Source organism: Actinoplanes sp. NPDC051861 (genome assembly GCF_040681145.1).
GTDB lineage: Bacteria > Actinomycetota > Actinomycetes > Mycobacteriales > Micromonosporaceae > Actinoplanes.
The window spans coordinates 113,186-170,856 of record NZ_JBFAYE010000007.1 but is presented as its reverse complement, the minus strand read 5'-3'; the positions used below and the strand labels follow the sequence as shown (position 1 = coordinate 170,856).

General features: G+C 72.8%; 38 protein-coding genes (2 of these 38 running past the window's edge). 13 read left to right on the top strand and 25 right to left on the bottom strand.

The window, feature by feature from the left end; genetic code table 11:
* From AB0M02_RS21310 to AB0M02_RS21300, 3 genes are all read right to left on the bottom strand, one after another.
* Positions 1–242: the 5' end (the start) of an LCP family protein gene (locus tag AB0M02_RS21310; RefSeq protein WP_364229200.1), read on the bottom strand. The gene continues 886 nt to the left of window position 1, outside the view; only the first 242 of its 1,128 coding nucleotides appear in the window; its start codon is at positions 240–242; the stop codon falls past the left edge of the window.
* Positions 243–395: 153 nt separating this feature from the next.
* On the bottom strand, positions 396–764 hold the full coding sequence (locus tag AB0M02_RS21305) for a VOC family protein (protein WP_364229198.1): 369 nt from the start codon (positions 762–764) through the stop codon (positions 396–398).
* A 22-nt stretch (positions 765–786) separates the two neighbouring features.
* Positions 787–1,662, bottom strand: a complete 876-nt coding sequence (locus AB0M02_RS21300) for an AraC family transcriptional regulator (protein WP_364229196.1) — start codon at positions 1,660–1,662, stop codon at positions 787–789.
* 292 nt (positions 1,663–1,954) lie between these two features.
* Here AB0M02_RS21300 and AB0M02_RS21295 point away from each other — a divergent pair, with 292 nt between their 5' ends.
* From AB0M02_RS21295 to AB0M02_RS21255, 9 genes are all read left to right on the top strand, one after another.
* Positions 1,955–2,470 (top strand): hypothetical protein, encoded by a 516-nt coding sequence (locus AB0M02_RS21295; RefSeq protein WP_364229195.1) that lies wholly within the window; start codon positions 1,955–1,957, stop codon positions 2,468–2,470.
* A gap of 71 nt (positions 2,471–2,541) precedes the next feature.
* Positions 2,542–3,810 carry a vanadium-dependent haloperoxidase gene (locus AB0M02_RS21290; protein ID WP_364229193.1) on the top strand — a complete coding sequence of 423 codons (1,269 nt, stop codon included), beginning with the start codon at positions 2,542–2,544 and terminating at the stop codon, positions 3,808–3,810.
* Positions 3,811–3,882: 72 nt separating this feature from the next.
* Positions 3,883–5,328: a GGDEF domain-containing protein gene (locus AB0M02_RS21285; RefSeq protein ID WP_364229191.1), complete on the top strand. Its 1,446-nt coding sequence runs from the start codon at positions 3,883–3,885 to the stop codon at positions 5,326–5,328.
* A gap of 34 nt (positions 5,329–5,362) precedes the next feature.
* Positions 5,363–7,579, top strand: coding sequence for a bifunctional diguanylate cyclase/phosphodiesterase (locus AB0M02_RS21280; protein ID WP_364229189.1), 2,217 nt, complete (start codon positions 5,363–5,365; stop codon positions 7,577–7,579).
* A gap of 144 nt (positions 7,580–7,723) precedes the next feature.
* Complete coding sequence (locus AB0M02_RS21275) at positions 7,724–8,677, top strand: SMP-30/gluconolactonase/LRE family protein (protein WP_364229187.1); 954 nt, start codon at positions 7,724–7,726, stop codon at positions 8,675–8,677.
* Positions 8,678–9,068: 391 nt separating this feature from the next.
* Positions 9,069–9,758 carry a 4'-phosphopantetheinyl transferase superfamily protein gene (locus AB0M02_RS21270; protein WP_364229186.1) on the top strand — a complete coding sequence of 230 codons (690 nt, stop codon included), beginning with the start codon at positions 9,069–9,071 and terminating at the stop codon, positions 9,756–9,758.
* Positions 9,759–10,055: 297 nt separating this feature from the next.
* Entirely contained in the window at positions 10,056–12,323 is a 2,268-nt protein-coding gene (locus tag AB0M02_RS21265) for an MMPL family transporter (RefSeq protein ID WP_364229184.1), read from the top strand.
* Complete coding sequence (locus AB0M02_RS21260) at positions 12,320–13,222, top strand: ABC transporter ATP-binding protein (protein WP_364229183.1); 903 nt, start codon at positions 12,320–12,322, stop codon at positions 13,220–13,222. Before AB0M02_RS21265 ends, AB0M02_RS21260 begins: the two co-directional genes overlap by 4 nt.
* Complete coding sequence (locus AB0M02_RS21255; RefSeq protein ID WP_364229181.1) at positions 13,222–13,878, top strand: hypothetical protein; 657 nt, start codon at positions 13,222–13,224, stop codon at positions 13,876–13,878. The genes AB0M02_RS21260 and AB0M02_RS21255 overlap by 1 nt, the downstream gene beginning before the upstream one ends.
* A 102-nt stretch (positions 13,879–13,980) precedes the next feature.
* On the opposite strand, the gene AB0M02_RS21250 is transcribed toward AB0M02_RS21255, so the two are convergent.
* The 12 genes from AB0M02_RS21250 to AB0M02_RS21195 are packed head-to-tail and all read right to left on the bottom strand — an operon-like array spanning position 13,981 to position 46,145.
* On the bottom strand, positions 13,981–15,258 hold the full coding sequence (locus AB0M02_RS21250) for a PLP-dependent aminotransferase family protein (RefSeq protein ID WP_364229179.1): 1,278 nt from the start codon (positions 15,256–15,258) through the stop codon (positions 13,981–13,983).
* Complete coding sequence (locus AB0M02_RS21245; RefSeq protein ID WP_364229178.1) at positions 15,255–16,346, bottom strand: alpha-hydroxy acid oxidase; 1,092 nt, start codon at positions 16,344–16,346, stop codon at positions 15,255–15,257. Before AB0M02_RS21245 ends, AB0M02_RS21250 begins: the two co-directional genes overlap by 4 nt.
* A gap of 5 nt (positions 16,347–16,351) precedes the next feature.
* Positions 16,352–17,374 carry a 4-hydroxyphenylpyruvate dioxygenase gene (gene hppD / locus AB0M02_RS21240; RefSeq protein WP_364229176.1) on the bottom strand — a complete coding sequence of 341 codons (1,023 nt, stop codon included), beginning with the start codon at positions 17,372–17,374 and terminating at the stop codon, positions 16,352–16,354.
* Between the two features lie 24 nt (positions 17,375–17,398).
* A complete protein-coding gene (locus AB0M02_RS21235) occupies positions 17,399–17,614 on the bottom strand; it encodes an MbtH family protein (protein ID WP_364229174.1) in 216 nt (71 codons plus the stop codon).
* Positions 17,611–31,764 carry an amino acid adenylation domain-containing protein gene (locus AB0M02_RS21230; RefSeq protein ID WP_364229172.1) on the bottom strand — a complete coding sequence of 4,718 codons (14,154 nt, stop codon included), beginning with the start codon at positions 31,762–31,764 and terminating at the stop codon, positions 17,611–17,613. The genes AB0M02_RS21235 and AB0M02_RS21230 overlap by 4 nt, the downstream gene beginning before the upstream one ends.
* Entirely contained in the window at positions 31,761–34,793 is a 3,033-nt protein-coding gene (locus AB0M02_RS21225) for an amino acid adenylation domain-containing protein (protein ID WP_364229171.1), read from the bottom strand. Before AB0M02_RS21225 ends, AB0M02_RS21230 begins: the two co-directional genes overlap by 4 nt.
* A gap of 17 nt (positions 34,794–34,810) precedes the next feature.
* A complete protein-coding gene (locus AB0M02_RS21220) occupies positions 34,811–35,959 on the bottom strand; it encodes a nucleotide disphospho-sugar-binding domain-containing protein (protein WP_364229169.1) in 1,149 nt (382 codons plus the stop codon).
* Between the two features lie 29 nt (positions 35,960–35,988).
* Positions 35,989–37,182 (bottom strand): cytochrome P450, encoded by a 1,194-nt coding sequence (locus tag AB0M02_RS21215; protein WP_364229168.1) that lies wholly within the window; start codon positions 37,180–37,182, stop codon positions 35,989–35,991.
* Entirely contained in the window at positions 37,173–37,622 is a 450-nt protein-coding gene (panD, locus tag AB0M02_RS21210; RefSeq protein WP_364229543.1) for an aspartate 1-decarboxylase, read from the bottom strand. The genes AB0M02_RS21215 and panD overlap by 10 nt, the downstream gene beginning before the upstream one ends.
* 13 nt (positions 37,623–37,635) lie before the next feature.
* Positions 37,636–43,851, bottom strand: a complete 6,216-nt coding sequence (locus tag AB0M02_RS21205) for an acyltransferase domain-containing protein (protein WP_364229167.1) — start codon at positions 43,849–43,851, stop codon at positions 37,636–37,638.
* A 12-nt stretch (positions 43,852–43,863) separates the two neighbouring features.
* Positions 43,864–44,901 carry a ketoacyl-ACP synthase III family protein gene (locus AB0M02_RS21200; RefSeq protein WP_364229165.1) on the bottom strand — a complete coding sequence of 346 codons (1,038 nt, stop codon included), beginning with the start codon at positions 44,899–44,901 and terminating at the stop codon, positions 43,864–43,866.
* The gene (locus AB0M02_RS21195) at positions 44,898–46,145 is read right to left on the bottom strand and encodes a cytochrome P450 (RefSeq protein ID WP_364229163.1); all 1,248 of its coding nucleotides are present in this window, start codon (positions 46,143–46,145) and stop codon (positions 44,898–44,900) included. Before AB0M02_RS21195 ends, AB0M02_RS21200 begins: the two co-directional genes overlap by 4 nt.
* 242 nt (positions 46,146–46,387) lie before the next feature.
* On the opposite strand from AB0M02_RS21195, the gene AB0M02_RS21190 reads away from it, so the two are divergent.
* The gene (locus AB0M02_RS21190; RefSeq protein ID WP_364229162.1) at positions 46,388–47,668 is read left to right on the top strand and encodes a cysteate synthase; all 1,281 of its coding nucleotides are present in this window, start codon (positions 46,388–46,390) and stop codon (positions 47,666–47,668) included.
* On the opposite strand, the gene AB0M02_RS21185 is transcribed toward AB0M02_RS21190, so the two are convergent.
* From AB0M02_RS21185 to AB0M02_RS21165, 5 genes are all read right to left on the bottom strand, one after another.
* Positions 47,638–48,372: an AfsR/SARP family transcriptional regulator gene (locus tag AB0M02_RS21185; protein ID WP_364229160.1), complete on the bottom strand. Its 735-nt coding sequence runs from the start codon at positions 48,370–48,372 to the stop codon at positions 47,638–47,640. The genes AB0M02_RS21190 and AB0M02_RS21185 overlap by 31 nt on opposite strands.
* Before the next feature lie 20 nt (positions 48,373–48,392).
* Positions 48,393–48,770 (bottom strand): lasso peptide biosynthesis B2 protein, encoded by a 378-nt coding sequence (locus AB0M02_RS21180; protein ID WP_364229158.1) that lies wholly within the window; start codon positions 48,768–48,770, stop codon positions 48,393–48,395.
* Entirely contained in the window at positions 48,767–49,033 is a 267-nt protein-coding gene (locus AB0M02_RS21175) for a PqqD family peptide modification chaperone (RefSeq protein ID WP_364229157.1), read from the bottom strand. Before AB0M02_RS21175 ends, AB0M02_RS21180 begins: the two co-directional genes overlap by 4 nt.
* A gap of 24 nt (positions 49,034–49,057) precedes the next feature.
* Positions 49,058–50,746, bottom strand: coding sequence for an asparagine synthase-related protein (locus AB0M02_RS21170; RefSeq protein WP_364229156.1), 1,689 nt, complete (start codon positions 50,744–50,746; stop codon positions 49,058–49,060).
* Positions 50,747–50,823: 77 nt separating this feature from the next.
* Positions 50,824–50,949, bottom strand: a complete 126-nt coding sequence (locus tag AB0M02_RS21165; protein WP_364229154.1) for a lasso RiPP family leader peptide-containing protein — start codon at positions 50,947–50,949, stop codon at positions 50,824–50,826.
* 296 nt (positions 50,950–51,245) lie between these two features.
* Between AB0M02_RS21165 and AB0M02_RS21160 the strand changes: the two genes are divergently transcribed.
* Complete coding sequence (locus tag AB0M02_RS21160) at positions 51,246–52,997, top strand: ABC transporter ATP-binding protein (RefSeq protein ID WP_364229153.1); 1,752 nt, start codon at positions 51,246–51,248, stop codon at positions 52,995–52,997.
* A gap of 7 nt (positions 52,998–53,004) precedes the next feature.
* On the opposite strand, the gene AB0M02_RS21155 is transcribed toward AB0M02_RS21160, so the two are convergent.
* The 3 genes from AB0M02_RS21155 to AB0M02_RS21145 are packed head-to-tail and all read right to left on the bottom strand — an operon-like array spanning position 53,005 to position 55,159.
* Complete coding sequence (locus tag AB0M02_RS21155; RefSeq protein ID WP_364229152.1) at positions 53,005–53,718, bottom strand: hypothetical protein; 714 nt, start codon at positions 53,716–53,718, stop codon at positions 53,005–53,007.
* A complete protein-coding gene (locus AB0M02_RS21150) occupies positions 53,715–54,452 on the bottom strand; it encodes a hypothetical protein (RefSeq protein WP_364229150.1) in 738 nt (245 codons plus the stop codon). The genes AB0M02_RS21155 and AB0M02_RS21150 overlap by 4 nt, the downstream gene beginning before the upstream one ends.
* A complete protein-coding gene (locus AB0M02_RS21145) occupies positions 54,449–55,159 on the bottom strand; it encodes an ATP-binding cassette domain-containing protein (protein ID WP_364229149.1) in 711 nt (236 codons plus the stop codon). Before AB0M02_RS21145 ends, AB0M02_RS21150 begins: the two co-directional genes overlap by 4 nt.
* A 158-nt stretch (positions 55,160–55,317) precedes the next feature.
* Between AB0M02_RS21145 and AB0M02_RS21140 the strand changes: the two genes are divergently transcribed.
* Both AB0M02_RS21140 and AB0M02_RS21135 read left to right on the top strand, forming a co-directional pair.
* On the top strand, positions 55,318–56,181 hold the full coding sequence (locus tag AB0M02_RS21140) for a histidine kinase (protein ID WP_364229147.1): 864 nt from the start codon (positions 55,318–55,320) through the stop codon (positions 56,179–56,181).
* 14 nt (positions 56,182–56,195) lie between these two features.
* The gene (locus AB0M02_RS21135; protein ID WP_364229541.1) at positions 56,196–56,858 is read left to right on the top strand and encodes a response regulator transcription factor; all 663 of its coding nucleotides are present in this window, start codon (positions 56,196–56,198) and stop codon (positions 56,856–56,858) included.
* A 42-nt stretch (positions 56,859–56,900) separates the two neighbouring features.
* Here AB0M02_RS21135 and AB0M02_RS21130 read toward each other — a convergent pair whose 3' ends face one another.
* Together AB0M02_RS21130 and AB0M02_RS21125 are read right to left on the bottom strand one after the other, a co-directional pair.
* Entirely contained in the window at positions 56,901–57,452 is a 552-nt protein-coding gene (locus AB0M02_RS21130) for a thymidine kinase (protein ID WP_364229146.1), read from the bottom strand.
* 64 nt (positions 57,453–57,516) lie between these two features.
* A protein-coding gene (locus tag AB0M02_RS21125; protein ID WP_364229144.1) for a poly-gamma-glutamate hydrolase family protein crosses the window boundary here: on the bottom strand, positions 57,517–57,671 show its 3' end. The gene runs 547 nt beyond the window's last position; 155 of the gene's 702 nt are visible here — the last part of the coding sequence; the start codon falls outside the window, past its right edge — the gene reads right to left on this strand; its stop codon occupies positions 57,517–57,519.

Sequence of the window (57,671 nt, the reverse complement as noted above, 5' to 3'; positions counted from 1 at the left end):
CTCTCGTCACGCGGATCGATGCCGACCAGCAGGATGTTGAGGGGGCCCTTCAGGTCCTTCTTCGTCGCGGCCTCGGCGGGCTGCTCGTCGAGGAGGGTGTTGTCGGTGACCGCCCCCGCGTACTTCGACATGAGCGCCTGACCGGTGACCAGCGTGGCGCCGCTGAGCACGAGGAAGACACACCCGAAGACGAGCGTCAGCCTCGACCACAGCGGTGCGCGGCGCTTCGCGGACTTGGTCACCCGTTCCCCCCATTACCGGCTCGCTCAACGATCCCGCATGATCGCATGTACAGGCAAACGTACGAACATCGCGTGCGGATCGAAATCAGTCCCTATTGGACGTGTCTGTTTCTGCTCGCGAGCCGGCGGGGACGGGCGGTGGGGACGGGCCGGTCAGGTGCCGGGCGCCGACAGGGGGAAGCGGTTGCCCTCGGTGTCCTCGAACAGGGCCCACCGGCCGAACGGCAGATCGATCGGCTCCTGGGCGAACGAGACACCCCGGTCCGCCAGGTCGCGCCACGTCGCGTCGACGTCGTCGCAGGCGAGGAAGACCGGGGTGTTGGGCTGCCCGGGTGGCGCCGGGTCGGGGTCGGCGAGCTCCAGGATCAGCAGGACGCCGTCGGGCAGGCGAACCTCCAGCCAGCGCTCGTCACCGTACGTCTGGTCCTGGGCGACCTCGCAGCCCATGACCTCGGTCCAGAACCTCCTGGCGCGCTCCTGGTCCCGGACCCCGATGCGCACCTTGCGAATTCCCGTGAGCATGCACCCATGTATAGCCCGTGGATCAGGTGCCGGTGGGCTCCACCGGCATCCACAGTTCGCATGTCGCGGTGCTGAAGTCCGGTGCGCGGTCCAGGACGGCGACGATCGACGGGCCGGGGCGCAGGCGCCACGGGTTGGACGGGAACCACTCGGTGGCGGTGGCGGCCCACGCTGTCTGGAGCGCCTCCGGGTGCGGGCCGGACGTCCGGAAGACCGCCCACCGCCCCGCCGCCACCTCGATGGTGTCGAGGTCGTCCGGCACCTCGGTACGGGCGGCGAGCGCCACCCCGTGCAGGTACGTGAGCTCGGTGCCCTCCGCCGCGTCCGGTGCCGAGTCGTCGGTGACCTGCAGGAGGCCGGCCGGCTCGGTGTCGCCGAGCGCCTTCAGGCGGCCGTGCTCGGCGGCCGGTATCGAGGCGATGTGCTGCTGGATGTGCGGGTTGACGCCCTCGTGGATCAGCGGAACCCGGGTGGCGTGCCCGGCCAGGCGGAACGCGGGGCGCTCGACGATGCGGGTGTCCATGGGAAGTGTCCCTTCGACGGTCAGGCGGAACCTGAGGTGGGGTTGTGTTCGAAGGGGGCCGCCGTTACGGCGTACCTCTGAAGGCCCTGCCCCATGCACGGACCGGAACGCACGCCCGAAGGCCTCGGTGGACCCGTAGCCGTGCCGGACCGCGATGGTGAGCAGGTCGTCCGTCTCGCGGACGACGTCCGCGGCCGCCCGCGTCATCCGGCGGCGGCGGACGTATTCCGACAGCGGCATCCCGGCCAGCGACGAGAACATCCGCCGCAGGTGGTACTCGGTGGTGCCGGCGCCGCTCGCGAGCCGCGCGACGTCGAGTTCGCCGGTGAGCTGCTCCTCGACGAGGTCGACGAGCCGGTTGAGTGCTGAGATCACGGTGGCCTCCCTTCGACGTCCAGCCTGGCTGCCGGGGCGGCCCCGGCGCCCGACCGCACCGGTCCGATCCGATCATCCGCCGGGAGCGGGCGAAACTTGAGATGCTTCCGGCGTGCGCGCCGGTCCGGTTCTCCTCGTCGTCCTGCTGGCGGGGTGCGGGACGGAGCGGCATCCTGAGCCGGTTTCCTCCCTCTCCCCCTCCATCCCATCGCCCTCGGCGTCCGTTTTGTCCCCCACGTCTACGCCTTCGCCTTCACCGACCTCTCAAATCTCAATAAATTGGGAAATAACGGTGTACTATACGGCGGTCGAGCGGTTCCACACCGACGAGAACACCGAAGTGACCGGCTGCCGAAAGCTTGACTGCTCCCACGGCGACGACAACCTCGGCTCCTACCCCTCGGACTTCGTCGACGCGGTCGAGGAGGAGGGAACCGGACTGACCGCGAGCGGCAAGTACCTCAACTGGTCCTACGACATCGGCTTCTGGCTCGACTCCGCCCCGCGATCCAGCGACGGCAACGTGCTGACCCCGTTCGTCTCCGCCGCCGCCGACCCCGCCGTGCTGCCCCAGGGCACCCGCTTCACCGTCACCGCCTGCGGCCACCAGGACGACGGCTCCTCCCCCGCCGCCGAGGTCTGCCGCGCGCTGCGCGACGCCGACTGGCGGATCACCGACGAGTTCACCCCCGGGCTCGGCGGCCCGAAGCACATCGACGCCTACATCGGCCCCGAGACCGGGCCGGGATTCACCGATTCCGCCTGGTACATCACCCTGACCGGCGCCCGTCTGTCCATCACGCCCTGAGTCCGATCAGCGACGCTGCGCACACCGTCCGCCACGGCGGGTGCAAGGTGGTCCGGAATGGAGGCGCGTCAATGAACAAACTGGTGTTCGTCCTCGCCCTGACCCTCCTCGGCACACCCGCCGCCACCGCGCCACCGCGCACCGACCTGGACAGCGTCCGCGTCTGGAACGAGTTCGCCCTGAACGCCGTCCGCGTCACCCGCGCGACCGACGCCGACGCCGCCCGGATGTACGCGATGGTCAACGTCGCCCTCTACGACGCGGTCAACGGCCTCGGCGGCCACCGCGCCCCGGCCGTGATCGCCGGGCCGGGACCGCACGGCGCCGACCGCCAGGCCGCCGCCTCCGCCGCCGCGCACGCCGTGCTGACCCGCCTCGACCCGGCCCGCGCCGCCGACTACGACGCGCGGCTCGCCGCCGACCTGGCCCGGCTGCCCGGCGGTTCCGCCGTCACGAAGGGTGCCACCTGGGGCCGCACCGTCGGCGAGGCCGTCGTGCTGACCCGCGCCACCGACGGCTCCACACCGGTGGAGTCCCAGCCCGCCGGCACCGGACCCGGTGTCTTCCGCGCCGCCTGGTCCGGCGTCCAGTACCGCGACGTCACCCCGTTCGCCGTCGCCGACCCGGCCCGCTACGTCCCCGCCGCTCCCCCGGCGCTGACGAGCGTCAGCTACGCCGGCGCCTTCGCCGAGACCGCGGTCCTCGGCGACGCCGCCCTGCCGGACGCGGATTTGCTGGCGACCTTCCAGTACTGGTCCCTGCCCGCCGGTTCCGACCAGCCGCCCGGCGAGTGGCTGCGCATCGCCCTGTCCGTCTCGCACGCCCGCGCTCTGTCCCTGCCCGACCAGTCCCGCCTGACGGCCCTGCTCACGATGGCCCTGGCGGACACCACGGTCGCCACCGTGGCCACCAAGTACGCGTACCGCCACTGGCGTCCCACCACGGCGATCCGCGAGGCCGACACCGACGGGAACCCGGTCACCGTCGCGAACCCGGCGTGGGCCGCGCGGGCCGGAAGCGCCGGGAGCACCCCCGAGTACGTCTCCGGCCACAGCTCCTACAGCAGTGCCGGCGCCACCGTCCTGGCCCTCTACTTCTGCGACGACGCCATCGGTTTCACCCACGCCACGGACTCGGCTCCGGGTGGCACCGCTCGCTCGTACCCCGGCTTCTCCGCCGCCGCGGCCGAGGCCGGCCGCTCCCGTGTCTTCGGCGGGCAGCACTTCGAGTTCAGCGACCAGGCCGGCCAGTCCCTCGGCCGCGGTGTGGCGAGCGAGGTCGTCGCCACCGGCCTGCTGACCACCCGGGGGCCCACGCACCACGGCGCCTGCCCCAGCTGACCCCGAGGGGGCCTCAACTTCCCGCATCCGCCGCCGATGGAACGGGGTCGGAGCGGCAGGAGGGGAGGCGCCATGCGCTGGCCGCGAGCTGATGCGCCGGCCTGGCCGGTGCATCTCCTGCTGCTGCTCACCACGGCCGGCGGTCTGGTGGCCTATCAGGTCGCCGGGCACGACGGCCGCCCCGTCGTGCAGACCGTGGTCGCCGTGTTCCCGTTCCTCACCTGGGTCCTCGCCCTCAGCAGCGGGCACCTGGGACACCGCCGCCCCTGGCTGATCGCGATCATGGGCCTGGCGTTGCTGGTCGCCGCGCAGGTGGCCTGGCCGGCCCACGTCCGCGACGGGCACCTCGGCGCGGCCGGCACCGGCGGGCCCGACCTCACGCTCTCCGTCTCGCACGGGCTGTTCCTGATCGGCACGGCGATGGCCGTGCGCCGCCGGATGGCCGCGGACATCAGCGGCATCCTCGACGGGGCGCTGCTCGGGCTCTGCGCCGGCGGCCCGGTGTGGGTGTGGGTGATCCAGCCGCACCTGTCGCCGGCGGTCACCGGCATGGGCCAGATGCTGCTCCTGGTCGACGTCCTCACGCTCTGCTGCGTGATCGGCGGGTTCGTGCGGATGTCCACGGCGCGTGGCCCGGGGCGCGGCCCGATGCTCTACCTGCTCGCGACCGGGGCCCTGACGCTGGTGGCGATCAGCCTCGGCGCGACGACCGCCGGGCAGGAGAACCGGTGGGCGGCGGGGCTCTGGCTGGTCGCCTTTCTCACCCTTGCTGCGGGGCCGCTTCTTCCGGGAGCGTACGCGGTGACCGAACCCGCGGACGCCGGCGCGCGTCCCCGCGATCGCGCGAACCTCGGCTGGTTCGCGGCCGCCCTCAGTGTCAACCCGCTGATCTCGGCCGTGCAGATCCTGCGCGGCAGCGACTCCGCCGATCTTCTGCTGGCCGTCGGCACCCTGATGGTCATCCCGCTCGTGCTGTTCCGGATCCGCGGGCTCACCGTCCAGCGGGAACGTGCCGAGCGCACGCTCGCCTACCAGGCGTCCCACGACGAGCTGACCGGGCTGCGCAACCGGCGGCACGTGCTGGCCGACATCGAGACCGCCCTGGCCGCCCTGCGGCGCGGCGAGATCGGCGGTCTCACCGTCCTGCTCTGCGACCTCGACGGGTTCAAGCCGGTCAACGACCGGTACGGGCACCAGGTCGGCGACGAGGCCCTGCAGGCGGTGGCGGCCCGGCTGCGAACCGTGACCGAGCCGGGCGACACCGTGGCCCGGCTCGGCGGCGACGAGTTCCTCGTGGTCCGCCGCGAGGCCACCGCCGGCGACCTGCGGGAGCGCATCGAGCAGGCCCTGCGCGAGCCGATGGACCTCACCCCCGGGCCGGTGACGCTCGGCGTGACCATCGGCACAGCCTGCGCCGGACCCGGCGACACGATCGACCGGGAGGCGCTCGTCGCGCGGGCCGACGCGGCCATGTACACGGGAAAGGCACTCTCAAGTGGCGCGGCCTCCGGCCGATAGATCCGGCATCGATGCTGTGCGTGAGGGGGTGAGTATGAGGATCCGTGCGGCTGCCGTGGCCGCCGCCGCCGTGATGCTGGCGGAGATCGGCCTCATCGCCCTCGGCACCCAGATCGCCTTCCCCAAGGTGCTGGTGTGGATCCCGGCGGCGCTCGGCCTGATCCTGGCCTTCGTCGTCTGCCGGCTCACCGCCGCCACCCTCGACGGGCCGCTGCGCGCGTTCTGGCGGCGGTTCTCGTGGGCGTGCAGCGGCATGCTGGCCGCCGCGATCAGCCAGACCGCCGACGTGCTGACCAGACCGGCCACCGGCGTGCCACCGGTCAGCGCCCGCACCATGATCATCTACATGGTCGCGTCCACCGTCGCGGCCACCACTCTCGTACGCCTGCCCGCCGGCACCCGCACCTGGCGCCAGCGGGCGACGGCCGTCCTGGACGTCACCGTCGTCACGGTGGCCGTCGTGATGGCCGGCTCCGAGTATCTGAGCTGGTTCGACGGAGCGCTCGGCGACGAGCCGTCCGCGGTCCGGCTGAACGCCGCGGTCATGGCGATCACCGTCGCCGGCATCGTGATCGTGCTCAAGGCGATGATGTCGCGCACCAACCCGATGCCGTGGCCGGCGCTGTGGTTCCTCAGCCCGATCGCCATCGCCGCGCCGCTGTCCGTGATCCTGATGGACGTGCTGCGCCCGTGGCCGCACCTCAACGGCAGCGCGGCGGTGCTCCCGGCCGCGGGCCTGATGTGCTCGATGGCCGCCAAGGTCACCAGCGAGGACCGGGTCCCGGCGATCCCGCGGATCTCGTACCGGCGCAACACCACCGTGCCGCTGCTCGCGAGTGTGCTGGCCGGCGCGCTGATCGTCGCGGTGTACGCGCGAACCGGCCACATCGGCGCCACCCTCGTGACCGGCGCGGCCGTCATGCTCGTGCTGATCGCCGCGCGCCAGGCGTTCGCCATTGCCGACAACGCGATCCTGCTGCACGCGGTCACCCACCACGCCGAGCACGACGAGCTGACCGGTCTGCACAATCGGCGTCACCTGGCCGCCGCGATCGCTGGGCAGGCCGGTGCCCGTACCGTCGTGCTGATCGACCTGATCGGGTTCCGCTCGGTCAACGAGAGCCTCGGCACCACGGCCGGCGATCTGCTGCTCGCCGCGTTCGCCGCGCGGGTCACCGAGGTGGCCGGTCCCGGCGCCGTGGTGGCCCGGGTCGGCGGTGACGAGTTCGGCCTGCTGCTGCCCGGCTCGGCCACGGCGGCGCCGGTCGACCGGCTGCTCGCGCTCGGCCGCGAGCCGCTGCACGTCGACGGCCAGGAGGTTCTGCTCGACGTCGCGGTCGGTGTCGCCGACGGCGGCGACGGCGAGGCCGCCGATCTCTACCGGCGGGCGGGCATCGCGCTGCGGTCCGCCCAGGCGGGGGTCGGGCCCACCGCGATCCGGTACGACGCCGCGCTCGAACAGCAGGTGACGCACCGCAGCCAGATGGCCGCCGACATGCGCCGCGGGCTGGCCGACGACGAGTTCCACCTGCTCTACCAGCCGATCGTCTCGCTGCCCAGCGGCCGGATCAACGGGGTCGAGGCTCTGGTCCGCTGGCGGCGCGCGGACGGGCGGGTGGTGTCGCCGGGCGAGTTCATCCCGGTCGCCGAGGACACCGGCACGATCATCGAGCTGGGTGCGTGGATCCTCGACGCGGCGTGCGCCCAGGCCGCGCGGTGGCAGAAGAGGTACGGGCCCGCGGCGCCCCGCGTCGGCGTCAACGTCTCGGCCCGGCAGCTGCTCGACCCGCGCCTGCCCGCCATGGTCGCCACGACGCTCGCCAAGTACGGCCTGGACCCGGGCAGCCTGACCATCGAGATCACCGAGACCGCGGTGTTCGGCGGCGGGCACGCCCTGGCCACCGTGAACGCGCTGTCCGCGCAGGGCATGTTCATCGCCCTCGACGACTTCGGCACCGGGCACTCGTCACTGGGACTGCTGCGTACCTGCCCGGTCGACGCCATCAAGGTCGACAAGTCGTTCGTCGACGGGCTGGGCGGCTCACCGCAGCAGGAGGCGATCGTGACCGCCCTGGCCGGCATCGCCGCGACCATGGACCTGCACATCGTCGCCGAGGGCGTGGAGAGCGAGGAGCAGGCGCGGCGGCTGGTCGAGCTCGGCTACCGCAACGCGCAGGGCTTCCACTTCGCCCGGCCGATGCCGGCCGAGGACGTCGAGGCGCTTCTCGCCGCACCCGCATTAGCTAGATGATCACGAAGTTTCAAGACTGTTTCGTCAAGTGAGATCCGTCTAAAGTGCGCCCTCATGGTGGCGATGTGGTCCCTGGTCGTCTGTCTCGCTGTGGTCGTCGCACTCGTGGCCGCGGTGTGGATCGCGATCCGGCGGATGTGAACGATGACCAGGCGGATGATTCACCCCAAACGCTGGCGGCCGCCCGCGATCGCCGACGGCGGCCCCACCGCTCCGCTCCAGGTCCTGCGCAAGCTGCCGACCGGCGGTCCCGGCCCCGAGGACGTGGTCTTCGACAGCGCCGGCAACGTGCTGTGCGGGACCGGCGACGGCCGGATCGTGCGCATCGATCCGTCCACGGGTGAGCGGACAGTGCTCGCCTCGACGGGCGGACGGCCGCTCGGGCTGCACGCGCGCTCCGACGGCGGCGTGCTCGTCTGCGACCACGACCGCGGGCTGCTCGCCGTCTCCCCCACCGGCGACGTGACGGTGCTGGCCGAGGTGGCCTTCCCCAGCAACGTGGTCGAGACGTCGGACGGCACGGTCTGGTTCACCAGCTCCAGCACCGCGTGGGACCTGGCCGGACACCTCGGCGACGTCTTCGAGCACTCGTGCACCGGCCGCCTGCTGCGGCGCGACCCGGACGGCACGGTCACCACCGTGCTGGACGGCCTGAAGTTCGCCAACGGCCTGGTGCTCGCGCCGGACGAGTCGCACCTGCTGTTCGCCGAGACCGCCGGGTACCGCGTCCAGCGCCACTGGATCGGCGGTGACACCGAGGTCGTCGTGGACAACCTGCCCGGCTTCCCCGACAACATGTACCTGGGCAGCGACGGCCTGCTCTGGGTCGGCATCGCGGCGCCGCGCAACGCCCTCCTCGACCGGTTGCTCCCGCTGCCCGGCTTCCTGCGCCTGCTCGTGTGGAACCTGCCGGAGGCGGTCCGCCCCAAGGCCGTGCCGATCGCCTGGGCCATGGCGTTCGAACAGGACGGCACCCTCGTCCACGACCTGCGCTCCTCCGACGGCTCCTACGGCTTCGTCACGTCGGCCGCCGAGCGCAACGGCGTAGTAGTCCTCGGCAGCCTGACCGAACCCGACCTGGCAATAACCAGCGTGTGAATTTCGGGTCGCTGGGTGGGCCGAACTCCACACACCGCGGCTGCTCGGACCAGTGTGTGGAGTTGAGGTCGCTGGGCGGGCCGAACTCCACACACCGCGGCTGCTCGAACCGGTGTGTGGAGTTGGGGTCGCTGGGCGGGCCGAACTCCACACACCGCGGCTGCTCGAACCGGTGTGTGGAGTTGGGGTCGCTGGGTGGGCCGAACTCCACACACCGCGGCTGCTCGAACCGGTGTGTGGAGTTGGGGTCGCTGGGTGGGCCGAACTCCACACACCGCGGCTGCTCGGACCGGTGTGTGGAGTTGGGGTTGAGGGGTGGGCCGAACTCCACACGCTGGGTGGTCGTGGGTGGGCGGTGGGATGGGCGGGGTGGGGCCTAGGGTGGCGGGTGATGCGAGTCGATGTGGTGTCCGGGGAAGCGGCGGGTCTCGTCGCCGCCTCCGGGCGGCATCTGACCACCGGCGATCACGAGGCGGCCCGCCGGTTCAGCCACGACGGGGCACGCCGGCTCTGGCTGGCCTCGCGGGCGCTGCAGCGAGCGCTCGGCGCCCACCTGCTCGGCGTCGCGCCCGAGGACGTCGTCATCGAGCGGAGGTGCGCGCACTGCGGCGACGACAGCCACGGGAAGCCGTCGCTGCCGGGCGTGGACTACTCGGTCTCGCACTCCGGCTCCCTGGTCGCGCTCGCCTGGACGACGAGCGGGCGGGTCGGGCTGGATCTGGAGGCCGGTCAGCGGCTGGGCGACGCGGCCGGAGTCGCGGAGCATCTCGCGGCAGAGGGTGAGATCCCGGACCTGAGCCCCGAACAGCGTCAGCGGGCGGTGCTGCGGCTCTGGGCCCGCAAGGAAGCCGTGGTCAAGCTGACCGGGCACGGGATGACGGTACCGCTGACCGGTATACGTGCGGACCGGGACCTGGTGTCCGTCGAACCGCGCCCGGCGGGATGGCCGGACGCTGCGGTATGGGTGCGTGATCTGGACCTGGAACCGGGTTACTTCGCCGCTCTCGCCACCAGTCCGGAAATCGCCGAAGTATCGGCGCGGCGGATTTCGGCACCGAGCCGGATCGCATTCCGCCGGTAACGGAATTCCGGCGCCCAAGGTTCATTGTTTTCATTTTTCCTGACCGGCGAAACCGCCAAACCCGCCCTTGCCGAGGTGACAGGACGTCATCAACCCGGACATAGTGAACTTCGCTCATGGCAGGGATGGTGACCAACACGATGTTAGACAATAAACCCGAAATATCGGACAGGTCATCGGGCAGAACGACAGTTTCATTGGATAAGGTAACGCCCGGATCACGGTTAATCCGGCGATCCTTCAGTGTTCGGGAAATCTATAAAAGCGCGTCGGAAGTGCAGAAACAGGGAGAAGTCATTGTTCCGCCTGATCGCCAGATTCGCCATCCGCCGGCCGTGGGTCGTGATCACCGCCTGGCTCGTGGTGGCCTGCCTCGGCGCGGGCCTCGGCGTCCTGCTCTTCGACCGGCTCACCCCGTCGGTGCGCGCGGTGCAGGGCAGCGAGTCCCAGCGCGGCGGCGACCTGATCCGTGAGATCGCCCCGCAGCCCGAGACGATCACCGCCGTGATCAGCGGCACCGACGTCCGCGCCGCCGCCACGCGTGCCGCGGTCACCGCCGCGGTGACCGACATCCGGGCGGTCGAGGGGGTGGCCCGGGCCGCCGATCCCTATGCCGCGCCCGGCCAGGTCGCGCAGGACGGGCAGGCCGTGCTGGTGGCCGTCACGTTCGAGTCCGGCCTGGACGTGAAGGTGATGAGCGACGCGATACACGAGTCCGCCGAGCGGTTGCGGGCGGTCGAGGCGCCGGAGGTGAGCGTCAGCGGCGGCCGCCTGCTCAACCTCGAGCTCAACCGGCAGGCCAGCCAGGACGTCCAGCGCGCCGAGCTGATCTCGCTGCCGGTCATCCTGGTGCTGCTCGTGGTGATCTTCGGCGGGCTGCTCGCGGGGAGCCTCCCGCTGATCGTCGCGATCGTCGGGGCGGCGGCCACGCTCCTGGTCCTCTACCTGTTCAGCCTCACCACCGAGATCTCGGTGTACGCGGTGCAGGTCCCCACGATGCTCGGGCTCGGGCTCGCCGTCGACTACGGCCTGCTGATCGTCACGCGGTTCCGTGAGGAGCGGCTGCGCCTGCCGGACGATCTGGACGAGGCGATCCTGCGAACCATCGAGGGCGCCGGGCGTACCGTATTTTTCTCTGGTCTGACCGTTGCCGTCAGCCTGGCCGGCATTCTCGTCTTCCCCAGCCCGTTCCTGCGCAGTCTCGGCCTGGCCGCCGCGGTGGTCGTGCTGGTCGACATGGCCGCGTCGCTCACGCTGATCCCCGCGCTGCTGAGCCGCTGGGGCCGCCGGATCAAGATTCCGCAGCCGAGCCCGAAACACGGCGCCCTCTTCGCCCGCCTGGGCCGGGCCGCCTGCCGCGCGCCGATCGCCACACTGCTGGCGCTCTCCGCCGGGCTACTGCTGGTCGCCGTCCCCGCGCTGAACCTGCGGCTCACCGGCGGCGACGCGCGCTCGCTGCCGCCGGCCACCGAGTCACGGCAGTTCTATGACGCGGTCGCCGCACACTTCCCGATCGGCTCCGGCAGCGACCCGGTCACCGTGATCCTGCCCGCCGGCACCGACCCCGGCCTGGCCGGCCGCCTCGCCGCGCTGCCCGGCGTGCGGGCCGCAGCCGAGCCGCGCCCCGGCACCGACGGGTCCACGATCCTGCGCCTCACCCCGGCCGGCACCACCGACGGCCCGGAGGCGCTGCAGCTGGTGCGCGACCTGCGGGAGGCTCGCGGCGACGCACCGGTGCTGGTCAGCGGTGCCGCGGCCAGCCTGCTCGACTACCAGGACATGATGAAGCGCTACACGCCGATCGCCCTCGGCGGCGTCCTCGTCACGATCCTGCTCCTGCTCTTCGCGTTCAGCGGCTCGATCCTCATCCCGATCCGCACCGTCCTCACCACCCTGCTCAGCCTCGGCGCGGCACTCGGCGGCGTCGTCTGGATCCTGCAGGAGGGCCACTTCGCCGGGCTGATCGGCGCGGAGGAACAGGGTGCGCTCAACGTCATCGTGCCGCCGCTGATCATCGGCTTGGCGTTCGGCCTGGCCATGGACTACGAGATCTTCATCCTGGCCCGCATGCGCGACATCTGGGTGGAGACCGGCGACCACCGCCGGGCCATCGTGGACGGCCTGCGCCTGACCGGCCGCGTGGTCACCTCGGCGGCCCTCCTGATCATCGTGGTCTTCGCCGCCTTCATGACCGGCGGCTTCGCCCCGGTCCAGCAGATCGGCCTGGGCCTGGCCATCGCCGTGCTCGTCGACGCCACCGTCGTCCGCATGCTCCTGGTCCCGGCGTCGATGGCGGTGCTGGGCCGCTGGGCGTGGTGGGCACCACCGCCACTGCGCCGCCTGCACGACCGCTTCGGCCTCCGCGAATCAACAGAAACCGCCGGCGCTGTGAGCGCCGGCCCGAAACGAGAAATTGGCGAAGGCTCACAAAACGGACGAAGCGAGCGGCCGGCTGACGGGCACGGCGACGGGCCGGGCGCGGGACCGGGCGACGGACCGGGTAACGGGCAGGGTGCGGGGCCGGTTGCCGGCGAGGGGCGTCCGCAGACGTCGTGGCGCTCATGACGGCGACCATGATGACCGGCGCGCTGGAGCTGCGTGACATCAGCAAGCGGTACGGGCGGGGCCGCCACGTGCTGCGCCACGTCGACCTGGACGTGCGGCCCCGTGAAGTGGCCGGGATCGTGGGCGGCAACGGGTCGGGGAAGTCGACGTTGCTGCGGATCATCGTCGGGCTGACGCCGTTTACCGGGGGGACGCTGCGCGGGCGCCCGGACGTGGTGGGCTACGTGCCGGAGCGGTTCCCGACGGCCGGGCGGATCTCGGCGCGGTCCTACCTCGCGCACATGGGCCGGATCCGCGGCATGAACGGCTCCGACGCGGCCGTCCGGGCACGCGAGCTGCTCGGCCGGCTCTCCCTGGTCGGCGGCCCCGACACCCAGCTGCGGCGGCTCTCCAAGGGCAACGCCCAGAAGGTCGCCGTGGCCCAGGCGCTGCTCGTCCCGCCGCAGCTGCTCGTGCTCGACGAGCCCTGGTCCGGTCTGGACGCCGACGCGCACGAGGTACTCGCCGACCTCATCGACGAGGTTGCCCGCGGCGGCGGCTCGGTCATCTTCACCGACCACCGGGAGGCGGTGGTCGGCGCGAACGCCACCACGGTCTACCGCGTCACCCAGGGCAACCTCACGCCGCACCGGGCCGCGGGCCAGGGCGGCCCGGGGCGGGAGCACGGGCCGGCGCGGGAGCACGGCGGCCCGGTGACCGATGTGGCGGTGGTGGAACTTGTGCCGGCGGTGCGAACACCCGACGAGCCGGACTGGCGTGCCCTACCCGGTGTGCTGGACGCGCGGCGCGAGCGGGACGCCGTGATCCTGCGGATCGAGGGTGACCGCTGTGACGACCTGCTCGTCGACGCCATTCGGAACGGCTGGTCGGTCGAGGCTGTACGCCGAGGGGGAAACTGATGATCGCGCTCGTCCGGTACGACCTGTCGATGCTGGTGCGGGGGCAGAGCTACATCGCGCCGTTCGTGCTCTACGCCTCGGCCATCGTCACGCTCACCACCAACGACCAGGGGCCGCTTCCCCGGGTCTACACGGCGTCGGCGATGACGATCTTCATCTGCATGTTGTGGCTGACCGTCGCGCTGATCAACACCGAGGAACCGGCGCAGCGGGCGATGACCTCCGTGGCGGCCCGCGGCGAGCACCGCGTCCTGGCCGCCAACGTGCTCGCCGCCCTCGTCATCTGCCTGGCGCTCACCGCGCTGGGCCTGATCTACCCGATTCCGGCCGGTGACCACACCTGGTCCTCCACCGACCTCGTGATCGGCATCGTCGCCCAGCTGACCTGCGGCGTCACCGGCATCGCGGGCGGGCTGGTCTGCTCACGGATCGTGGTACGCCGAACCGGCTACGCTGTCTTCCTCGCCCTCGGCCTGATCGGCGTGTTCACGCTGATCCGCGTGCTGCCACCGGTGGCGCCGACGATGGTGATCCTCGGCAGCGACCGCCCCGCCACCGAGATGGTGACGCCGCTGCTCCTCAACGGGGTGATCGCGGTCGTGCTGCTGGCCGGGAGCACGATCGCCGCCTATCAGGTGGCCAGACGCCAGGAGTGAGAGCCATGCGGCCAGACGCCAGGAGTGAGAGCCAGGCGGCCAGACGCCAGGAGTGAGAATCCGGTGGCCAGACGCCAGGAGTGAGAATCCGGTGGCCAGACGTCAGGAGTGAGAGAGGCGGGAGAACACGAGATCCCGGAGCCGGTCGAGCCCATCCTCGATCTGCTCCGGCCCCACCGCACTACTGGCCAGCCGCAGCTGACGATGCCCACCCGACCCGCCGTAGAAGTGATGCATCGGCGTCCAGATCACCCCGAACTCCCGCGCCGAGTGCTCCAGCAGCGCGTCGTCGACCACAAAGGGCACGGTGACCACGGTGAAGAACCCGCCGGCCGGCGTGTTCCAGGTGACCGGACCGTCGCCGAAGCGGGCCGCCAGCCCCGCACCGATCCGCCGCAGCCCGGCCGCGTACACAGCGCGCTCCGGAGCCGTCGCCGCCGCCAGCCCACCGTCACCCGAGAGCAGCTTCCCCGCCACCACCGCCTGCGCGATCGGTGACGTGTTCACCGTCAGCATGCTCTTGATCTTGGATAGTTGGTCGGCGAGCAGGCCGTCGCCCACGAGCTGGTCGGCCACCGCGTAGCCGACGCGGACGCCCGGGAACACCGACTTGGCGAACGTGCCGAGGTAGACGACCCGCCGCTGGGTGTCCAGGGACTTCAAGGTCGGCTCGCGGGCCGCGTCGCCGTGGAACAGGCCGTACGGGTTGTCCTCCAGCAGCAGGATGTCCTCGCGCTCGGCGATGTCGAGGAGCCGCCGGCGAAGCGAGGCGTCCAGGGACATGCCGGACGGGTTGGCGAAGTCCGGGATCAGGTAGCAGGCTCGCGGGCGCAGGCCGCCGGCGCGGGCGGCGCGGATCCGTGCGACCAGGTCGTCGAGGTCGATACCGTCCGGGCCCTCGCGGACCGGCAGCACCGGCATGTCGAGCAGCCGAGCCGCGCCGGTGATGCCCACATAGGTCGGCGAGACCGCGAGCAGCACGTCCCGGGGCTCGGCCCGCAGCGCGCGCAGGACCAGGAACATGGCTTCCTGCGCGCCGACCGTCACCACGATCGACTCGGTGTCGGCGTCGATGTTCTCGTCCTTGGCCAGGTGTGCGGCGACCAGGTCGTGGATGACACCTTTGGTACGGCCGTACTGCAGCACGACCCGGTTGACCTCGGCGGAGCTGTAACCGCACTCCGCCTCGAGATGCCGCCGGTAAGCGTCCACAAAAGTAAGGACGTCGTCGACGTCGAAGAACTGCTCGGTGGGCCGGCCGGCCGCGAACGAGATGGCGTCCGGGTACGTGCCGGCCACCTCGTTGAGCAGGTTCATCGAGGTCAGCGCGGGATCGGCGAGGGAGGCGTGCAGGTCGCCGGGTTCGAGGCGGGCGGTCATCGGTCGTACCCCCTGATCCTTGTCCGCAGCCGCGCGGCAGCGGTGACGTCGGCGGCGCCGGCCAGCAGCATCGCCTCGCTCAGTTCGGTACGCAGCAGGCCGAGCACCCGCTCCACACCGGGCGCACCACCCGCGGCCAGCCCCCAGAGCGCGGGCCGCCCGAGCAGTACGCCGGACGCGCCCAGCGCGAGCGCCCGCAGCACGTCCAGCCCGCTCCGGATCCCGCTGTCGAGCAGCACCTCGGCCTCGTCGCCGACCTCCTCGACCACCTCGGGCAGCGCCGTCACCGCCGCGACCGCGCCGTCGAACTGGCGGCCGCCGTGGTTGGACACCACCACCGTCCGGGCGCCGGCGGCGACGGCCGCGCGGGCGTCCCGCGGGTCGAGGACACCCTTGATCGCGACCGGCAGGCTGGTGCGCCCGCACAGCTGCTCCAGGAGAGCCCAGCTGAACGAGGGGCTGAATGCCGCCGCTGTGTGCTCGGCCAGCGCGGAGACACCGGCCCGGCCCTGCGGGACGGGGCCGGACGACGAGGACAGGTTGACCGGGCCGATACCCGGCGGCAGCGTGAACCCGTTGCGCAGATCCCGCAGCCGCCGGGCCATGACCGGGGTGTCCGCGGTGACCATGACGCCGCTGTATCCGGCCGCCGCGGCGATGCCGAGGATCTCGTCGAGCCGGCCCTCGTCGCGCAGCCAGTAGAGCTGCAGCCACACGTCCGCGCCCACCGCGGCGACGTCGGCCAGGGGCAGCCCGCTGAGCACGCTGACCACGAGCGGAACCCCGGCGGCGCGAGCGGCCCGGGCGGTCGCGAGCTCACCGTCGGGGTGCAGCATCTGGTGGTACGCCATCGGCGCGACCGCCACCGGCATGGCGCTCGGCACCCCGAGCAGTCCGGTCCCGGTGTCCGCGGACGCGATGCCGGTGCCCACCCGGGGCACCAGCGCGATCGCGTCCAGGGCACGCCGGTTCTCCGCGAGAGCCGACTCGGTGCCGCTGCCACCGGCCACGAAGTCCCACACCGGCCCGGGCAGCACGGCACGCGCCGCCTGTTCGAGATCGGCGACACAGAGAGGCCGGGCGGCCACGGAGGTCACTTCATCCGCTCCCGTTCGACCGCCTCGTACAGCGCCTTGATGTTGCCGCTGCCGAACGTCCGGGCGCCCATCCGCTCGATCGCCTCGAAGAACAGCGTGCCGCGCGGGTGCACCGACCGGGCGAAGATCTGGTACAGCTGCCCGTCGTGGTCCTCGTCGACGAGGATGTTCTGCCCGCGCAGCTCGTCCACGCCGTGGTGCTGCGGGGTGAGCCGGTCCACGAGCAGGTCGTAGTATGCCGCCGGCGTCCTGAGGAACTCCACGCCGCGTGCGGCCAGCCGCGACACCGAGGTGACGATGTCGTCGGTGCCGAACGCGATGTGCTGCACCCCGGCGCCGCCGTGGTTCTTGATGAACTCGTCGATCTGGCCGGGATCGCGGGAGACGTCCGGCTCGATGAGGGTGAGCGTCACCGTACGGTCGGCGCTCTGCACCACCTTGGAGTTCATCGCCTGCCGGCCCACCTCGATCTTCTCGGTGAACACCATGTCGAAGGCGAGCGCCCGCTCGTAGAACTCGACCGTCGGGTCGAGCTGGCCGGGCTCCAGGCAGACCGCCAGGTGGTCGAGCGTGTGCAGCCCGGCGTCCGGGCCGGGCGTGGCGCCGGCGACCGGCGTGAAGCCCGGCAGCAGGGAGCCCGGCGGCCGCTGGACGAGCGTGTGCACGACGTCGCCGAAGCCGCCGATGACCGCCGTCACGACGCCGTCGTGCTCGCGCGGGGGCGTGATCGAGCGGGCGCCGTGCCGGACCGCCTCGGTGTACGCGGCGACGACGTCCGGGTTGGCCAGGGCGATGTCCGCGACGCCGAAGCCGTGTGCGCGGACGTAGGCGGTGCCCGGGTCGTCCTCGGCGACGGGCTTGGTCAGGACGAGGTGGATCCCGCCGGCCCGCAGGTCGACGGAGTACGTGTCCCCGCCGGCCGTACCGTGCACGGTGAACCCGAGCGCGCCGACCAGGCGGTCGATCTGGGCGTCCAGGTCCTCGCAGTAGATCCTGACGTGGTCGAGTGAGTACAGCATGGGTGTCCTCCCGATAGTGGGCGCCTACGCGTCGGCCGAGGAGGCCAGGCGCAGGCTCCGCGGGCGCATGTCGGTCCAGGTGGCGTCGATGTACTCCAGGCAGCTCTGCCGGGTGTCCTCGCCGTGCACTCGCTGCCAGCCGGCCGGCACCTCGGCGAAGGCCGGCCACAGCGAGTACTGCTCCTCGTCGTTGCGGAGCACGAGGTAGGTGCCTTCCGGATCCTCGAACGGGTTGGTCATGAGTCGTCTCCTTCGGAAGCGGAAGCAGAAGCAGGCAGCAGACGGTCGTTGAGAAGAGCGGCGATCCCGGCCACCGCCGGCCCGCCGAGCAGGTCCTCGTGGCCACCGGGAACCTCGTGGAGTTCCAGATCGCCGTCCACGTGCGGCTGCCAGCTCTCCGGGCGCAGCAGACCGTCGGCACGGGTCTTGGCGGCGGCGACGTGCAGCACGGGCCCGGTCACCACACCGGGGACGAAGCGCCGCGCGGCCCGCACCTGCGCCAGGTAGACATCGGCAAGCAATTGGTCGTCGAGCGACTCCACCGGCGGGAGCGCGTCGAGCGAGTCCGCGAGCGGATAGGCGTCGAGGATGGCCAGCAACGCGACCCGCTCCCCCTCGGCCTGCAGCGCGGCGGCCACGGCGTGCGCGGCCAGACCGCCCGCCGACCAGCCGAGCAGCTGGTAGGGACCGTGCGGCTGGATCGCGCGGATCTGCTCCAGGTAGGCGGCCGCGATCTGTTCGACCGTCGGCGGCACCGTCGGTAGACCGGCCGCTTGTAGCCCGTACACTCGCTGGTTTTGATCTAGAAGGGGTAGGAGTGACCGGAACGCCCAGCTGACGCCGATGGCGGGCGGCAGGCAGAACAGCGGATGGCCGTGGCCGGTCTCGCGCAGCGGCATGACCAGGCGGAACGTGCCGGTGCCCCGGTCGAGGCGAGCGGCGAGCCCGGCAGCGGTCGGATTCTCGAAGATGAGCGGCAGGCTGATCTCCGCACCGAGGAGCTCGCGGATGCGGTCGGCCAGCCTGGTCGCGGACAGCGAGTGCCCGCCGAGGTCGAAGAAGGAGGCCTCGGCGTCGTTCACCGGCACGCCGAGGACGTCACCGAACGCGTCGCAGAGCGATCTCTCGCGCGGGGTGCGCGGCGTGCGGCCGGTCACCCCGCTGCCGGGCATCGGTGCCGGCAGGGCGCGCCGGTCGATCTTGCCATTAGGGGTACGCGGAATCGCGCCGAGAGGCACCACGAAGGCCGGCACCAGATGGGCCGGGAGCCGCGCGGCCAGGAAGTCCCGCAACTCCCCGCCGTCCAGGTCGGACCCGGCCCGCGCCTCGGCGTAGGCGACGAGCCGCTCCTCGCGCACCACCGCCACCGCCAGCCGCACGTCCGGCCGCCCCTGCAGGGTCGACTCCACCTCGCCCGGCTCGATCCGGAACCCGCGCAGCTTGACCTGCTCGTCGGCGCGCCCGACGAAGTGCAGCTGCCCGGCCCGGTCCCGGCGCACGAGGTCGCCGGTGCGGTAGAGGCGGCTGCCCGGCGCGCCGAACGGGTCGGCGACGAAGCGCGCCGCGGTGAGGCCGGGCCGGCCGAGGTAGCCGCGGGCGAGTCCGGGGCCGGAGACGTACAGCTCACCGGCGACACCGGGCGGGACCGGGCGCAGCCGTGCGTCGAGGACGTGCACCCGGGCGCCGGTGATCGGCTCGCCGATGGGACGGCGGCCGTCCGGCTGCAGGGGGTGGCTCATGGTGGCGCAGACGGTCGTCTCGGTCGGCCCGTACGCGTTGATCAGGCGGCGGCCGGCGGCCCATCGGCGTACCGTCTCGGCCGGCACCTGCTCCCCCGCCGTGACCAGGGTGGACACGGTGGCCAGCTGGTGCGGGCGCAGCACCGCGAGCGCCGCCGGCGGCAGCGTGAGATGCGTGATCCCCTCCTGCTCGACCAGCTCGGCCAGGGGCGCGCCGGGCCGCAGCCGCTCCGGTTCGGCAACGACCAGGGTGGCGCCGGCCAGCAGCGCGGTGCAGATCTCCGAGATGGAGGCGTCGAAGCTCGGCGACGCGAACTGCAGGACGCGGCTGTCCGGGGTGATCCGGAACCGGTCGATCTGCCCGGCCGCGAGGGCGGCCAGCCCTCGGTGGGTGACCTGGACGCCGGACGGGCGGCCGGTGGAGCCGGAGGTGTAGATGACGTAGGCCGGGTCGTCGGGCAGCGGCACCGGCAGCGGCCCCTCCGAGGCGGCCGGCTCACCGATCAGGACGGTCGCGCCAGGCGGGACGGCGGCGCGGGTGAGCTCGTCGGCGACGGCGAGCGTGGCGCCCGCGTCGTCCCACATCAGCCGCAGCCGGTCGGCCGGGTAGGCGGGGTCCAGCGGCAGGTAGGCGGCACCCGCCTTGACCACGGCGAGCAGCGCGACGACCAGGTCGGCGGAGCGGGGCAGCGCGACGGCGACGACCTTCTCCGGCCCGGCGCCGCGCCGGGCGAGCGCGTGCGCGAGGGCCGTCGCGCGGCGGTCCAGCTCGCGATAGGTCATCGTGCCGCCCGGGAACCGCAGGGCGATCCGGTCGGGTACGGCGGCCGCGCGCTCGGCGAACAGGACCGGCAGCGGCCGTGCGGCGGGGACGGCCGGACCGTCCCCACGGCCGGGGCTGAGGAACTGCCGGTCGGCCGCCGTGATGAGGTCGATCTCGCCGATCCGGGCGCCGGGGTCGGCCGTGACCGCGCCGAGCAGGAGCAGCAGCCGGTCGGCGAGCCCGGCGGCGGTCTCCGGGTCGATCATGTCGGTGCGGTGGATCAGGGTGCCGGTGATGCCGCCGGCCCCGGCGCGCTCGGTGAAGTTGAACTCCAGGTCGAACTTGGCGGCGCCCAGGTCCAGGTGCAGCGGGGCGGCGGTCACGCCGGGCAGGTCCATCGTCTCCGGTTCGCCGCCCTGCATGGCGAGCATGACCTGGAACAGCGGGTGCCGGGCCAGCGAGCGGTCCGGGTTGAGCTCCTCGACGAGGCGTTCGAACGGGACGTCGGCGTGGGCGTACGCGGCCAGGTCGGCGTCCCGGGTGCGGCGGATCAGCTCCCGGAAGGACGGGTCGCCGCCGGTGGAGGTGCGCAGGACGAGGGTGTTGACGAAGAAGCCGAGCAGATCCTCGAGGTCACGGTCGGCGCGGCCGGCGACCGGGCTGCCGAGCACGATGTCGGTGCCCGCGCCGTGCCGGGTGAGCAGGGCGGCGAGGGCCGCGTGCAGGACCATGAACAGGGTGGCCTGCTCGGAGCGGGCCAGGGCGGCCAGCCGGGCGTGCAGGTCCGGGCCGATGGTGAGGTGCAGGGTGCCGCCGTGTCCGTCGCTGGTGGCCGGGCGGGGGCGGTCGGCGGGCAGGTCGAGTTCGGCGGGCAGCCCGGCGAGCGCGTCGCGCCAGTGGGTGAGCTGCTCGTCCAGGCGGGTCTCGAGCAGGTCGCGCTGCCAGACGGCGTAGTCGGCGTACTGCACCGGGAGCGGCTGCCAGTCCGGTGCCCGGCCGTCGCGGCGCGCGGTGTAGGCGGCGGTGAAGTCGCGGGCCAGCGGGCCCATCGACCAGCCGTCGGCGGCGATGTGGTGCAGGACCAGCAGGAACACCGACTCGTTCTCGTCCACGGTGAACAGCGCCGCGCGCAGGGGCGGGTCGGTGCGCAGGTCGAAGCCACGGACGGCCTCGGCACGGACGGCGGCGGTGAGTCCCTCCCGGTCCACGTCGAGGAGACGCAGGCCGGCCATTTCCGGATCAAGGACTTTTTGGTACGGGACCCCGTCGCGCTCCGGCAGGACGGTGCGCAGCACCTCGTGGCGCCGGGCCAGGTCGCGGACGGCGGCGCGCAGTGCCTCCCGGTCGACGGCTCCGGTCAGGCGCACGGCCACCGGCACGTGGTACGCGGCACCGTCGCGGCCGAGGCGGTTGACGAACCAGAGGCGCCATTGGGCGTACGACAGGGGCGGGTGCTCGGGCCGCCGGCCGGATCGCAACGGTGGCAGTGCGGGTGCGGCCGCGTCCAGGGTGCGGGCGAGGGCGGCCACCGAGGGCGCCTCGAAGAACGCGCGGATCGGCAGTTCCACACCGAACGCCGCCCGGATCCGGCTGACCAGGCGGATGGCGAGCAGCGAGTGGCCGCCCAGGTCGAAGAAGTCGTCGTCGACGCCGACCTCCGGCACACCGGCCGCCTCCGCGAACAGTCCGCACAGCAGTTCCTCGCGCGGTGAGGCGGGCGCGCGCCGGGCGGCGCCGGTGCCGGTGGCCGCCGGGTCCGGAAGCGCGCGGCGGTCGAGCTTGCCGGCCGGGTTCAGCGGCAGCTCGTCCAGCGGGACGACGACGGACGGGACCATGTAGCTGGGCAGCCGAGCGGCCGCCGCGGCACGGACCTCGGCGGGTTCCACGTGCGCGCCGGGTTCGGCGACGACGTAGCCGACCAGCCGCTGGCCGCGGGCCACGACCACCGCGCGGGCAACGCCCGGCGTGCTCGCGAGGACCGTCTCCACCTCGCCCGGCTCGACCCGGAAGCCGCGGACCTTGACCTGGTCGTCGGCGCGCCCGATGTAGTCGAGGCGGCCGTCGGCGGTCCACCGGACCAGGTCGCCGGTGCGGTACATGCGCTCGCCGCCACTGCCGTACGGGCAGGCGACGAACCGCTCGCCGGTCAGTCCCGGCCGGCCGAGGTAGCCGCGGGCGACGCCGTGCCCGGCCAGGTAGAGCTCGCCGGGCACGCCGATCGGGGCCGGCCGCAGCCGGTCGTCGAGGACGTAGGCGCGGGTGCCGGCCAGCGGGCGGCCGATGCCGGGCACCTCGACGCCGGCGGCCACCTCGGCGGTGGCGTAGACGGTGGCCTCGGTGGGTCCGTAGAAGTTGCCCATCCGGGCACCGGGGACGGCGGCCCGGATCTGCTCGGCGACACCGGCGGTGAGCGCCTCACCGGCGAACGCGACCAGGCCGGCCCGCAGGTCCAGCTCACCGGCCTCGGCGAGACGGGCGAAGACCGACGGCACGCCGCTGATGAGCGTGCCGGTGAACGGCCGGTCGGCGAGTTCGAGCAGGTCGCGGACGACCTCGACGGTGCCGCCGGCGGCGAGCGGCGCGAACAGCTCGAACGCGGAGACGTCGAAGCTCAGCGACGTAGAGGCGAGGACCCGGGACAGGCCGGCCGGGGTGATGTCGCGGACCGCCCAGGCGGCGTGCCCGGCCAGGTTGCGCCGGGAGACGACGACGCCCTTCGGCGTACCGGTGGAGCCGGAGGTGTAGATGGCGTAGGCGGCGTGGCGCCCGTCCACCGGCGGCAGCGGGGCCGCCGGTTCGGCGGCCACACCCGGGTCGCCGACGTCCAGCACCGGGACGTCCGTGTCCGGGAGCCGGGGCGCCGCCGCGGCGTCGGTGACGATCAGGGCGGGCGCGGCGTCGCCGAGCATGAAGGACAGCCGCTCGGGCGGGTAGGAGACGTCGAGAGGAAGGTACGCCGCGCCGCTGCGCAGCACCGCGAGCAGCGCCACGACGGTGTTCGCGGACCGGGTCAGCGCCAGGGCGACGAACCGCTCCGGTGCCGCGCCGTGCCGCCGCAGGTGGTGGGCGAGCCGGTTCGCGCGGGCGTCGAGCTCGGCGTACGTGAGGCTCTCCCCGCCACTGACCACGGCGACCGCGTCCGGTGTGGCCGCCGCGTGTGCCGCGACCAGCGTGGTGACGTCCTCGGCGGCGGGCAGCGCGGGGCCGTGCGCGAAGCCGCGGAGCAGCTCGCTCTCGGCCGGTCCGGTGACGTCGATGCCGCTGAGCCGGCGCCCGGGGTCGGCGGCCAGGGCGGCGAGCACGGCCACGAACCGCGTCGCCAGCCGCTCGGCGGCCGGGCGGTCGAAGAGTTCGGTGCTGAACTCGAGCCGTCCGGTCACGCCGGCCGGGCCGCCGTCCGGCGTGAACTCCTCGGCGAGGCTCAGATTCAGGTCGAACTTGGCGCGGCCCAGCTCGACGGTCTCCGGGCTCGCCTCGACGCCGGGCAGGTCGAGCCCGGCGGCGGCCGAACCGGTCAGGGACCGGCCGGCGTCGGGGCCGCTCTGCAGGGCCAGCATCACCTGGAACAGCGGGTGCCGGGCCAGCGAGCGGGGCGGGTTGAGCCGCTCGACGAGCCGTTCGAACGGCACGTCCTGCTCGGCGTAGGCCGCCAGGTCGGCGGCGCGGACCCGGCCCAGCAGGTCGGACACGGTCGGGTCACCGCTGAGGTCGGTACGCAGCACGAGCGTGTTCACGAAGAACCCGACGAGGTCGTCGAGCGCGCCGCTGAGCCGGCCGGCCACCGGGGTGCCGAGCGGGATGTCGTCGCCGGCGCCGAGGCGGTGCAGCAGGGTCGCCAGGCCGGCGTGGGCGACCATGAACAGCGTCGTCCGGGTGCTGTGCGCGAGGCGCTGCAGGGCGGCGTGCAGCTCGGTGCCGATGTGCAGTGTGACCGCGTCACCGGCGAACGTGGGCCGGGCCGGGCGGGGGCGGTCGCGCGGTACGGCGATCTCCTCCGGGAGCCCGTCGAGGCGCCGCGCCCAGGACTCCAGCTGCCGGGCGGCGAGGCTGTCCGGGTCGTTCTCGTCGCCGAGGGTGCGGCGCTGCCAGAGGGTGTAGTCGGCGTACTGGACCGGCAGCGGCCGTAGCCCGGGCGCGTGGCCTTGGACCCGGGCGGTGTAGGCGAGTCCCAGGTCGCGGACCAGCGGGGCCATCGACCAGCCGTCGCCGGCGACGTGGTGCAGGACGAGCAGCAGGACGTGCTCGTCGTCGCCGGTCCGCTTCAGCGCGGCCCGCAGCGGCAGGTCGGTGGTGAGGTCGAACGGCTCACGGGCGGCGGCCGCCAGGTCGTCGGCGAGCCGGAGCTCCACGCGGGCCTCGGCGAGGTCGAGGACGAGCTGATGCGGCTCGCCGTCGACCGCCGGGTAGATCGTGCGCAGGCTCTCCTGGTGTGCGACCACGTCGGACAGCGCGGCCGTGAGGGCCTCGGTGTCCAGCGGTCCGGTGAGCCGGACGGCGACCGGGATGTGATACGTGCCGGTGGCGCCCTCGAGGAGGTTGAGGAACCACATCCGGCGCTGCGCGAAGGAGAGCGGGACCACCGCCGGGCGCGGCCCGGCCTCCAGGGCGGGTCGCGCGGGTGCCCCGGTGCCGAGGCGCAGAGCGAGCCGGGCGGCGGTGGGCGCCTCGAAGACGGCCTGGAGCGGCACCTCGGCGCCGAGCCCGGACCGGATCGCGTTGACCAGGCGGGTGGCGAGCAGGGAGTGGCCGCCGAGGGCGAAGAAGTCGTCGTCGGCGCCGACCCGGGGCAGCCCGAGGACCTCGGAGAACAGGCCGCAGAGGATCTCCTCGGCGGCGGTGGCGGGTGCGCGGCCGGACTCGGCGGGCCCGAACTCGGGTGCCGGCAGGGCGGCCCGGTCCAGCTTGCCGTTCGGGGTGAGCGGGAGGCGGTCGAGCGCCACCAGGGCGGCCGGGACCATGTAGTCGGGCAGGCGCTCGCCCAGGTGGCGGCGGAGTCCGGCGAGGACCTCGTCGGACTCGGCGAGCAGGGCGGGGTCGCTGACGTACGCCTCGGGCGCGGCGGGACGCCCGGCCGGCCGGAAGAGACCGGTGACCGTGGACTCGCCGTCGCGGGTGAACACCACGTCGAGCCGGCCGTCGTCGGCGCCGCCGGTGAAGGTGATCAGCGCTTGCCGCCCGTGGCGGGCGGCAAGGCCGATGATGTCGGCGGGTTCCGGGGCCCCCGCCTCGCGGTGCAGGCGGGCGTTCGGCACGCCGGTCACCCGGAACGGCTCGGACTCGCCCACGAGCAGGGTCTCCACCGCGGGGAGGCCGGACCAGGCATGCGACGGCCACGCGGCGAGCGGGACGCCCGCGGTGCCGGGCCGGAGCACGACGTCGAAGCGATGCTGGGTCATCTCGTTGTGCGAGCGGCCCGGTTTGATCCGCAGATCGACAGCGAGGTCGCCGTGTTCGGCGGCGTAGGCGGCGAAGAACTCCGGCGCGATCAGCAGTTCCTTGTCACGCAGCAGCCGCCGGTCAGCGGCCCGCCGCACCACCGCCGGATCCCGGCCCGCACCGGAGCGGGCCACCTCCACCGCGGTGTGGAAGATCCGCGCCAGGGTCCGGTTGCGCACATCGCCGACGAAGAGCGCCCCGCCCGGCGCGAGGGCGGCGAGCGCGCCGTCGAGGACCCGGCGCAGGTAGGCGGCGTCCGGGAAGTACTGCGTCACCGAGTTGAGCACGACCAGGTCGAAGTGGCCGGACGGCAGCCCGGTGAAGTCGTCCGCCGCCTGCACCCGCAGCTCGAAGCGGCCGGGCTCGGCACCGGCGGTACCCGCGCGCAGCGTCGCGACGGCGGCGGCCGAGAAGTCGGTCGCCCAGTAGGACTCGGTGCCGGGCGCGAGCCTGGACAGCAGCAGGCCGTTGCCCGCGCCGATCTCCAGGACCCGGCGGGGATCCAGCGCGGCCAGTCGCTCCACCGTGGTGTCGCGCCACTCCCGCAGCTGGTCGAGCGGGATCGGGCCACCGCGGTAGCTGTCGTTCCAGCCGGAGAAGTCGTCGCCGAACACGCCGATGGTCCCGTCGTACATGACCTGGTAGAGCTGCTGCCACTCGGCGACGCGGCGCTGGTCGCGGTCTCCCCCGCCGTCGGCCGGCACGACGTAGCCGGTCAGGTAGCGCTCGCCGGGCACGTCCTCGCGGGCGACGACCTCGGCCTCGGCGACCTCCGGGTGCGCGGTCAGGACGGCGGCCACCTCGGCCGGTTCGACCCGGAAGCCGCGGATCTTCACCTGGTCGTCGGCGCGGCCGTGGAACTCCAGAAGGCCGTCGCGGGTCCAGCGGGCCAGGTCACCGGTGCGGTACATCCGGGCGCCGGGCCGGCCGAACGGGTCGGCGACGAAACTCTCCGCGGTGCCGGCGAACTGGCCGAGGTAGCCGCGGGCGAGACCGTCGCCGCCCAGGTGGACCTCGCCGAGAGCACCGGCCGGGACCGGCCGGAGGAAGCGGTCCAGGACGTAGACACGGCGTCCGGCGAGGGGACGGCCCACCGGAAGGCGAGATTCCATTGCGTACGGTGGGCGCACCTCGAACTGCGTCGCGCACAGTGTCGCCTCGGTCGGCCCGTAGAGCTGCCGGATCGTCAGGTCCGGTACGGCCCGCAGCACCCGGTCGACCGCGGCCGGCGAGACGATGTCGCCACCGGTCAGCACCTCGCGCAGCCCGGTCAGCCCGTCCGGGTTCTCCTCGGCGACCACCCGGAACAGTCCGGCGGTGAAGTGGACGGCCGTCAGGTCGTACCGGTTGACCAGCGACTTCAGGGTGCTGAGGTCGAGGCGGCCGGGCGGGGCGACCACGACGGTCCCGCCGCGCAGCAGCGGAACCCAGAGCTCGTAGTTCGAGATGTCGAAGGCGTAGGGCGCGTGCAGCAGGACGCGGTCGTGGTGGCCGTCGCGCCAGCACGGGTCGGTGGCCAGGCGCACCACCTCGGCGTGCGGGACGGCGATCGCTTTCGGGCGCCCCGTCGATCCTGAGGTGTACATGACGTAGGCGAGGTCGTCCCCGCGTACATCCGGGAAATGCGAAGGGTGAGGCCCGCTGCGGCCTTGCGTCACGTCCAGCGTGGGGAGTTCCGGATCGCCCAGCCGGCGCAGCCCGGCGGCGTCGGTGAGCAGCGCGATCGCGCCGGAGTCGGCCAGCACCCAGCGCAGGCGGTCGGGCGGGTGTGCCTCGTGCAGCGGTACGTAGGGCGCGCCCGACTTGACCACCGCGAGGATGGCCGCCGGAAGGTCGAGAGAGCGCTCGACGAGCACCGCGACCGGCCGGTCGGGCCCGGCGCCCAGGCCGGCGAGATGCCGGGCGAGCCGTGCTGCTCTCTCGTCGAGTTCGCGATAGGTCAGCGAGTCGTCGCCGCAGCGGACCGCGACGGCGTTCGGGGTCGCGGTGACCTGGGCGTTGAAGCGGGAATCAAGAGTGTCTTCTCCGGCTGTATCGCTTTCGTCCAGGGCGACCCCGGGAAGCCAGCGGTGCTCGTCCTCCGTGTAGGTGTCCAGGGCGCTCAGCGGCGCTGCCGGATCGGCGACGACCGAGCTCAGCAGACGGTTCAGGCGCTCGGCGAGGGCCTCGGCGGTCTCCGGGTCGAACAGGTCGCCCGCGTACTCGACAGCGCCCGCGATGCCGGCCGGCTCACCGTCCGGGCCGAAGCGCTCGTGCAGGTTGAACGCCAGGTCGAACTTGGCGGTGCCGGTGACGTCGGGTTCCAGGGTGACGGTGAGCCCGGGGAAGGTGAGCTCGGCGCCGGCGTTGTTCTGCAGCGCCACGAAGACCTGGAAGAGCGGATGGCGGGAGAGCAGCCGGGGCGGGTTGAGCACCTCGACGAGCCGCTCGAACGGGAGGTCCTGATTGGCGTACGCGGCGAGCGCGGTGTCCCGGACCCGCTGGAGAAGATCGGTGAAGCCGGGGTCGCCGGTGGTGTCGGTGCGCAGGACGAGCGTGTTGACGAAGAAGCCGACCAGGTCGTTGAGCGCCTCGTCGGTGCGGCCGGCGACCGGGGTGCCGAGCGGGACGTCGGTGCCGCCGGTGAGCCGGGTCAGCAGCCCGGCGACCGCCGCCTGCAGCACCATGAAGAGGCTGACGCGCTGGTCACGGGCCAGTTCGAGGAGCGCCGCGTGCAGCTCGGGCGCCAGCCGGACCGGCACCTCCCCGCCCTGGAACGTGGCGGTGGCGGCGCGGGGGCGGTCGGTGGGCAGCGCGAGTTCCTCGGGGAGGCCGTCGAGGGTGCGCCGCCAGTGGTCGAGCTGGTGCGACATGGCGCTGCCGGGCTCGTCCTCGGTGCCGAGCAGGTCGCGCTGCCAGAGGGCGTAGTCGGCATACTGCACCTCCAGCGGCGGCCAGCCGGGTGCGCGGCCGTCGAGGCGGGCGGCGTACGCGGTCCCGAGGTCACGGGCGAGCGGGGCCATCGACCAGCCGTCGCCGGCGATGTGGTGCATGACCAGGAGCAGGACGTGCTCGTCCGGGCCGCTGCTGTACAGGTGCACGCGCAGCGGCGGCTCGGCGGCCAGGTCGAACGGCGCGCGGGCGGCGGCGGTGAGGCCGTCGGCGGTGCCGCTCTCGACGCGCAGGCGGACGACCGCCTCGCCGGGCGGCAGCACCCGCTGGACCGGGCCGCTGTCGCTCTCCGGGAAGACCGTGCGCAGCGACTCGTGCCGGTCGAGGACGTCGGCGATCGCGGCGTCCAGCGCGCCGGTGTCGACGTGGCCGGTCAGCCGCAGGACACGCGTGACGTTGTACGCGGTGTTGCCGGCGTCCATCCGGCTCAGGAACCACAGGCGCTGCTGGGCGTAGGAGAGCGGCGCGACGTCGCCGCGGTCCGCCACGGGTGTCAGCGGCGGGCGGGCGCCGGGCGCCTCGGCGACGCGGCGGCACAGGCCGCGGACGGTCGGGTCCTCGAAGACGGCACGCAGCGGCAGCTCGACCCGGAACACCTCGCGGATCTGGTTGACCAGGCGGGTGGCGAGCAGGGAGTGGCCGCCGAGCGCGAAGAAGTCGTCGTCGTCGGCCACCTCGGCGGTGCGCAGCAGGCCGGCGAACATGCCGGCGACGATCTCCTCGGCCTGGCCGGCCGGGCGCGTGCGGCGGCGCACCGGGGCGGTGCCGGGCTCGGGCAGGGCGGCGAGGTCGAGCTTGCCGTTGGGGGTGCGGGGCAGCTCCGGGACGGGAATCACGGCTGCCGGGACCATGTAGGACGGGAGGCGCTCGGCCAAGCGGGCGCGCAGGTCCGCGCCGGGTTCCCCGTCCAGCACGACGTAACCGAGGATCAGGCCGTCGCGCAGGCGGACGGCGGCCTGGGTGACGCCGGGGCAGTCGAGCAGCGCGGCGCGGATCTCGCCCGGCTCGATGCGGTACCCGCGGATCTTGATCTGGTCGTCGGCGCGGCCGGCGTACTCCAGGACGCCGTCGCGGTCGCGGCGGACCAGGTCGCCGGTGCGGTACAACCGGCTACCGGGCGGGCCGTAGGGGTCGGCGACGAAGCGTTCGGCGGTGCGGCCGGGCGCGTTCAGGTACCCGCGCGCGGTGAGCGGGCCACCGACGTAGAGCTCGCCGGTCACGCCGGGCGGCACCGGCTGCAGGGCGTGGTCGAGGACGTACGCGCGGGTGTCCGGGAACGGCCGGCCGATCGGCACCGCACCGGAGGGAACCGGGGTACCCGGCTCGATGCGGTTCTCGACGCAGTTGACCGTGGACTCGGTCGGGCCGTACGAGTTGACCACCACGACATCGGGGTGGGCGCGCCGCCAGCGGTCCAGGGCCGCGCCGGTCAGGGCCTCACCGCCGATGATCAGCATGTCGGTGGGTGAGGTCTCCGGCGGGAGCGTCTCCAGCAGCGGCAGGTGGCTGGGCGTGATCTTCGCGAAGGCGGCGCCGCTCGTCGCCGTACCGTCGTCGAGCCGGACCAGGCGCACCGTGCCGCCCACCGTCAGCGGGGTGAACAGCGTGGTGACGGACGCGTCGAACGCGATCGGCGCGTGGAAGAGGGTGACGCCGGCCGCCGCGGGGTAGGAGCGGCCGGCGTGCCTGAGGTAGGCGGCCAGGGCGCGGTGCTCGTTGACCACGCCCTTGGGGCGCCCGGTGCTGCCCGAGGTGTAGATGACGTAGGCGGGGCTGCGCGGATCCCTTGACCCGAGCCGGCCCTGCGCCGTCGCGGTGGGCTCCAGCCTCGGCGCACTCGCGTCCGGCAGCACGTCGCCGGCGGCGATGAGCAGGACGGGCGCCGAGTCGGCGAGGATCCAGTCGATCCGCTCGGCCGGGTAGTCCAGGTCGATCGGCACGTAGGCCGCGCCGGACTTCAGGACGGCGAGCAGCGACACGACGAGGTCGACGGAGCGCGGCACGGCGACCGCCACCCGCTGCTCCGGTCCGGCGCCGCGCTCGGCCAGAGCGGCGGCCAGCCCGCTCGACCGGCGGTCCAGCTCGGCATAGGTGAGGGCGTCGCCCTCGTGCTCGACAGCGATCACGCCGGGTGTCCGGGCGGCCTGCGCGGTGAAGAGCTCCACGACGTCCGGCGCGGGCCCGGCGGCGGCCGGGCCCTGCCACTCGTGCAGCAGCCGGCGGCGTTCGCGGGCGGTCAGGACGTCGAGCGTGCTGATCCGGCGGTCCGGGTCGGCGGCGGCCCGTTCCAGCACCAGCACGAACCGGCGGGCGAGCGCGGCGGCGGTCTCCTCGTCGAACAGCGCCGGGGAGTAGCGCAGCCGGCCGTCGATCCCGCCGGGTTCCCGTCCGGGCAGCCACCGCTCGTCCAGGTTGACGGCCAGGTCGTAGGGCAGGTCGCCGGTGTCGACGAGCCACGCTTCCTCGAGGCCGTGCTCGAGGAGGTCCTGCACGGCCAGCATCACCTGGAACAGCGGGTGCCGGTCGAGCGAGCGGGGCGGGTTGAGGTGCTCCACGAGGCCCTCGAACGGGACGTCCGCGTGGGTCCAGGCGGCGCGGTCGACGTCGCGTACCCGCCCGAGCAGCTCGCCGAAGGTGGGGTCGCCGGTCGTGGGGATCCGGAAGACGAGGGTGTTGACGAACAGCCCGACCAGGTCGCGCAGCGCCTCGTCGGTGCGGCCGGCGATCGGGCTGCCGAGGACGATGTCGGTGCCCGCGCCGTGCCGGGTGAGCAGGGTGGCGAGGGCGGCCTGCAGCACCATGAAGACGGTCACCCGGTGGCGGCGGGCCAGTCCGGCGAGGTCGCGGTGCAGCTCGGGGCCGATGTGGAGCGGGATTGCGGCGGCCCGTTCGGTGCGCGGGCCGCGCGGGCGGTCGGTGGGCAGGTCCAGCTCGGCGGGGAGCCCGGCCAGGGCGGAGCGCCAGAACTCGAGCTGTGGATCCAGGCGCGTCTCGAGGAGGTCGCGCTGCCAGAGGGTGTAGTCGGCGTACTGGACCGGCAGTTCAGGCAGCGACGGCGCCCGCCCGGCCCGGCGTGCGGCGTAGGCGGCGGTGAAGTCGCGTGCCAGGGGGCCCATCGACCAGCCGTCGGCCGCCACGTGGTGGACGACGAACAGCAGCACCGCCTCGGTGTCGCTCTGCCGGAACAGCACGGCCCGCACGGGCACCTCGGTGAGCAGGTCGAACGCGCGGGCGGCCTCGGCCAGCAGCGCGTCGTCCCGCTCCGCCGGGTCGACATCGGCAGTGCGCACCTCGACCGCGTCGGCGCCGACGATCCGCTGGTAGGGCACGCCGTCGATCTCCGGGAGCACGGTCCGGAGCACCTCGTGGCGCTCCACCACGTCGCGCACCGCGGCGCGCAGCGCGTCCTCGTCGAGCACACCGGACAGGCGCACCGCCACCGGCAGGTGGTAGGCGGCACCGTCCCGGCCCAGGCGGTTGACGAACCAGAGCTGGCGCTGCGCGTACGACAGCGGGGTCATGCCGGGATCTCCTCAGCGGCGCGTCGCTGCAGCGGGGGGCGGGCCGGGGCGGACGCGGCCGCCAGGGCCTCCACGGTGGGGGTGTCGAACAGCGAGCTCATCTCGATGTCGACGCCGAGGATCGACCGGGCCCGGTTGACCACGCGCAGCGCGAGCAGCGAGTCGCCGCCGAGCGCGAAGAAGTCGTCGTCGGCCCAGACCCGGTCCACGCCGAGCACCTCGGCGACCACAGCACAGAGTTCGCGCTCGCGGGCGGTCGACGGCTCGCGACCGGCGCGGGCACCCGGGTCGGGCAGCAGGCGGCGGTTCAGCTTGCCGCTGGCGGTCAGCGGCAGCTCGCCGAGGACCACCACGACGGCGGGCACCATGTATCCGGGCAGGTGCCGGGCGGCCTCGGCGCGGACGGCCGCCGGGTCGAGGGTCGCGCCGGGTGCGGGAACCACATAGCCGGCGAGGCTGCGGTCGCGCATCACGGCCACCGCCTGGCCGACACCGGGCACCGCGGCCAGGACGGCCTCGACCTCGCCGGGCTCGACCCGGAACCCGCGGACCTTCACCTGGTCGTCGACCCGGCCCACGTATTCGAGGCGGCCGCCGGGCGCCCACCGGACCTGGTCGCCGGTCCGGTACATCCGGCCGCCGGTGAACGGGCAGGCGACGAACCTTTCCGCGGTCAGCGCGGGCCGGCGCAGGTAGCCGCGAGCGATCCCGTCGCCGGCCACGTAGAGCTCGCCCACCACGCCGGGCGAGGCGAGGCGCAGGTGCCCGTCGAGGACGAACAGGTTCAGGTTGGGCAGCGGTTCGCCGATGCTGGGAACGCCGTCGGCGGAGAGACCCGCGGTGGCGTACACGGTGGCTTCGGTCGGGCCGTACAGGTTTGCGACCCGGCACCCGGGGACCAGCTCACGCAGGCGCCGGACCACCTCGGCGGGCAGCGCCTCGCCGACCGAGCCGACCGTCCGCACGTCGAGGTCGACATCGCCGTCGCGGGTCAGGGCGGTGAAGACGGACGGGACGATCGTGGCGTACGTGCCGGACCGCGGCGCGTCCCCGAGCGACAGCGGGCCGGGCAGAAGTTCGACGCGGCCGCCGCAGACCAGTGGCGCGAACAGCTCCAGCATGCACGGGTCGAACGTGATCGACGTGGACGCCAGCATCTCCGACAGGTCTTCGGTGCCCACGAAGTCGACTGCCCACCGGATGAAGCCGGCCAGTCCGCTGTGGTGGACGACGACGCCCTTGGGCCGCCCGGTGGATCCCGATGTGAAGATCCCGTAGGCGGGGTGCAGGGCGCGCAGCGGCGCTCGCCTATCGATGTTCGTCAGGTTCGTTTCGGGCATTTCCGATGTTTCAGGTAGCCCTGTCAGCGTCAGGACCGGCTCAGCCAACTCGGTCATGTAGCGAATGCGCTCGTCGGGATGCGTGAGGTCCAGGGGCAGGAACGCCGCGCCGGACTTGAGGACCGCGAGCAGGGCGACCATCAGCTCGGTGGTCCGCGGCAGGGCGATCGCGACATATCGTTCCGGCTCCGCTCCCTCGGCGACGAGGTGCCGCGCGAGGCGGTTCGCGCGGGCGTTGAGCTCGGCATAGGTCAGCGTGGTGTCCGCGTCGCGAACGGCCTCCGCGCCGGGCGTCCGCTCCACCTGGCGCTCGAACATCCCGATCAGCCCGGTCTCGTCCACCTCCCGGCGCGGTCCCGAACCGGCCGCGGTCAACTCCGCACGCTCGGCCGCCGAGACCACGTCCAGCGCACCCAGCACCGTCTCCGGGGTCGCCGCCGCCATCGCTTCGAGGACCCGCCCGAGCCGCTCCGCGTGCACCTCGACGTCCGCCCGCGAGTAGGCGTCCGAGTTGGCGTCCAGGCAGACCCGCCACCCGTCGATGTAGGCCCCGCTGTAGACGGAGACGTTGAGGTCGTCGACCGGCCCGTTGGACAGGATGTGCACGGTCGCGCGGTGCGGCCCGAACATCAGGTCGTCCTGAAAACGCAGGATGTCCAGCGAGGGCCCGAACAGCCGCTGGTCGATCGGCAGGCGCAGGTCGCGCCGCAGGTCCTCGAAGCGGTACCGCTGGTGCCGCAGCGCCTCCTTGATCCGTTCGGCGCAGAGGCGGACGAGATCGGTGAGCGGCATGCCCGGCCGTACCGGCAGCCGCAGCGGCAGCACGTTGGCGAGCATGCCGGTGGTCCGCTTGATCTCCTTGCCGAGCCGCGCCGCCACCGGCAGCGCCAGCACCACGTCGTCCATGCCCGTTGTCCGGGCGGTGTAGAGCGCGAGCGCCGCGCAGGCCGCCGCCGACGTCCCTGTCCGCGCCGACCGGGCCAGCCCGGCGAGCGCGTCCACGGTGGTCTGCGGCACGTCCAGCTGTACGCGGTGGAAGGTCCGCGAGGGCGCGGTGACCGGGCCGCCGAGCGCGGGCGCGGCCGGCCGGTCGCCGAGGACGCCCAGCCAGTGGTCGCGGTCCTTCTCGCGCTGGTCGGAGAGCCGGTAGGTCTCGTCGTCCTCCAGCAGGCACTCGAACCGGCCGAGCGCGCCCTCCTCCGGCGGGGTGCCGTTCCACAGCGCCGTGTAGATCTCGGCGACCCGCCCGGCCAGCAGCGCCGACGAGTACCCGTCGACGGCGATGTGGTGGCCGCGCTGGAACCACAGGTGCCGGTCCGGGGCGAGCCGGATCAGCACGGAGAAGAACAGCGGGTCGGTGTCGAGCCGGATCGGGCGGGCCATCTCCGCCTCCATCCAGCGCGACGCCGCGGCGAACGGGTCGTCCTCACCGCTGAGGTCGAGGAGTGCCTGGGTGGCCCACGGCCGGTCGACCGGCTCCATCGCCGGCTCGTCGCCGTCGGTCACGAACCGCAGCCGCAGCGCGCCGCTCTCGTCGACGACCTGCTTGACGGCCCGGTCGAGCAGGTCCGCCTCGACGGCGCCCTCGATCTCCAGGAACTGCCCACCGCTGAAGATGGGGTTGAGCGGGTCCCGCTGCTGCAGGAACCACATGCCGGACTGACCGGCGGTCAACGGACGACGCTCCATCTTGAATCACCAATCAATCAGCCGGCGACGGCCAGGCGGGACGAGGCGAGATCCGCGACGCGTTCGGCCACGGCGCTGGGCGCGGGCTGCGCGGCGATCTCGGCGGCGACCTCGGCCGCGGCGGCACGCAGGGCACCGTCGTCGAGAGCGCCGCGGACCGCGGCACGCAGGGTCGAGGCGTCGGCGGTACGCGGGTCGAGCGCGACGCCCGTACCCCGGCGGGCCACCACGGCGGCGTTGGCAGGCTGGTCGGCGCCGCGCGGGAGCACCACCTGCGGCACCCCGGCGGTGAGCGCGGCGAACGTGGTACCGGATCCGCCGTGGTGCACGACAGCGGCGCAGGACGGAAGCAGCGAGTCCAGCGGCACCCAGCCGGCGGAGCGCACGTTCGGCGGCAGCGGGCCGATCTCGGACAGGTCGACCTCGCCGAGCGCCAGCACCACCTCGGCGTCGAACTCGGCCAGCACGCCGATCAGCTCACGCAACTGGGCACCGGCCGCGCCGGCCAGGAAGCTGCCGAGTGTCACGCCGATCCGGGGCCGCTGCGGCGGCGCGGCCAGCCACTCGGGCAGGACCAGGCCGTGGTTGTAGGGCACGTAACGCATCGGCCACGCGCCGGGGCCGTCGTGACCGCCGAGGCTTTTCGGGCGTACATCCAGGAACGCGACGGCCTCGGCCGGCACCGGAAGCCCGAGCCGCACCCGCAGCGGCCACAGCCGTGCGGCGATGCCGGCCCGGAAATCTCGCGCCTGGCGATCCGGTCCGGCCCAGGCGAGACGCACGCTTTGCTCAAGCAACGGTACGCCGAGAGCGGCCGCGACGATCGGACCGGCGCCCTGCTCGAGCGTCGAGACGATGACGTCCGGCTTGAAGGACTCCGCGTGGCGCAGCAGATCCTCCAGCATGGCCTCGCCGAACAGGCCCAGGTTCGTGCCGGGCGGAGTCCCGTCCTTACGTGCCTGCGCGCCCACCGCGACGAACTCGGCGAACAGGTCCCGGTCCGGGCACGCGTCCACGACCGGCAGACCGGCCCGCGCGATCGCGGCGGCGGCCGGGCCGTTGTTGGCCATCAGCACCTCGTGCCCGGCGGCACGCAGCGCCCAGGCGAGCGGTACGGCCGGCAGGTACATGCCCGACGCCGGCGCCGCCATGGAAAGCACTCGCATGGAAATCTCCCCCGTGGAATGCGCGCCGGTCAGCGCGCGGTCAGCCGGGCCGGCAGCTTCACCGGCCCGAGCATCCCGATCGAGCGGTGGAACTCGACGCCGTCGCGGTCGATCTCGATCGCGGCGCAGCGTTCGAGCAGCGTGCGGACCATCACCCCGGTCTCGAGGCGGGCCAGCGGAGCGCCGATGCAGTAGTGGATGCCCCGGCCCATCGTGAGGTGCCGGTTAGGCCGCCGCCCCGCGTCGAACCGGGCCGGATCGGCGAAGTGCCGCGGGTCCCGGTTGGCCGCGGCGACCCAGACGACGACCATCGTGCGTGCCGGGACGACGTGCTCGCCGAGCTTCGCCTCGGTCGTGGTGATCCGCTGGTCGCGGATCAGCGGGGGCCGCCAGCGGAGGACCTCGTCGATCGCGCTCTCGTCGAAGGCCGCGTCCGGGTGCTCGTCCAGGCACATCACGGTGTTGCCGATCAGCAGCGAGGTGGGCAGGTGCCCGGCGATCAGGAACATCCCGATCACGCCCATGATCTCCTCGTCGCTGAGCGCCTGACCGTCCACGTCGGCACGGGTCAGCGCGGACGTGAGGTCGTCGCCCGGGTTCTTGCGCAGCCGGCTGATGTGCCCGAGCAGGTACCCGCCGGCCTCCCGCACGAGCGCGGCGCGCCGCTTGACGGCGGTCTCGTCCGGCACGCCGAGCGCGCCGTCCGGCCGGGCGCCGAGCAGCTGGTCCGACCAGCCCCAGAACATCCGCTGGTCCTCGCGCGGCACGGCGAACAGCTCGGCGATCACCGAGGCGCTCAGCGGGCTGGCGACGTCGCGCACGATGTCCGCGTCCCCGCCTTCCAGAGCCCGCTCGGCCAGGTCCTTCGCGAGACCGGCGATCCAGGGCTCCAGCTTGTTGATGATCCGCGGCGTGAACGCCTGGTTGACCAGCGCGCGCAGCAGGTTGTGCCGGGGCGGGTCGGTGCCGGCCAGGTTGCCACGCGCGACCAGCGCCAGCTGCGCCTGGTCGGCCGGGATCAGCCCGGAGAAGTCGTTGGAATAGGTGCCGTGGTCGTTGAGCACCTGCACGGCCTCGTCGTACCCGAACACCTCGAACACACCCGGCTGCCGGCTGGGCCCGGCGCGCTCGGGCGCACGCGCTTCGAAGTACTCGAACAGCGCCCGCGTCCGCTCGTCGTGCCGCAGCCCGACCAGGGCCCCGGGATCGGTCGTCACTGCCATGCCGGCTCACGCTCCCCCGCGTTCTCCTCCGCGGTGGCGTCGCCGCGGGTCAGGCCGTAGCCGTCCGGCACGGCGGCCGGGTCGGTGCCGGCCTCGACCGGCCGGTTGTCGCCGTCCACGAAGACGATGCGCGGGGCGAGGGTGCGGGCCAGATCGTCGGCGAGCACCGCGTAGGAGACGACGATGACCAGGTCACCCGGCGCCACCAGCCGCGCGGCCGCGCCGTTGATGCCGATCGTGCCGCTGCCGCGGGGCCCCTCCAGCACATACGTCGACAGCCGGGCCCCGTTGTCGATGTCGAGGACGTCGACCTTCTCCCCCGGCAGCAGATCGGCCGCGTCCATCAGGTCCCGATCGATCGTGATCGACCCGACGTAGTGCAGATCCGCCCGCGTCACCGTGGCTCTATGGATCTTGGACTTGAGCATTTCCCGGAACACCTTGTCCTCCATGTCAGTTCCCGCGCACGTGTGCGGTGAGCTCGGCCGACAGGTCCGCCAGACTGGCGCCGCCGAGCATCCGCGTGATCGGAATGAGCAACCCGAACCGCTGATGCACAGCACCGCGCACCCGCGCCGCCATCAGGGAGTCCAGCCCTTGCCGGTTCAGCGGCCGCTGAGGATTGAGCGCGGCCGGCCCCGTGCCGAGCACGTCACCCAGGCACGTCAACAGGAACGCCTCAGGCCCCTCACCCACCGGCTCCGCCGCACCGACGTGGCCATTCGTCGCGTGGCCGGACTCCGCCGCCGTCGGCGCGGGCGCTGCCGGCTGCAGGCCGTTCACAGCTTGCGGGGTGGGTGCGTTCGCGGACGCGGCGTGTTGTCCGTCCAGGAGGTCGTGTTGTCCATCCAGGAGGTCACGGAGCAGCGGGGAGGCGGCCGCATCGGGATAGGCACGACGCCACACGACCCAGTCCGCGGGCAGCACGACCGTCTGCGCAGCCTCCCCCGCAAGCAACTCGCCCAGGGTCGCCAGGCCCTCCGCCACGCTGAACGGCCGTATCCCCTGCGGATGCAGCGCCCGCCCGCGCTCACGTCCGAGCCGTGCCGCCATGCCGACGGTGTCCCAGAAGCCCCAGTCCACCGACAGCGCGGGCAGCCCCAGGGCCCGCCGGTGAAGCGCGAGCGCGTCGAGCGTGGCGTTCGCCGCCGCGTACGACCCGAGCATCGGCGACGCTAGCACCCCCGAAGCCGACGAGAACAGGACGAAGAAGTCGAGCGGTTCGCCCGCCAGCAGCCGGTGCAGCACCGTCGCGCCGGCGGCCTTGGCTCCCAGGACGGGGGCGAGGTCGTCCGCGTTCAGCCCGCTGATCGGCCCGTAACCCAGCACCCCGGCGGCGTGGATGACACCCCGGACCGGTGGTTCCCCGCCGGCCTTCCGCTTGCGCAGCAACGCCTCGACCGCCGGGGAGTCGGCCACGTCGGCCGTCTCGACGGCCACCCGGATGCCGCGTTCGGACAGCGCGCGCAGGTGCCGTACCCGCTCCCGCCAGGGGTCGCCCGCGTCGAGCGACTCCCACCGGTCCTCCGGCGGCGGCGCGCTGCGGCCGATCAGCACCAGATGCCGGGCGCCGTTGTCGGCGAGCCAGCGCGCGACCTGCAGGCCGAGGTCCCCGAGTCCACCGGTCACCAGGTACGTCGCCGCACCCGAGAACGCCGGCCGCACCGCTTCCGGGCCCGGCTCGTCCCCGGTCAGGTCGAGGACCAGCTTGCCGGTGTGCCGTGAACGGGTCATCCGCTCGAACGTGCCGGCAGCGTCGCCGACGGGCCCGGCCTCGTACGGCAGTGGGGTCAGGTCGCCGGAGGTCACGGCGCGGAGTACCCGGTCGAACGTGCGGGCGACCACCTCGGGACGCCGCCGGATCAGGTCGGTGACGTCGAGCGTCACGTACGTGGCGTTGTCGCCCAGCGCACCGATCGGACCGCTCTGCTTGCCGATCTCGACATAGCGGCCGTACGGCGCAAGCACCGCGAGATTGGCGGCGGCACCCTCACCGGGCAGGGCGCTCAGCACCACGTCGACGCCCGCTCCCCGGGTGGCCGCCCGGATCTGCTCGGCGAACCGTCCACCCCGCGAGTCGGCGACACCGGCCACACCCAGCATCCGCAGCAGCGCTCGCCGCTCGGGTGTGCCCGCTGTCGCATAGACCTCGGCGCCGCGCAGCCGGGCCACCTGGATGGCAGCCAGTCCGACGCCGCCGGTGCCGCTGTGGATGAGCACGCGTTCGCCGCGTTCGAGGCGGGCGAGCTCGACGAGGCCGTGCCAGGCGGTGAGGAACGCGATCGGCAGCGTCGCGGCCTCGGCCGTTCCCATGTCACCGGGAACCGGGAAGACGAGCCGGGCGTCCGCGACCACCCGGCCGGCCATCGCGCCGGGCGCGAAAGCCATCACCCGGTCGCCCGGCGCGAACCCGGCAACCCCCGGCCCGACCGCGTCGATCTCGCCGGCGCACTCCCACCCGAGTTCACCACCTGGCGCGGCACCCGGGTAGGTGCCGCTGGCCACCAGCACATCGCGGAAGTTGATCCCCGCATGACTGACCCGGATCGCCACCTCACCGGACCCGGGGGCGGTGAGGACAACCGGCACCGCCGCCACCCCGGCCAGCAGCCCGTCACCGCCGGAACGAACCTGCCAGCCCGTCCCAGGCTGTGAACCGTTGAACGCGCCGGTCGAGGCAGGGCGGAGGCGGGCTACGTATCGGGCATCCCCCCGCAGAGCGATCTGGTTCTCCCCGTCGTCGGTGGCCGCGAGTTCGCTTGCCAGGGCTCCTGCGGGAAGGGGCGAAGCGGGCAGGTCGAGCAGGCGGCAGCGCAGGCCGGGATGCTCGGCGGCAACCGTGCGTCCCAGGCCCCACAGCGCTGCCGCCCGCACCGAGCCGACGCGGTCGCCGGCGGTGACGGCCTGCGCGTCGCGGGTGGCCAGCCAGAGGGCCGGTCCGCCGGGCAGCGGCTTGTCGGCCAGGGCCTGCACCAGGGCCAGTGCGCTCAGCAGACCCGCGTCCGGCGCCGACTCGGTCGTGTCCAGGCTCCACAGATGCGCGACCGCGCTCCAGGAGCCCGCCGCGAGCTCCTCGATCAGGCGCCGGTGATCGGCGGCGGACCGGGCGGCGATCTCGTAGCGGTCAGGCCCCAACGATCGGAAGGAAAGCCCGGCACGCACCGTCACCACGCGGCCCGGCCACGCGGCAGCGAGCGCCGCGCCCGCACCCTGACGATCGGCGAACAGCAGCAGGTCACCAGGCTCGCCGGCACCCGGCCGCGCGACAGGCACCCACTCGACCGCGAACCGGCCGGCAGCCCCCACGGCCGCGGGAGCGGGAGCGGCTGCCGGTTCGGGCTCCTCTATGAAGCGCAGCGTCAGACCGGTCATCTCCGCGAGGAGAGCGCCGTCCTCCCCCACGATCGTGACGTCGCCGACGAGCAGGCCGGGAGCGGCCGCCCGCCGCGTCACACGGCTCCAGAGAGGGCCGGACGGGACCCGGTGCCAGACCATCTGCTCGATCGAGTCGAGCATGAACGGGCCTGGTACCTCATCGAGCGTGGCCGCGAGCACCTGGCCGCACCCGTCGAGCAGAGCGGGATGGAAGTGGTGCCGTTCGGTGACGAGACCCGGTGCCGCCTCGACACGGCCGATCGCCACGTCACCCGAGCGCCACACCCCGGTCAGAGCACGGAACGCGCCGAGCCACCCGTTGCCCGACTCCGCGAAGCGACGGTAGAAACTCTCCCCCGACCAGTGGTGCGGGAACCCCTGCACGTCCTCGACAGCGTGCGCTTTCTCCGTACCGTCGAAATCGCCGGAAACGGTGACCGCCGCAGCGTGCAGAAGCCAGTCGTCGGCCGCGTCGGTCCTGCTGTGCACCTCGACCGCGCCCGGCGTGACCGAAACGCGCACCTCAGGCGGCTGATCCGCGGTGAGGTAGAGCCCCCGCAGATAGCGCACGTCACGCAGAGCCGTGTGATCGCCGACGGCCGCGCGCATCATCTCCAGGTACGCCGTGCCGGGCAGCACCGCATGCTCCTGCACACGATGATCCAGCAGGTAGGCGTTGCGGCGAAGATCCAGCGGACCCGACCCCAGGAGCGGGTGCGCCGCGACCGGCGCGCCGGGAATCCAGTGGCTCTGCCGCTGCCAGCGATAGCGCGGCAGCCGCACCGCCGGGCCACCCGCACCCGTCGCGGCGTCGAGGGGAACGTCTCGTCCAGACCGATAAAGGTCGGCCAGCGCTTCAAGGATCGTGCGCCGCTCGGGTTCGTCGCGTCGCAGCGTCGGCAGCACCGTCGCGGCCGAACCGCACCGATTCACCGCGGAGACCAGGATCGGATGCGGGCTGATCTCGATGACCGTGTCGTATCCGGCGGCCAGCAGGTCGCCGATGACCGGCGCGAACCGGACGGGCCGGCGCAGGTTGTCCGCCCAGTAGGCGGCGCCGAGCTCGCCCGCGCCCACCTCGGTGCCGGTCACGGTGGAGATCATCCGGATCTCGCCGCCGGACGGGCGCAGGTCGGCGAGCACCGTCGTGAGCCGGTCGAGCAGCGGGTCGACGGCCGGGCTGTGCGAGGCGACGTCCACGTTGACCAGCCGGGCGAAGACGCCGTCGGCCTCGAACCGCTCGACCGCGCGCCGGACGTCGTCCTCGTCGCCGGCGATGACCGTGAGGTCGGGTGCGTTCTCCACCGCGACGCCGGCCCGCACCCCGATCTCGGCGAGAACCTTGGCGACCGCGTCCGCGCCGAGTTCGACACTGGCCATCGCGCCGTTTCCGGCGATGCCGGCCATCAGGGCGCTGCGGCGGCAGATCACCGCGGCCGCGTCGGCGAGGCTGAGACGGCCGGCCACGTGTGCGGCGGCGACCTCGCCCATGCTGTGCCCGACGACGGCGTCCGGCGTGATGCCGAGCGCCCGCCACAGCGCGGCGAGCGCCACCTCGATCGCCCACAGGCACGGCTGGACCTGATCGATTCCGGACGGGCCGTCGGGGTCATGCAGGCGCTCGATCACCGACCAGCCGGTCTCGGCGCGCACCGCGGCGTCGCAGGCGCCGAGCGCGCGGCGGAACGCCGGGGAGGACTCGTAGAGCTCGCGGCCCATGCCGATCCACTGCGAACCCTGCCCGGGAAAGACGAAGAGGGTCCGCCCGGCAACCGGCGTGACCTCGTGGGCGACGTCCTGGTGATCCGCGCGAAGTGCGGCCGCCATCTCCTCGGCGGATTCGGCGATCACGGTGAGCCGGCTGTCCAGCCGGTGCCGGGTCGCGGCGCTGCGGCAGACATCGCCGAGCGAGACGTCCTCCGAAAGAAAGTCCGCCCAGGCGACGGCGTTGGAGCGCAGCGCGGCCGGGCCGGAGGCCGAGAGTGCCAGCAGCTGCGGCTGTCCGGGCCGGTCGTCGAACGCGTCCGTGGCGGGCCGGGGCGTCAGCGAGTCGTGCTCGGCGACGATGACGTGGGCGTTGGTGCCGGAGATGCCGAACGAGTTGACGCCCGCGACAGCTCGCCCGTCCGGCCAGCCGGTCTCCTCGCGGACCACCTCGATGGGTGTGTTCGCCCAGTCGACGGCGGGAGTGGGCACGCCGCCGTGCAGGGTGGCGGGGATCTGCCGGTGCTTCACGCAGAGGATCGCCTTGATCAGCCCGGCCATCCCGGCGGCGGCCTCGGTGTGCCCGATGTTGGTCTTCACCGAGCCGACCAGCAGCGGCCGGGTCCTGGTGGCGGTGCCGAACATGTCGGTCAGGCTGCCCAGCTCGACCGGGTCACCGGCCGAGGTGCCGGTGCCGTGCGCCTCCACGTACCCGATCTCGTCGGGGTCGACGCCGGCGTCGCGGTAGGCCGCCCGCAGGGTACGGACCTGGCCCTCGCGGCCGGGGCTCATCATCGTGCCGCCGCTGCGGCCGTCGTTGGTGACCGCCGAGCCGAGCAGTACGGCGTGGACCGGGTCGCCGTCGGCGACCGCACGGGAGAGGGGCTTGAGGACCAGGGCGGCGACGCCCTCGCTGCGGACATATCCGTCGGCGGCGTCGGTGGCGAATTTGCACCGGCCGTCGGGGGCGAGCATGTTCGCCGAGGAGAACGTGATGCTCTCCTCGGGCATCAGGATCAGGTTGACGGCCGCGGCGATCGCGGTGTCGCACTCCCCCGACGCCAGGCTGCGGCAGGCCAGGTGGACCGCGGACAGCGACGACGAGCACGCCGAGTCGATCGAGATGCTGGGGCCGTGCAGATCGAAGGCGTACGAGAGACGACCGGAAAGAGCACTGCGAGCCGTGCCCAGATTGGCGTAGATGTCGAGGATCCCGGCGCGGCTGAGCATCTCCCAGTAGTTCGTGGTGAGCTGCCCGACGAAGACGCCGGTGGGCCGCCCGGTCAGCTCGGCCGGGCCCAGCCCGGAGTCCTCGATCGCCTCCCAGCCGACCTCCAGGAGCAGGCGCTGCTGGGGGTCCATCCGGGCGGCGGCGTGCGGCGGCACCCCGAAGAACGCGGCGTCGAACTCGTCGACGCGGTCGAGGAATCCGCCGTACCGCGAGAGGAGGCGGGCGTCGACGTCGAAACGGTCACGGGGCACCTCCGTGATCGCGTCGGTGCCCGCTCTCAGCGCGGCCCAGAAGGCGTCCGGGTCGGGCGCGCCCGGGAACCGGCACGACATGCCCACCACGGCGATCGGCTCTGACATGGCTCCCCCGTTTCAGCCGGCCCAGGCGGGCGGGTCGGTGATGGTGAGGACGACGGTGGTGACCGACCAGCCGGGCGCGCCGCCGACGATCAGGACGCGGTCACCGGCTTCCAGGGCGCCGTCGAGAAGGAGCCGCTCGAGGGAGACCATGTGGTCGCCGGCGCCCATGTGGCCGATCGTGCGGCCGATCTCCCAGGAGGTCCGCTCCAGTTCGATCCCGAAGGGCTCGGTGAGGTTGCGGTGCATGAGCCAGCGCGCGCCGTTGACGTACAGGACGCGCCGCATGTCGTCGAGGTCCGCGCCGGCCTCGGCGAGGGTCTGCTGTGCCAGGTCGAGCTGACCCTTGCGGATCACCTCGGTGGTCTCCGGCAGCGGGCGCACGGTCTGCGCGAAGTGCACGGTCCGGTCGACCAGGTCGAAGGGCTGCGCGGTCGCCGAGGGCGGCGGGAACAGCGGCTCCGCGCCGCGGGCCATCCCCTCGATCTCGCTGAACACGGCCGAGTTGATCGCGTCGACAGTGGCGAAGCCGGGCCCGGTGCCGACGACCGCGGCGGCCGCGCCGTCCGCGCCGAACAGGCCGATGATGCCGCCGCGCCAGCGGTCCAGCAGCGGTGAGTTGAGGTTCTCCGCGGTGGTGAGCAGGACCGAGCTGCTGGCCGGGTCGGCAACCAGCCGGAACACCGCGGCCTCCAGCGCGGAGAGCATGCCGTTGCAGCCCTGCCGCAGCTCGATGGCCGGGATGTCGCGGGCGCCGAGTTCGCGAAGGATGTAGCCGGGCGGGGTCCACATCTCCGGCCCCTGCATGAAGACCGAGGCGTGGATCAGCGCGTCGATCCGGTGCGCCTCGCGGCCGCTGCGGGCCAGCGCGGTCCGCGCGGCGGTCACGGCCATGTCCGGCGCGGACTCGTCGCCGGCGATCAGGACGCTCTCCTGGGCGCTCTCGGCGGCGGCGGAGCGCTCGAAGAGCCCGGCCTCGACCGCGTCGGCGATCCGGGTGGCGGGCGGCAGGTACGAACCGATCGCCTCGAGGGTGATCCCGTCGACCTTCACAGGTACCTCCTGGTCGTCACGGCGTCGTGGTCGCTCGGCGACGGGTCGCCGCCGACGGTGACCGGCAGGGTGCGCAGGCTCCGCAGGTTGCGCAGCTGGTACCACCCCGGCTCGCCGCCCGGTGCCAGGCCGGGCAGCCGCCGGAAGAGCGTGCCGAGTGCCACCTCGGCCTCCATCCGGGCGAGCCCGGCGCCGATGCAGTAGTGGACGCCGCCGGAGAAGGCCAGATGGTCACGGCTGTTCGGCCGGGTCGGCAGGAAGCGCTGCGGATTCTCGAAGACGTCCGGGTCGCGGGAGGCCGCCGCCAGCAGCAGCAGGATCTGGCTGTTCCTGGGCAGCTGTACGCCGTCCACCTCGTACGGCTCGTTGACGCGGCGGATCGTGTACTGCACCGGCGGCTCGTGGCGCAGTGTCTCCTCGACGAGACCGGTCATCATGGCGGGGTCGCCGAGGGCGCGTACCCGCAGTTCCCGGTCGTGCAGCAGGTGCCAGGCGGCGCTGCCGATCAGCCCGACCACGGTCTCGAAGCCGGCGAGCAGCAGCAGGCCGCTGGTGGCCACGACATCGCGCCGGGTGAGCATCTGCGGATCGCCGGCGGTGTCCATCAGCGCGGCCAGGACCGAGCCGGACGGCGCCTCGCCGCGCTCGATGACGCCGGCGAAGAAGCGGTCCATGTCGGCGAGGGAGTCCTGCATGCGGCGGCGCTGCTTGAGCGTGCGCACCCGGTCGAGGGAGAGCGAGAGCATCGCGCCCCACCCGGCGAGGCGGCGCTCGTGCCCCTCGGGAAGGCCGATCAGGTCGCAGATCACCCGGACCGCGACGGGGAGCGCGAAGTCCTGCACCACGTCGAAGCCGGGACGGCCGGCCAGGTCGTCGAGGGTCCGGTCGACGACACGGGCGACGTCGGTGCGGCGCTGCTGGATGGCCCGGCCGGTGAACCACGGTGCGACCAGGCGCCGCAGCCGGGTGTGGTCCGGCGGGTTCTTCATCAGGAACGAGTCCTCGACCGGCTGAACGGTGTCGGTCAACCGGTACGGAAAAGTCAGCACGCCCAGCCTCGGATCACGCAGCGCCTGCCCGACCACGCGATGTGAAGCGGTCACGAAGAGCGGCCCGAGACTGCTGCGGGTCACCAGGCCCGCCGCACGGGCCTGCTCGTATATCGGATAGGGATCGCTGGTCAGCGGCCGCGCGAGAATGCGGGCCGCGGGATCGCCCCGATAAGCGTGAGCACGCATCGCCATGCGATTTCTCAGCAGCAGATATTGCGCACGTAAGTCCTGCCGGGATGCCACTCGAATGCCCCCCTCGTCAGGCAATCTTGGCTTGGCTTGGCCGGGCCCGACAGTGCCACGCTGCTTGAGCAGCGTCAATGCGCTCTTCTGTACTTTTTCTATATTCCCGGGGCTGACCTGGGCAGGCCCAAAGCGTTGAAATGTCAACGGGTGGACAACGACTCGTTTACATGTCTAACGTCAGCGGCGCTATGGGGGACAGATCTCACTACGCGCTCGTCTGCGCCGGCTGTGACCATCGTCAGTCCGATGACGGACTGGCTCTGACCTGCCCGAACTCTCATCCACCCGCACTGCTGAGGACCGCCTACGACCACGGTGGATTCAGCGTCGACCCGGTCGCCGAGGGCATCGGGCGGTATGCGCGGTGGCTCCCGGTGGCCCGCCCACCGCGGGGACGGGGCCGTCCCGTCGTTTATCCCGGCGAGCGACTCGGCCGCCATCTCGGGCTCACCGATCTTTGGATCGCCTTCAACGGATACTGGCCGGAGAAAAACGCATTCGTATCGGCGGCGACTTTCAAGGAGTATGAGTCCGCCACCGTCGGCGCGCGGTTACCGGAGAGTTTCGGCACGCTGGTTGTCGCGTCCGCCGGAAACACCGCGGCCGCATTCGCGCAGGCCGACGTCCCGGTCGTTCTCATCATCCCGGAATCCGGTCTCGCCGCGCTCGCCGGCGCGGACCGTCCAGGACCGTCCGTGCGCGTGGTCGTCCTCACCGGCGGTGACTACTCGGACTGCATCCGCGTGGCCGGTCAGCTCGCCGCGCGCGACGGCTTCTACGGCGAGGGCGGCATCCTGAACGTCGCCCGGCGCGACGGCCTCGGGACAGTGCTGCTCGCGGCGTACGAAACAATGGGTTTCCTGCCCGGCCACTATGTGCAGGCAGTCGGCAGCGGCACCGGCGCGGTGGCCGTCCACGAGGCGGCGACCCGGCTGGTGGCGGCGGGCGCCGGTCAGGCCGTCCCCCGGCTCCTGCTGGCTCAGAACGCGGACTTCGCCCCGCTGCACAAGAAGTGGCTCACCGGAACAGATCAGGCAGGCAAGCCCAGCCAATCGATCTTCGCGCCCGAGCTGACCAACCGCCACCCACCGTTCGACATCACCGGCGGCGTCCGCGACTGCCTGCGGGACAGCGACGGCGACGTGCTCACCGCGGACGCCGCGTCGGCCGCCCGCGCCCGCGAGGACTTCCACCGGATCGAGGGCATCGACGTCGAGCCCGCCGCCGCCGTGGCACTCGCGGTGCTCCAGCGGGCGGTGCGGACCGGCCGCGTCCGGCGCACCGACACGGTCCTGCTGAACGTCACCGGCGGCGGGCGCGCCCGGCGCGCCACCGAGTTCGGCGGCCGGCCCGTCGTGCCGCACCTGGTGATCAATCAACAGGCCGCGGACCCGGACCGGCTCGCCGACCGGCTCAGGCGCGGTTACGACCACGCCGTTCAGAGCGTGCCGTCGAGCACCGCCCGGTGAGTGGCACTCAGCGTCGGTCCAGGCTCCACCCCGACCTGGCTGGTCAGCAGCTCCCGTCCCTCCCGGTACACAGCGAGGGCGTCGGCCTGCCGCTCGCACCGGTACAGCGCGGTCATCCACTGTGCGCGCAGCCGTTCCCGCAGCGGGTACCGCGTCACGAGACCGGTCAGCTCCGGGATGAGCCGCTGATGCTGGAGCAGCGCGAGGTCCGCCTCGATCCGGCTCTCCAGCGCCGTCATCCGCGCCTCCTCCAGCTGCGGCAGCTCCGCCTCGCGGAGGTGTTCGCTGACCCCGGTGAGCGCCGGGCCGCGCCACAGCGCCAGCGCCGAGCGCAGCGCCCGCGCACCCTCCTCCGGGCGCCCGTCACGCACCGCGGCCTCGCCCAGCGCGGCCAGCCTGGTGAACTCGTCCACGTCGAACCGCCCGTCCACGATCCGCAGCCGGTAACCGTGGTCCTGCCGGTCGAGCCGGACCGCGCCGCCGAGCCGCTTGCGCAGCCGGGAGATGTACGTGTACAGCTGCGCCCCGGCCGTGCGCGGCGCCTGCCGTCCCCAGAGGAACCCGCTGAGCCGGGCGTCGGGCACCGCCTCGCCACGCGCCAGCAGCAACGTGGCGAGCACGGTCCGGGGCTTGGCACCCGGAACACTCACCTCGGACCCGTCGTCGCGCAGTACGCAGACCGGCCCGAGAATCGAGAACTCCATTCCTTGTTTCCCCCGTCGGATCAACGTGCGGGCACGCGGTGGGCCTGGACGACCACGTACTCGCTGACCTGCTCCTTCTCACCCACCGGCCGGCCATCGGCCTCCACCCAGGCGTGGGCGGTGAACGGCCGGGTGAGAAAGCCGGTGCACCAGTCGGGCGCGACTCCGCGCGCCCGGCACAGCAGGACGACCGCCACCGAGCGCTGCAGACAGCCCTGTCCCGCGCATCGCCGGCTGACCGCGCAGACGACATCCCGCGCCTCAGCGGCGATCGCCGGATCGGCCGGGCGCGCGCCACGGCTCACCAACTCGACGAAGCGCAGCAACTGCGGTGGCGGCAGCAGGATGGCCAGCCGGGCGACCCCGACGGCGATCCGGGCGCTCAGCCGGTTGGTCACCTGGATTCCTGAGCGAGCCCGGACTCCAGCAGCGACCGGACGAAGGCGTCGACGTCGACCCGGACCGCGCTCACGTCGGCGGCCGTGTCGGCGGCGATGTCCGCCGCGATCTCGTCCACGCCCTTGCCGTCGAGCAGGCTCGCCAGCATCGCGTTGGCCGTCGCGTTCAGCCGCCAATAGGCGGCGTTGCGGCCGGCCCCGAGAACGATGGATTCCTCACCGACCTGCTTCACCACGACACCCGGTGACAAGGTGATGGCCATTCTTTTCCTCCCCCGCACTTGCATTCACGGTGCAATTTCTTGGGCCACCGCACTTCGTCGTGAAACAGCGGCCCGCAGCCAGCGTTCGACGCCGACGACGTTTTCCAGATCGATGAGGCCGACATCGGCGAATGAGGGCGCGTGCAGAAACGGTCTCAGACGGCCGGCATCGACGAGTCCCCGCTCCACCAGGAGCGAATCGTCGAACCAGCCCAGCAGCTCGTCCCGCCGTTTCTCGTGCTCGTCGTAGATGTCGAGGGTGAAATCGCCGCGATCCTGTTTCGCGAACGGGCCGGGCGGCATGACCGGAGCCATGGCCGCGGCCAGGAGCGGCTTGTCGACGCGGGCGTCCATGCGCTCGCTGACCCGGACGCCGAGCACGGCCTCGACGACACGCTGGTCGATGAAGGGCGCCTGCCAGCTGATGCCGTGCCGGGCATACACCTCGCCGAACTGGCGGATGACCGCGCCCTGGAAGGCGACGGCCTCCATCATCTGGTGCGTGGCCTCGGTGGCGCCGAGCGGGACCAGCCCGGCGCGGGCGGCCTCGGTGAAGGCCTCCGCCGCCAGGGCGCGGGTGTCACCGGCGACCCACCGCGGCGGCACCGGCACGGGGAACCAGCTGTGCTGGTCAGCGGGCTCGGGCGGGCGGTTCGCGCGCAGATCGCCGGCGACTTTCGCGAGCTGCTCGGCGTACGGCCGGCCGCGGGTGACGCCGCGCAGGAACGGCCGCAGCGGGACCTTGCGGTTCAGCTGGATCCGGCGCAGCTGCGGCAGCGACCGCGCGCCGTTCTCCTGCCACAGGGCCCGGTACTGCGCGGGGAGCACGTCGAAGAGCTCGTCACCGCCGAGCCCGGTGAAGTGGACCCGGGAGCCGGCCGCGGCGACCGACTCGCTGAGCACGTCGAGGTATCCACGGGAGGCCACCCACGGGATCGGCCCGGCCGCCACCAGGGCGGAATCGGTCACCGGTGAGGTGTCGAAGGCGCTGCTCAGCTCGGCCAGGGGCGGGAACTGGGTGATCTCGACGCCGAGGTCGGCGGCGGCCTCGTGCGCGCGGGCGGTCTCGTCGTTCCACCGGCTCATCGATGACGTCCGGTACGCCAGGAAGTCCTGGCCCAGGTGCGCGAGCAGGTAGCAGATGCTGGTCGAGTCGAGCCCGCCGGACAGGTCGGCGCTGACCAGCGGCTCGTCGCCGGCCGCGGCGCCGATGGCCGCGAGCAGTGCCGCACGGACCGCCTCGGCGGACTCCGCCACGGTGCGCCGGCCCGTGCCGGGCGGCTCCCACCAGCGGACCGTCCGCGGACCGCCGGCCGCCGGCATCTCGAGCAGGTGACCCACCGGCACCGCCTGGATGCCGGACCACATGGTGCGGGTGGCGAACGGAAGGATCGGCAGCGACGGCACCAGGCTCAGCGCGAGGCTGACCTCGTCGATGTCCGGGTCGAGCAGGGCGACCAGCGCCTCGACGGAGCCGGAGGCGACCGGGACGTCACCGGACCGGCCCCAGAAGACGTGGGCCGAGGTGCTCAGCGTGCCCCGGACGCGGGTGACGCCGTCTGTCGAGGTCAGGACGTGATCGGAGTCGTCTCGGCGGCCGACGGTCCACGGGTTGCCGGAGGCGTGGCGGGCGATGTCGCCACCGGCGATCCGGTGCGCCCGCGAGAGCACCGCCGGATCGGTGGGGCGATCGGCGAAGACGAAGAAACTCACGAGATCCTTCCTCGCAAACGTTGGCGCCCGGAGGCGCGGGCAGCCTGAGCTCCCCGCGCCCCGAGCTACATCACCCCTCAGGGAGCGATGAAGGTCCGACCCCCGAAGAGGTCGCGGTAGTCCCACCACGGGTAACCGTTGGTCACCTCGCGGAAGCCGCCGATCTTCTCGATCACCGGCGCGACGTAGGTCGACTTCGCCATTCTTTTCACCCCCGTTCGTTGACGTGTCCGACAACAACACCGATGCACGCGGCATCGGCGGTCCTGTGGTCGCGCATTCGCGCTGGACCGATCGATTCGAACGATATTTGAGCGCGGTTGGAAATCCACGCTGTGAATGGTTCGTCCACAGTGTACAGCCGATTCCTGGGAGATCCACCGCTCCCGATCGCGGCTGCCGAGGTGTACCGTACCTCAGACAATCGATAGCGGGGTACCCGTACGATCGATCATGGTCATTGTCTTGACAATTAGCTCGGCAACGGGGGGTTTCGTTCATGCCGTCACCAGGACAGCCGGAGGACGGAAAGCGGCATTCATTCGGCCTGCTCGTCTCCCTTTTGCTAGAACAGCGTGGGAGCCTCCTTCTGGCCGGTCTGCTCAGCGCCGCCGGAGCGGCCGCCGCGCTGACCCAGCCGGTCTTGGTCAACAAACTCGTCACGACGGTGCAGGCAGACGGCGATGTGACGGTTCTCACTGCCCTGGTCTGCGTCATGCTTCTGGTCACCGGTCTGCTCTCCGCCCTCCAGCAGTACGTGCTGCAGCGCCTGGGTGAGGGCGTGGTCCGCTCGGCCCGCCGCACGGTCGTGGCCCGCCTGATGCGCCTGCCGGTCGCCGAGTTCGACCGGCGGCGTTCCGGCGATCTGGTGGCCCGGGTCAGCAGCGACACCACGGCGCTGCGCCTCGCGCTCACGCAGACCCTGGTGGCGGCCGTCGGCGGCGTCCTGACGATGATCGGCGCCCTGATCGCGATGATCGTGATCGACGCGGTGCTCGTGGGGCTCACCGCTGTCGTCGTGCTCGGCTCGATCGTGCTGGTGGTCACACTCGCCCGGACCGTCCGTAAGGCCAGTCAGGACGTGCAGACCGCGATGGGTGTGCTGACCGCCTCGCTCGACCGGGCGGTCCGCGCGGTCCGCACGATCCGGGCCGCCAACGCCGTCGAGCGCGAGGAGGAACGGATCCTCGGTCACGTGACCACCTCGTGGCGCGCCGGCGTACGCCTGGCACGCGCCTCCGCCGTCATCGAACCGATGGCCATGATCGCCATGCAGGCCTCGCTGCTGGTCGTTCTCGGCGCCGGCGGTTACCGCGTGGCGGCCGGTGACCTCCCGGTCGCCGACCTGATCTCGTTCCTGCTCTTCCTGTTCCTGCTGGTGATGCCGCTCGGCCAGATCTTCGGAGCGGTCAGCGCGGTCGGCTCCGCCCTCGGCGCCCTGGACCGGATCACCGAGATCCTCGGCCTGCCCACCGAGGGCGCCGCGACCACGCGGACGAGGACGCACGCCGAGCCCAGCCCGGCCGCGGTCACCTTCGAGAAGGTCACCTTCAGGTACCCGGAGGCCGGGCAGGCCGCCCTCGACGAGGTCTCCTTCGAGATCGCGACCGGCGAGCGGGTCGCCCTGGTCGGCCCGTCCGGAGCCGGCAAGAGCACCACCCTGCAGCTCGTCGAGCGCTTCTACGACCCGGAGGGTGGCCGTGTGCTGGTGCGCGGCGCCGACTCCCGGGAGCTGCCGCACAACGAGGTCCGGGCGTCCATCGGGTACGTCGAGCAGGACGCCCCCGCGCTCGCCGGCACCCTGCGCGACAACCTGACGCTCGGCGCACCGGAGGCCACCACCGCCGAGTGCGAGGCCATCCTGCGCTCGGTCAACCTGGGCGACCTGCTCGACCGCGACGGCGGCGGCCTGGACGTCGAGGTCGGCGAGAACGGCGTCACGCTCTCCGGCGGCGAGCGCCAGCGCCTGTCGATCGCCCGTGCGCTGCTGCCCCGGCCGTCGATCCTGCTGCTCGACGAGTCCACGTCCAACCTGGACGGGCGCAACGAGCAGCTGGCCCGCGAGGCGATCAACCGGGTCTCGGCGGACTGCACGCTGGTCATCGTGGCGCACCGCCTCTCCACCGTCGTCGACGCCGACAAGATCATCGTCTTCGACGGCGGGCAGGTCGTGGCCCAGGGCACCCACGAGGAGCTGCTGGTGGCGAGCGAGCTGTACCGGGAGCTCGCCCACCACCAGCTGCTCGACTGACACCGCGTCACGCGTCCCGGCGGACGAACGCGGCGGTGGCCGCGGCGAACGCGACGAGTGACCACGCCAGCACCACGGCGAAACCCACCGCCGGGGAGGGAGCGCCTTCGGCACCGCCGGGGAACCAGAGGCTGTACCCGGCGGTGTCCGGCAGGAACGAGGCGTGCTCGGTGCGGTCCCGCACATACGGCCCGAGGATGAAGTAGTAGCCCAGCAGCAGCGCCACGGCCGGCAGGCTCCGGCGCACCGCCACGGCGACAGCGGCCGCCAGCAGCGTGGTCAGGGCGAGGTAGACGGTGGCGCCGCCGATCGCGCCCAGCAGCTCGCCGGCACCGGCCTGGGCGGCGTCCGGCAGGGCGAGCCGGGCAAGCAGTGTGCTGACGGTGACCATCAGGATCGCGGCCGGGATGCTGACGGCCACCAGGATCAGGCCCTTGACGACCTGCAGCTCCAGGCGCCGGGGCACCGCTGTCAGGCTGGTGAAGACCTGGCCGCCGTACTCCGAGGTGACCGTCAGGACTCCCAGGATCAGGAAGCCCGCCTGCGCGTACCCGATAGAAGCGAGACCGACGTCCAGAGCGGATGTCGACCCGGTCTGGCCCTGCCCCGCGGCCGCGATGAACGCGACGTCGAGAACGACCGTCACGAACAGCGTCCCGAGGAGCGTCAGCCAGGTCGCCGGCAGCGTCAGCACCTTGATCAGTTCGGCGCGGGCGGTCATGCGTCCCTCCGCCGGAAGACGGCGACCGCGGCGACCAGGACGACGGCCACCCAGGCGGTCATGACGAGGCCGCCGGTCACCGGTGCGATCTCCGCCGAGGACTCCACCTCGTGGACGAACATCCGGGCACCGGCCAGGTCGGGCAGGTAGTTCGCGGCCGGCACGACGCGGGACAGCAGATAGGTCACCGACACGACCGAGGTGTTGAGGACCAGGATCGTCAGCGGCAGGATCCCGCTGCGGGTCATCAGCGTGATCCCGGCCGCCAGCAGCGCGGTCAGCACCCAGTAGAGGACGACACCGGTCACGCGCAGCACCGTCCCGGTCCCGGTCTCCGGAGCCGCCGCACCGAGCACGGACTGGGTGATCACGACGGTCGCCGCAGCGGCGGCGAGAGCAAGTGCGCCAACGACCAGGACGAGCGCCGCGGCCTTTACCACCAAGAATTTCGTACGCGAGGGAAGCACGGTCAAACTCGTGGTGATCTGCCTGCTCCCCGTCGAGGAGTCGCCCTCGGCCAGGTATTCGCTGCTGACCGCGACCACCCCCAGGATGATCGCCCCCACCACCCCGAAGGCGAGCTCCTGGAACCCGGCGTCCGCGCCCGCGCTCGACGACGAGGACGCCGTGATGAACGCGATCACCGGCGCCACCAGCAGCCCCACGCCGATCGCCGCCCAGGCGGACGGGAGGCCCAGCAGCTTGATCAGCTCGGAACGGACGAGCCCGGTCACCAGGAACTCCCACTGGTCGAGGTCAGGGCGAAGAAGGCGTCCTCGAGCGACCGGTGTCCCCCGGTCACCTCGGCCAGGGTCCCGAGACTGACGATCCGTCCCTTGTCGATCACCACCACGTCGTCGACCGTCTCGGCCAGCTCACCCATCAGGTGGCTGGAGAGCAGCACGGTCCGGCCCGCCGACGCGCGCTCGCGCAGGAACTCGCGCATCCACCGGATGCCGCTCGGGTCCAGCCCGTTCACCGGCTCGTCGAGGATCAGCACCTCCGGGTCACCGAGCAGCGCCGCGGCCAGCCCGAGCCGCCGGCCCATGCCCAGCGAGTAGCTCCCGACCCGCTTGCCGGCCGCCTCGGTCAACCCGACCACGTCGAGGACCTCGTCGACCCGGCCGCGTGGCAGCCCGTTGCTGGCCGCCACCCAGCGCAGGTGGGCTCGCCCGGTACGGGACCTGTGCGCGCCGCTGCCGTCGAGGACCGCGCCCACCGTCGTGAGCGGACGGGTCAACTCGGCGAACGGGCGGCCGCACACCCGGGCGAGCCCTGTCTGCGCCCGGTCGAGACCGAGCAGAATGCGCAGCGTGGAGGACTTGCCGGCACCGTTCGGGCCCAGGAACCCGGTCACCCGCCCCGGCCGGGCGGTGAACGTGATGTCGGTCAGAATCTGATGGCTCCCACGTCGTTTGCTGACGTGCTCGATCGTGATCATCCAGCCCTCCGCATTCGCTGACCGGAACAGTCAATCGGGCGGCGGAGCCGGGCACATCGGTCCTTGTGCGGAATCAACGCGGCCGGACTAGGACCCAGGGTTGTCAGACCCAGGTCCGAGACGAAACCGGATTCCGGGTGCGAAGTAGACTCGGCGCGGTGAGTGCGCTTCAGCGGCCCGCGTGGCGGTCACGGGCGTGGCCGGTCAGCGGCGCCGTGCTGGTGGTGCTGCTCGCCGTGCTCCTCGGCATCGGCGCGGACGGCCCCTTCACGGTCATGATGCCGTCGCTGGTCGCCGTCACGGCCCTGACCGTCGCCGCCTGGGCGGTCTGGCGCACCCGGCGGAACCGCCAGGCTTATGAGGCTCGCCTCACCCACTGGGCGGCCACCGAGGCGACCCTCGCCGAGCGGCTGCGCATCGCCCGGGACCTGCACGACATCGTCTCCCACGGCCTCGGGCTGATCACCGTGCGCGCGGCCGCCGTCCGGCACGTGACGGCCGGCGACCCCGGGGCCCGGGCCGGCGAGGAACTCAGGGATGCGCTGCTCGACATCGAGACAGCCAGCCGGCACGCCACCGCCGAGCTGCGGCGGATGCTCACGGTGCTGCGCGACACCGAGATCTCCTGGCTCCCGATCGAGGGCCTGGCGCAGCTGCCGGACATCGCCCGCGGCGCGGAGGTGGCCGGCCTGCGGGTGCGGCTCGAGGTCGCCGACATGGGCGAGGTCTCGCAGGGGGTCCAGCTGGCGGTCTGCAAAACGGTACGCGAGGCGCTCCACAACACCGCGCGACACGCGGGCCCCACCGACGTACGTGTGGAGGTCCACCGAAAAGGAGAGCTCGTGACCGTGACCGTGACGGACACCGGCCCCGCCGCCGGCTGGCACTCGACTCCGGGCGCCGGTCACGGCCTGGCCGGCATCCGGGAACGCGTCACCGGCCTCGGCGGCACCCTGGCCGCCGGACCCGACGGCCACGGCTTCCGCGTCGAGGCCCACCTGCCCGACGAGGTGACCGCGTGACCGCCCCCGCGCCGATCCGCGTCATCCTCGCCGACGACCAGCCCCTGCTGAGGCACAGCCTGGCGATGATCATCGACAGCGCACCGGGCCTTGCCGTCGTGGGCGAGGCCGGCGACGGCGAGGAGGCCGTGCGCCTGGCCCGCCAGACCCGCCCCGACGTCGTCCTGATGGACGTGCGCATGCCCCACCTCGACGGCGTGCAGGCCACCCGGGTGATCTGTTCCGGTCCCGAGCTGGCCGCCACCCGCGTGGTGATGCTGAGCATGTTCGAGCTCGACGAGTACGTCTACGAGGCCCTGCAGGCCGGCGCCTCGGGCTTCCTCCTCAAGGACGTCCGCCCCGAAGACCTGATCAACGCGATCCACCGCACCCACCAGGGCGAGTCCCTGTTCGCACCGTCGATCCTGACCCGCCTGGTCGAGAACTACGTCACCGCACCCCGCGCCGACCGCCCGGCCCAGGTGGGCGACCTGACGGCCCGCGAGGTCGAGGTGCTGTCGCTGGTCGGCCGCGGCCTCTCCAACGACGAGATAGCCCTGCACCTGCGCATCTCCGTCAAAACCGTCAAGACACACATCTCCCACCTGCTCGCCAAGGCCGACGCCCGCGACCGCGCCCAACTGGTCATCGCCGCCTTCGACGCCGGCCTGGTCCGCCCCAAACCCAGCCTCCCCTGACAGCTCCCACTCCACAGCGCCCGCCATCGGCGACCGGTCAACTCAGGGAAGCACCACGCAGCGCCGGCACCGCGCCTCGTACGTATAGGTCCCGTCATCCGGCAGCGCTGTCGACGGTGCCAGCTCCCGGATCATCGGCTTGCCGTTCTCCAGCACCTGGGTGTGCGTCGCCTCCAGCGAGCGGCAGACGTCGCACACCGCCCGCCGGTAGATCACCTTCGCCGGCGCCAGCTCGAACAGCGCCCGCACCGGCGCGAACAGCTGCCCCCGATGGTCCAGGTCGATGCCGGCCACCACGACCTTGACGCCCGCCCGCACCGCCGTACCCAGCACCGCGATGTCGTCGACCGTGAACATGTGGATCTCGTCGACCCCGACGACCTCGATGTCACCCTCGATCGCGCCGGCCAGCGAGTGCACCTTGACCGTCTCCAGGCTGCCCCCGGACCGCGACGTCACCGCCGTGTCCCGCCCGTGCCGTGCCGACTGGAAGACGCGGTGCGGAATGCCCGCGTGCTGCAGCGGCGACAGCAGGCTGATCATCTCGAGGGACTTGCCGCCCTTCATCGGGCCGAGGACCAAGGTCAAATCCATGCCGCAGACCGTGCCATCCGGCGGCCCGCCCGCACCACTCACCCCGATAACTTTGCGGCAACGGTCACAGGACGGCCCGGGTCGCGCCCACGAAATCCCAGAAGCTCTGCCGGGTGCTGTCCTTGCGCCCGGAACGCGTGTTCACCTCGAACATCGACTCGCGCAGCGGCGTGGTCAGCTCCAGCTGCACCCCCGCTCCGGAGAGGTTCCGGTTGGTGA

Bases quoted from the DNA above. Each gene is read 5' to 3' on its own strand.
- AB0M02_RS21215 (WP_364229168.1), bottom strand. From the start codon at position 37,182: ATGGCAGTGACGACCGATCCCGGGGCCCTGGTCGGGCTGCGGCACGAC.
- AB0M02_RS21175 (WP_364229157.1), bottom strand. From the start codon at position 49,033: ATGGCCATCACCTTGTCACCGGGTGTCGTGGTGAAGCAGGTCGGTGAG.
- AB0M02_RS21285 (WP_364229191.1), top strand. From the start codon at position 3,883: ATGCGCTGGCCGCGAGCTGATGCGCCGGCCTGGCCGGTGCATCTCCTG.
- hppD (WP_364229176.1), bottom strand. From the start codon at position 17,374: ATGCTGTACTCACTCGACCACGTCAGGATCTACTGCGAGGACCTGGAC.
- AB0M02_RS21165 (WP_364229154.1), bottom strand. From the start codon at position 50,949: ATGGCGAAGTCGACCTACGTCGCGCCGGTGATCGAGAAGATCGGCGGC.
- AB0M02_RS21280 (WP_364229189.1), top strand. From the start codon at position 5,363: ATGAGGATCCGTGCGGCTGCCGTGGCCGCCGCCGCCGTGATGCTGGCG.
- AB0M02_RS21195 (WP_364229163.1), bottom strand. From the start codon at position 46,145: ATGGCGATGCGTGCTCACGCTTATCGGGGCGATCCCGCGGCCCGCATT.
- AB0M02_RS21155 (WP_364229152.1), bottom strand. From the start codon at position 53,718: ATGACCGCCCGCGCCGAACTGATCAAGGTGCTGACGCTGCCGGCGACC.
- AB0M02_RS21230 (WP_364229172.1), bottom strand. From the start codon at position 31,764: ATGACCCCGCTGTCGTACGCGCAGCGCCAGCTCTGGTTCGTCAACCGC.
- AB0M02_RS21270 (WP_364229186.1), top strand. From the start codon at position 9,069: ATGCGAGTCGATGTGGTGTCCGGGGAAGCGGCGGGTCTCGTCGCCGCC.
- AB0M02_RS21145 (WP_364229149.1), bottom strand. From the start codon at position 55,159: ATGATCACGATCGAGCACGTCAGCAAACGACGTGGGAGCCATCAGATT.
- AB0M02_RS21260 (WP_364229183.1), top strand. From the start codon at position 12,320: ATGACGGCGACCATGATGACCGGCGCGCTGGAGCTGCGTGACATCAGC.
- AB0M02_RS21185 (WP_364229160.1), bottom strand. From the start codon at position 48,372: ATGGAGTTCTCGATTCTCGGGCCGGTCTGCGTACTGCGCGACGACGGG.
- AB0M02_RS21130 (WP_364229146.1), bottom strand. From the start codon at position 57,452: ATGGATTTGACCTTGGTCCTCGGCCCGATGAAGGGCGGCAAGTCCCTC.
- AB0M02_RS21190 (WP_364229162.1), top strand. From the start codon at position 46,388: ATGGGGGACAGATCTCACTACGCGCTCGTCTGCGCCGGCTGTGACCAT.
- AB0M02_RS21205 (WP_364229167.1), bottom strand. From the start codon at position 43,851: ATGTCAGAGCCGATCGCCGTGGTGGGCATGTCGTGCCGGTTCCCGGGC.
- AB0M02_RS21235 (WP_364229174.1), bottom strand. From the start codon at position 17,614: ATGACCAACCCGTTCGAGGATCCGGAAGGCACCTACCTCGTGCTCCGC.
- AB0M02_RS21290 (WP_364229193.1), top strand. From the start codon at position 2,542: ATGAACAAACTGGTGTTCGTCCTCGCCCTGACCCTCCTCGGCACACCC.
- AB0M02_RS21305 (WP_364229198.1), bottom strand. From the start codon at position 764: ATGCTCACGGGAATTCGCAAGGTGCGCATCGGGGTCCGGGACCAGGAG.
- AB0M02_RS21275 (WP_364229187.1), top strand. From the start codon at position 7,724: ATGACCAGGCGGATGATTCACCCCAAACGCTGGCGGCCGCCCGCGATC.
- AB0M02_RS21225 (WP_364229171.1), bottom strand. From the start codon at position 34,793: ATGGAGCGTCGTCCGTTGACCGCCGGTCAGTCCGGCATGTGGTTCCTG.
- AB0M02_RS21160 (WP_364229153.1), top strand. From the start codon at position 51,246: ATGCCGTCACCAGGACAGCCGGAGGACGGAAAGCGGCATTCATTCGGC.
- AB0M02_RS21255 (WP_364229181.1), top strand. From the start codon at position 13,222: ATGATCGCGCTCGTCCGGTACGACCTGTCGATGCTGGTGCGGGGGCAG.
- AB0M02_RS21220 (WP_364229169.1), bottom strand. From the start codon at position 35,959: ATGCGAGTGCTTTCCATGGCGGCGCCGGCGTCGGGCATGTACCTGCCG.
- AB0M02_RS21250 (WP_364229179.1), bottom strand. From the start codon at position 15,258: ATGACCGCCCGCCTCGAACCCGGCGACCTGCACGCCTCCCTCGCCGAT.